We start from the raw sequence: 57671 nt of genomic DNA, 5'->3' as shown, positions 1-57671 counted from the left end.
GCAAAAGGCCCTGTCGAAATTGCGCGGCACCGATGTCGCGTATGTCCCGCAAAGTGCCGCCGCTGCCTTCAATCCCGCACAGCGGATCATGGATCAGGTCATCGAAGTCGTTCGCATTCACGGTCTGATGAGCGATGCAGAGGCGAAAACAAAAGCCGTCGAGCTGTTTCGTGCGCTGGCTCTGCCCAATGCCGAAACGATCGGCGAGCGTTATCCGCATCAGGTTTCCGGTGGACAATTGCAGCGACTGTCTGCTGCCATGGCACTGATCGGCAATCCGCGTCTGGTCATTTTCGACGAGCCAACGACAGCCCTTGATGTGACCACCCAGATCGAGGTGCTGCGCGCCTTCAAATCCGTCATGAAGGCGGGCAATCTGGCAGGCGTCTACGTTTCTCATGATCTGGCCGTGGTCGCGCAGATTGCCGACCGCATCGTCGTGCTGAAAGGTGGCGAAGTCCAGGAGATCGGCACCGCCGACCAGATCCTCAACCACCCGAAACACCCCTATACGCAGGAGCTGCTTGCTGCCTTTAGGCCCCGCATTCACGCAAGCGCTGTTGATCCGGATGCTGCAGTCAGCAAAAAGCCTTTGTTGGAGGCGCAAGGCATCATTGCTGGTTATGGTCCCATCCAGCCGAATGGCATGCCACTGGCATTGGCCCTGAAATCCGTGGATATCTCACTGGAAGAGGGCCGCAATCTTGGCATTATCGGCGAATCCGGCTGCGGAAAATCCACGCTTGCCCGCGCCATCGCAGGCATCCTGCCGCCTGTTTCGGGCCATGTCATTTTCGATGGCAGGGAATTGGCACCGAATGCGCGGGATCGTCAGCGTGAAGACCTGCGCAAATTGCAGATCGTGTTTCAGTTTGCCGATACCGCGCTCAACCCATCCAAGTCGATTTCCGATATTCTCGAGCGCCCGCTTGCCTTCTATTACGGCATGGACCGGCGTGGACGCGAGGCGCGAGTCGACCAGCTGCTCGACATGGTGCAACTGCCTCGTGCCATGAAGTTCCGGCGTCCAGCCGAACTCTCCGGCGGGCAGAAGCAGCGCATCAATCTGGCCCGCGCGCTGGCCGCCAACCCAAAAATCATCCTCTGCGACGAGATTACTTCGGCACTCGACACAGTCGTGGCCGCTGCCATCATCGATCTGCTGAAGGAGTTGCAGCGAGAACTGAAGCTTTCCTACATCTTCATCAGCCATGATTTATCGGTGGTGCAGGCGATTTGCGATGAGATTGCCGTCATGTATGCCGGTGAAAAGGTCGAGCAGATGCCACCATCTGCCATCGGCAACACCAATGCGCACCCCTACTCCAAGCTGCTGTTTTCATCCGTGCCGAAACTCGACACGGGCTGGCTAGACGGGTTGGAGCGAGACCCGGAACTGGTGCGTGCTTTCGCGCAGCGCTAAACGCTTGCTTGGTTACATCGGGAACAGGCTGGTCAGGGGCATGTGTGGCTTGACGATGGGAGATTTCAGCACGACGAAGCTGAAATACTTGTCGATTCCGATATCCATGTCGATCAAGCGCTCCATGATCGTCTGATACTCGCCGATGCTGCCGGTGACGAATTTGAGCAGATAGTCGTAGCCGCCGGACACGAGATGACATTCGATGACGGAATCCAGCTTTTCGACAGCGGCGAGAAAGCGGGCGAAATCGATCTGACGGTGGTTCTTCAAGGTCACTTCGGTAAAGACGGTCAGCGTCTGGCCAAGCTTGCCGATATTGATCTGCGCCGAATAGCTCGTGATGTACCCTTCCGACTGCAATTTCTTGACGCGCATCAGGCACGGGCTCGGCGACAGATTGACCAGTTCCGCCAGCTCCACATTGGTGATGCGGCCGTTCTTTTGAAGTTCATGGAGAATCTTTACATCGATCCGGTCAAGCTTCATGGCGCCACACATCCCGCTGGGTCATTGTCACGCAGCATAATATGCGGCGCATCTAACAGCGCAAGCAAAACTGCCGGAATACCGATGCTCCAGCGGGTCTACATGCAAATTTGGCAGATAGATGCGGCGGACGGACGCGCTACAGAATAAAATTCTGTCGAGACCACGTCCTGCGGCAGGTGCGAAAGAGTGTTTCCAGTAGTATTGGAGCGTCCATAGGAGAACGCAATGCCTGCACCGCTGTACCGCATCGAGACCACGTCGCAACTGCCGAAAGAAGCCGATGTCGTCATTATCGGTGGTGGTGTCGCAGGCGTGTTTTCTGCCTATTATCTGGCACAGCGCGGCTTGAAGGTGGCACTGGTTGAAAAGGGTATGATCGGTGCCGAACAGAGCAGCCGCAATTGGGGCTGGTGCCGTCAGCAGAACCGCGATGCCCGCGAATTGCCCATGTCCACATACAGTCTGGCGCTTTGGGAGCGTTTTGCGCAGGACACGGGCGAAGACACCGGCTTTCGACGTTGTGGATTGCTCTATCTCAGTAACAATGAAGCCGAACTCGAGGGGTGGGCGCGCTGGCGTGATTTCGCCCGCACGGTCGGCGTCACCACCCACATGTTGAGTGCGGATGAAGCCAGTGAGCGCGGCCGCGCCACCAACCGGGATTGGAAGGGCGGCGTGTTTTCACCGACAGACGGCATTGCCGATCCATCACGCGCCGCACCCGTCGTGGCACGCGCTATCATGAAGCTTGGCGGCACCGTGCACCAGATGTGCGCCGCGCGGGGGCTGGAATTGCAGGCGGGTAAGGTTTCCGGTGTCGTCACCGAACACGGGACGATCGCCACCAAAACCGTGGTGCTTGCTGGCGGGGCATGGGCATCGTCCTTCTGCCACCAACTCGGCATCCGCTTTCCGCAAGCCGCCGTTCGCTCCTCCATCCTGTCGGTCACGCCGGGCGCCCAAGATCTGCCGGATGCCTTGCACACGGCAGAGGTTTCCATCACCAGCCGTAGCGATGGTGGCTACACACTGGCCATCAGCGGCATTGCACGTGTCGATCCCACACCGCAGCAGCTGCGCTTTTCCCGCGAATTCGTACCGATGTTTCTCAAACGTCGCAAAAGCCTTGCACTTGGCGGGTTGGAAGGCTGGAAGGCGGGCCATGAGACGCTGAAGACGTGGCGCATGGACGAGATCACCCCGATGGAGAAAAACCGCATTCTCGACCCCAAGACAGACCAGACCCAGATCGATGAAACCTTTCGTCGGGCGCAGGATTTGCTGCCCGAGTTGCGCAAGACGACCATCGCCAACGCATGGGCCGGTTTCATCGACAGCACGCCGGATGGCGTACCGGCGATCGGCGAGGTAGAACCCATTTCCGGCCTCATCCTGGCCGCAGGCTTCAGTGGTCACGGCTTCGGTATCGGCCCCGGTGCCGGGCATCTCGTCGCCGATATCGTCACCGGGACAACGCCGATTGTCGACCCGGTGCCCTACCGCCCTTCCCGCCTTAACGCCTCCGTCTGGGGCAAGGTGGCCGAGTTTTAAGCCCTCGAAGCGCGCAGCAATCGCAGGGCATTGAGCGTGACAAGAACGGTCGCGCCCGTGTCGGCCAGAATCGCAGGCCAAAGGCCGGTGATCCCGATGATCGTCGTGACCAGAAACACGGCCTTCAGACCCAGCGACATGGCAATATTCTGGTGAATGTTACGCATGGTGCGTTTTGACAGATCAACCATACGCGCGACATCGGCAACGCGACCGTGCAGAATGGCGGCATCGGCGGTTTCCAGCGCCACATCCGTTCCGCCACCCATGGCGATGCCGATATCGGCAGCGGCAAGAGCTGGCGCATCATTGATGCCATCGCCAACCTTGCCGACCACGAAGCCTTCCTGCTTCAACTCACCGACAATGCGCTGCTTATCTTCCGGCATCAATTCGGCGCGGACATCGATGCCCAACGTCTGGCCGATTGCCGTTGCCGTGCGCTTGTTGTCGCCGGTCAGCATCACGATCTTGATACCGCGATCCTTCAGCAGCTTCAGCCCGCTGATGGCATCCGCCCGTGGTTCGTCACGCATGGCGATAGCACCGGCCAAACGGCTACCGACGACGAGAACGGAGACGGTCTTACCGTCATCGTTGAGCGCGGTAATCGCCTGTTGATGTTGCTCTGAAAGCGTCACGCGCTCAGCAGCTGCCTTCGGAGAACCGAGGAATATCTCCTGCCCGTCGACAACCGCTGTCACACCTTTGCCACCCAGCGCTTTCGCCTCGCTGGCTGGTGGAATATCGATGTTCTGTTCGGCAGCTTTTGCAAGAATGGACAGAGCAAGCGGATGGCTCGAGCCCGTTTCAAGTGCTGCGGAAAGCCGCAAGACCTCTACCTCAGAGAATTCGAATGGCACGATATCCGTGACCTTCGGCTTGCCCTCGGTCAATGTACCGGTCTTGTCCAGCGCGACTGCCGTCAGCTTCCCGAGCCCTTCCAGAACGGCCCCACCCTTCATCAACAGACCCTGACGCGCCCCTGCTGATAGGGATGCGGCAATGGCGGCGGGAGTGGAAATTACCAGTGCACAAGGGCAGCCGATCAACAGAATGGCAAGGCCCTTATAGATCCATTCATTCCAGTCTCCACTCATGAGGAGCGGCGGAATGACGGCGACCAGCGCGGCAACGACCACGACAGCCGGTGTGTAGTATTTGGAGAAACGATCGATGAAACGTTCGGTCGGCGCCTTTTTCTCCTGCGCCTCCTCCACCAGCTTCACGACGCGGGCAATGGTGTTATCCTGCGCCGTGGCGGTCACCTGCACGCGCATTGCGCTGTCACCGTTGACGGTGCCTGCGAAGACAGTGTCGCCGGGCTTTTTGTGCACCGGCACGCTCTCGCCCGTCACGGGCGCCTCGTCGATGGCGCTTTCACCCGACAAGATCACACCATCAGCTGAAATACGATCACCGGGGCGCACAAGAATGACGGCGCCGAGGGCGAGGCTTTCGGCGGGCACTTCGCGCGTCTTGCCTGCGTCCTCGACAAACGCCGTTTTAGGAACCAGCGCGGCAAGCGATTTGATGCTGTCTCTGGCTTTACCGGCGGCAACGCCTTCCAGCAACTCTCCGACCAGAAACAGGAAGACGACGGCTGCCGCCTCTTCCGTGGCATTGATGACCAGCGCACCCAGGGCCGCAATCGTCATCAGCATTTCGATGGAAAACGGCGTTCCGGCGCGGGCGGCCATGAAGGCACGCCGGGCGATGGGAACGAGACCGACAAGCATCGCGGCGGTGAAAGCATAAAACTGGATAGGCGGAAACAGATGGCCGATACCGTAAGCCACAACCAGGGCCACACCGGCCAGAATGGTCGCCCGCCCCTTCTTGCTTTTCCACCATGGGCCGACGCTTGGACCGTGGTCGTGACCATGTAGGCCCTCGACCTCGACCGCCACTGGCGCCGCACCTGCTGTCTTATGCTCATGATGGTGAGCATGGCTGTGCGTGCAAGCGGCACCATGCTCGTGCGGCACGTCCGGCTTGCTGGAAACGTCTGCGGACAGCTGTTTGACGTCGTAACCGAGGCCGCTCACCTTTTTGCCGATGGCAATCAGGTCGCTGCTGTCATCATGACTGACGGTCATCGTACCGGCAGTCACGGAAACCGAAACGTCCGCCACACCGTCCATGCGTCGCACGGCCGTATCGATCTTGGTGGCACAGGAGGCGCAATCCATGCCCTCCACTCGAAATCTGGTTTGCAAAGCCGTGCTCATGACGTGGTCCTTTTCATTCATGACCACAGTCCTACGACCTCAAGTCACTAGAGCTACAAGAGGAAAAATTCATTTTCCTAAATGGGAAAAAAATAACGCTGAAATGCGCCCCCATTTCTGGATAAAGCTGCTGTGGGGAAATTCTTTTCCCTAGAGCGGCCTGCGATGGATCGTTTGCCTCTTGCCTGTGAGAACGCCTGTGTCCTATGTTCAACCTGTTCTCAGGGCGGGGTGCAATTCCCCACCGGCGGTATCGGGTTTACCCGGAGCCCGCGAGCGCTTTCGGCGCAAGTCGAAAGGTCAGCAGATCCGGTGAGAGGCCGGAGCCGACGGTATAGTCCGGATGGAAGAGAACAAGGTGACAGAACCCGCGCACAGCGGGCGCTGCCGCGTTGTTCGCCCAAGGGAGATTTGGCGTTTTTCCAAAAACGCGAAAGTGCCGGAAACGGCATAACCCTTGAAAGGCAAGACATGACGATTTCTAAAATAGACGATGCGATTGACGCCATTGCACGCGGTGAGATGATCATCGTCGTGGATGACGAAGACCGCGAAAACGAAGGCGACATCATCGTCGCTTCCGACAGCATTACGGCGCAACACATCACATTCATGATGAACCACGCGCGGGGTCTCATCTGCGTCGCCATGCCGGGCGAACGGCTGGATGAACTCGACATACCACTGATGGTGCCGCGCAACACCGAGTTTCACAAGACGGCGTTTACCGTGTCAGTGGACTATATCCCCGGCACCACGACCGGCATTTCCGCAAGCGACCGTGCCAAAACGGTGCGCGCGCTCGTGGCACCGGATACCAAGCCGGATGATTTCGCCCGGCCAGGCCACATCTTTCCGTTACGCGCCAATCCGCTCGGCGTTCTCGGTCGCACCGGCCATACGGAAGCAGCGGTCGATCTGTGCCGCCTTGCGGGCAAGTTTCCCTCCGGCACCATCTGCGAAGTCGCCAACGAGGACGGCACCATGGCACGCCTGCCGCAGTTGCTGGTCTTTGCAGAGCGCCATGGCCTGCTTGTCGTAACGATCAAGGATCTGGTCGATTATCTCACCTTGCGTGAGCAGAGCGAGAGCGCTATCGCTGAAAAGCAGGTTGCTTGAACCAAACAAAAAATGCGCCCTGTGGGGGCGCATTTTTTAACGATCGTCAGTTTCAAAACAGTGTTAGTTCGCATAGCGCGATGCGTACCAAGCCTTGAACAGCGCATACTGCGTCTCGAGCTGGCGGCGCTGCGAGGCGCTGAGTTCGTCGCTTTCGTTGAAGTGCAGCGTGTATTCCGTGTCCCCATTCAGCACCATCAGATATTTGTAGTGCAGCACGAGGTCCGGACCTTCGTCATAGGTGGACAGCATGGTCAGCGCTTCCTCGAGTTCCAGCGCGTCACGGCGAGCGGTCGCATCACCTTGTGCAGCCTTTTCGCACAAGGAAACGAGGTGGAGCACTTCCTTCGGCAGCGCATTGCCGATGCCGGTGATGGCACCGCCTGCACCGCAATTGACAAAGCCGTGGTAGACGCCGGTATCGACACCGACCATCAAGGTCAGATCGTCATCGCCAGCGGTGATGTTTTCAGCAGCATAGGTCATGTCTGCCTTGCCGCCGAACTCCTTGAAGCCGATCAGGTTGGCGTAGCGCGACCGCAGGTCGAAGAACAGGTCAGCGCGGGTGGCAAAGCCGTAATAGGGGCTGTTATAGATAACCGCAGGCAATCCATCGGCTGCTTCGAGAATGGCCGAGAAATGCGCCTTCTGGGCAGATGACGACGAACCACGTGACAGAACGCGCGGGATCACCATCAACCCCTTGGCGCCCACCTTTGCAGCATGGGCGGCATGGCTGACAGCCGATTTCGTGTTGATGGCTCCGGTGCCGACAATCACCGGAATGCCAGCCTCGGCCAGACGACGCACGCCTTCTTGGCGTTCCTCATCGGTCAGCAAAGGCCAGTCGCCCATGGAACCGCAATATACCACCGCAGACATGCCAGCGGCGATAAGGTCCTTGCCCTTTTTCACCAGCGCATCGAAATCCGGTGTGCGATCCGCCTTGCATGGGGTCATAAGAGCAGGAATGCAGCCGGTGAAAATCGTATCTGCCATCGTCGTCGCCTTGTTCAAAATCAATCGTGATCTGCTCATTAGCAGGAAATCATAGACATGTCGACAAATAAAATACAATGCTGCGCCGCGATCTTTCCAGTCGGGTGAGCTTGCTTTGTGCCAACCCGTCTAAAGAGCGATATCCACGCTCTGGCGCGTATCGGCGGTGATATAAGAACGGATTTGCTCAACGATCTGGTCGGCATGAACAACAGCAAGTTTGTCCGCCTTATCCACGTTCCGCTCGATGATCGCCTGGATCATGTCCTCATGCTCGCTGACATAATGGCGCGGCAGCACATCGTTGAAGGAGGAGTAGTAGAGGCGGAGAATACGGCGCCCCTCGTCCAGCAGCCGGGTGAAAAGCTCGGCGTAATGCCGATTGCCGCCCGCATAGGCGATCGCCAGGTGGAAATCGCGATTGGTGGAAATCATCGCCAGCACGTCGCGCTCATCGACAGCTCTTTCAAACGATTTCTGAAAGGCTTTGATCGTCACGATGTTGTCCGCCGTGTGGTTTGCGGCGGCAAGGCGGGTGGTGACGCGATACATCAGTGTCAGCGCATCGAAAAATTCCGGCAGACCCAGAAAATCGATCTGCGACACGATGGTCGCCCGGTTTGTCAGGGTCGTGATCAGGCCTTCGGCAGACAGTTTGACGAGCGCCTCGCGAATCGGCGTGCGGGAAAGCTCGAAACGTTCGGAAAGCTGCACTTCATCGATGGGGCTGCCTGGAGCGAGCTTCAGCTCGATGATCTCGTTGCGGAGCGTCTCATAGACCGTGGACACGCCGAACCCCCGACGGGGCGTCTGCCGCTCCTTGTCATCCACCTTATCATTCGTATTCATCTGCGCCCGTATCCCACAACCATATCGATATGTTCACTTACGACATTCAACGGGATAACGAAATCCCCATACGAAAACCGCCCGCGACGAGCGCGGGCGGTGTTTATGATGATCGTATCGGTTCAGGTCATTCAAACCTTTCGGCTCAAAACTCTTCCCAATCCGATTTCACAGCGGCATTGCCGTTGAAGGCAGAGGCCACCTTGCGGCCCAGCGCACGGGCCGGAGACTGAACCGGACGTTCCGTCTGCGTGGCCTGGCGCGGTGCCTCGTATCCGCCACCCAGCTTGAACTGGCCAAGCAGATGGTTGAGCGAAGCGGCTTCGCGGGCCAGCGTATGGCTGGCTGCCGTCTGCTCTTCGACCATCGCCGCGTTCTTCTGCGTATCCTGGTCCATCTGGTTGACGGCTGTGTTGATCTGCTGCAAGCCGGAAGACTGCTCCTGCGCACCATCGACAATCGCCACCACGTGACGGTTGATTTCCTGCACTTCAGCAACGATGGTTTCCAGAGCACGACCTGTCTCGCCTACCAGCTGCACACCCTGCTGAACCTGACCGTTGGAGGTGGTGATCAGTGCCTTGATGTCCTTGGCGGCATTGGCAGAGCGCTGGGCCAGTTCACGGACTTCCTGAGCCACGACCGCAAAGCCCTTGCCTGCTTCACCGGCACGTGCCGCTTCCACACCGGCGTTCAAGGCCAGAAGGTTGGTCTGGAAAGCGATCTCATCAATGACGCTGATGATGTTGGAGATTTCAGACGAGGACTTCTCGATCTGCTCCATGGCAATCACGGCCTTGCGAACCACATCGCCGGACTGTTCGGCACCGGTGCGGGCCTTGGAGACCAGCTGACCGGCTTCCTGTGCACGCTTGGTGCTGTCCTTCACCGTCGTGGTGATCTGCTCGAGAGCCGCTGCGGTTTCTTCGACCGATGCTGCCTGCTGTTCGGTGCGCTTGGCCAGATCGTCGGCAGCGGCGCGGATTTCATTGGCACCGGCGTCGATACCACGAGCGTTGTCGGCCACGCGGTTCAGTGCAGACTGCAGCTTTTCGGCAGACGAGTTGAAGTTGGCGCGAACCACGTCCAGATGCTGAACAAACGGCTGGCTGATGCGGTAAGAAACATCGCCATCGGCAAGACGCGACAGGGCATCGGCCAGATTGTCGACGGCAAAGCTGGTGTCTGCGGCTTCCTTGGCCTTCTGCTCTTCGCGGGCAATCCGTTCTTTTTCGGACATGGAGCGATTGGCATCGGCTTCCTGCTCGAGGCGGATACGCTCAAGCGCACTGTTGCGGAACACGGCAACCGCTTCGGCCATCTGGCCAACCTCGTCACGACGGTTGAGACCATCGACTTCGGCCTGCGTTTCGCCACTTGCCAGCGACACCATACGGGTGCGCAGACGATCGATCGGGCCGGTGATGCCGCGGGCCGACACGAACAGCGCCAAGATGATGGCAGCCATGAACAGAAGCGCAAGGACCACCAGAGATGTCAGGATCGTGGAATTCGTCTGGTCCGTCAAACCATCGGACTTATCCAGAACGATTTTGAGGTTACCTTCGCTGAGAACGCGAATGTCACTGCGCCACTGGTCGATCATCGGGTTGACGGACATCAGCGTCTTGCGGGCAGTCTGGAAATCGCCAGACTTGGCATCCACCCAGACCTTATTGGTCAAAGCAACGATCTGGTCGACACGGCCAGACAATTCATCGACCTGACCCGTCAGATCCGGCAGCAGTTTCTTTGCGTTTTCAAGACGCCGCATCGTTGTCGCGATGTCGCTCTTGTAGGCTTCTTCAACCTTCGCCGTATCGGCAGACTGCTCACGCATCATCAGGCCCAGCGTCGCATCATAACCGATCGATACCAATGCCGTGTTTGCCCGAAACAATTCCGTCGATCCGACAGCGTTGTTCGAAATGAAATCGGAATAAGTGTTATCGGCATTTTTGTAGTTGTTGGAGACAACGCCGAGACCCACTAAACCAATGAGTGCGACGGGAATGATGAGAGAAAGTACCTTGGTGCGGATTTTCGCGTTTTGCAGGAAAGACATAGGCCCTCGGAAAGCGTTTAACAAACCGGCAAGACACATCCGCAACGCTCGCGAAATCGTGAACGTTCACCATCGTGGTGCCAGAGAAGAACGCACTTCTTCATGAAGCGCCAGTGAGTGTTCACTGTTGAACGAAAACAATTTAAACGAGGTTAATTCATTCACGAGCGTAGAAAAATAAGCCAATATAATCAGTATATTTACGACATATCTCTGGAGTCGTTTCTACTTACGTAACGTAAGTTGGCAACCACGCGCGGACATGAAAACAGTCAGATGTGGTATTCAAAACGCTACCTGACAGAATACTGACATTACTCTTCGCGAAAGGCTCTATTGATCTGGTCGGACAGCGGTTTGACGAGATAGGACAGTGCGGTCCTGTCTGCGGTTTGGATCATAGCCTCGGCGGGCATACCGGGAACCAGCTTCAAACCCTTCAGCTTTTCGGTTTCACCATCCGCAACCAAGAGACGCACCACGTAATAGGAGGCGCCGGTCCTTTCATTGGTGGCGAGATCGGCGGCGATGCGCGTTACATGTGCATTCAATTGCGGTGTCGTTCGCTGGTTGAAGGCAGACATGCGCAGCCGCGCGGCATGGCCAAGGCTGATCTGGTCGATGTCCTTGGGCGCAATCTGGACTTCCAACGCCAGAGCATCCTCTTCAGGCACGATGGACATGATGACCTCACCGGGGCTGATGACCCCGCCCACCGTGTGAACCGCTAGTTCATGAACCACACCCGATTGCGGCGCGATGATATCGACCCGCTTCAGATTGTCTTCGGCTGAAATCTTGCGCTCGACATATTCGCCCACCTGCGCCTGAACATCCTTGAGTTCGCTGCTGACCTCGGATTTGAGATCCTGATCAATCTGAAGAATTTGCAGGCGGGTTTCGGAAATCTTGCCCGCGACCTGCGCCTGATAAGCGATCTTCTCTCCCCGCTCTCCGCCGAACGTTGCGATCTGTGTCTTCAGTCCATTTAGGCGCTGGTCCGAGACCACGCCATCCCTGCGCAGCGTTGTGAGAGAAGTGATCTCCTGCTGGAGCACGAGCATGCCATCATTATAGGCGGTCTCCTGCGCTTTCAGGCCATCGATCTCGTGGCCGAACTGAGTGATGCGCTCCGAAAGCTGCGCTTTTTTGCCCTCCCTCGCTTGACGGCGGAAGTCAAACAGACGCCTTTCGCTGTGGATGACCGAGGCGACGTCCGGCTCAGTCTGACGGGCCAGGATGGCGTCTGGAAAGCGGATGTCCGAAAGATCGTCACGCTCGGCCTCAAGCCGCGCCAGCCGCGCCGTCAACTCATCCAGCCTCTTGGTGACGATGGCCAGATTTGCCCGCGTTTGTGTGGCATCCAGCCGCATGAGAACATCGCCTGCCTTGACCGCGTCGCCCTCTGAAACCAGAATGTCACCCACCACGCCGCCGGTTGGGTGCTGGACCTTCTTGACGTAGGAACCGACCACGAAATGGCCCTGCGCAACCACAGCCCCCGACAGGGACGTGACGGACGCCCACGCCCCTGCACCGCCCACCAGAACGGTGCAGGCAGCCAGTCCCGCCAGCAGGTGGCGACGGATGGAGCGGGACACATCGAAACCATTGCCGCTAGACATCACGTCCGTCCCCCGCATCGCCACCCACCGTTTCCAACTGTTGTGCCACGGCACGAAGCGGACGCACGCCGTAACCGGGAACGGAAAAGCTCTTTGGCGGTGGTGCCGCCGGTTCGGCACCTTTCAAAACCTTAGAAAGCACCTCGTCACGCGGCCCGAACGCCTTTTGTCGTCCGGCCTCCATCACCAGAACCAGATCGACCGCACCGATGGCACTGGGGCGATGCGCCACGACGATGGCGATGCCACCCCGGGCGCGCACCGACGCAATGGCGTTCATGACGGCGGCTTCGCCCTGCGCATCGAGATTGGCGTTCGGCTCGTCCAGCACGACCAGAAACGGATCGCCATAAAGCGCTCGTGCCAGCCCGATACGCTGCCTTTGCCCCGCCGAAAGCGCCGACCCGTCCTCACCGATGCCGGTCTCGTAACCGTCCTCCAGACGCAAGATGAGATCATGAGCACCGGCCGATTGTGCAGCCGATATGATAGCCTTCGGATCGGCCCCCTCTTCAAATCGGGCGATATTCTGAGCAATCGTTCCGTCGAACAGCTCCACACCCTGCGGCAGATATCCGATGTGCTGACCGAGCGCGACACTGTCCCATTGGTCGATACTTGCGCCGTCGAGACGGATTTTTCCCGATGAGAGAGCCCATGCATTGACGAGTGCCCGCGACAACGTCGTCTTTCCAGAGCCGGATGGTCCTATCACGCCCAGCGCACTGCCAGCGCTGAGCGAAAAGTCCAGTCCCATCACCGTCGGTTTCTTTTCGCCCGGTGGCACGAGCACGATGCCTTCGACGCGAAGGTCTCTGGTCGGTGTCGGCAAAGCGGTGACGGATACGTCGTCAGGGATGGTCACCAGCAATTCTTTCAGCCGCCGCCAGCTATGCCGCGCCATTAGAAACGGCTTCCAGTTGGCGATGGCAAGATCAACAGGTGCCAGCGCCCTGCCCATCATGATGGAACTTGCAATCATCACGCCGCCCGTCACCTCCTGACGAATGACGAGATAGGCACCAACGCCCAGAATGGCCGATTGCAGCATGACACGCAGCGTCTTCGAAATGCTGCCAAGCATGTTGGAGACGTCGCCTGCCGATCTGCTGGCGGTGAGGTAATCGCTGTTGGCGCCCGCCCAACGCAAGCCGACACGCTTTCCCATGCCCATGGCGCGAACCACCTCGGCATTGCGCCGTGCGCCGTCCAGCAGCCCGTTGCGTTTCATATTGTGCCTCGTCACATCCTGGACGGGCTTCTTCGACAGAGCATTCGTCAGCAAGGTGAGCGTGACCAGAACGATCGCACCCACCAGCGCGGTCATGCCGATCCAAAAGTGGAAGAGAAAGCACAGGCTAAGATAAAGCGGCATCCACGGCAAATCGAACAAGGCGGTCGGCCCCTGCCCCGACAGAAAACCACGCACATTGTCCAGATCACGCAGCGGCTGCAAACCATCGCCCGGCATGCGCGACGACAGAGGCAGGCGTACAACGGCATCATGCACCCTGCCGGACAGGCGATTGTCGAATGCCTCACCGATCCTGACGAGGATGCGTGCGCGTATAATTTCGAGGATGGCCTGAATGGCGTAGAGCCCGATGGCAAGGATGGCTAGCCCCACAAGCGTCGGAACGCTGCCACTGGACAAGACGCGGTCATAGACCTGCAACATGAAGATAGGCGATGTCAAAGCAAGCAGGTTGACCACACCGCTGATGATGCCGATGCCGAGCGCAGCCCGGGAGAAGGCCGACATGCCTGTCGAGCCAAGAAGCTGCGCCGGCGCTTGGTGTTGGGCGCGCGACATGTTCCGTGTCCTCTGCTGTGTCCTGTGTTCACACCTGGCGTCACGCTCACCCTCCGGCAAGCCTCAGAGCACGACAGAGACCATGGTACTGGCAGTCGGTATTTTTGAAATCCTTAGAAATCGCACCAAATCTCACACTGCAAGAAATCACCGGTAAGACTTGAATGCTCTCATTCGATCAATATCTATCAGTTGATAGAAAAGGAACGTCTCCATGCAGAAGCGACAGTTTCATCCTGCTCTGTGGCAGCAGATCGAACAGCAGGCACATCAGGTCCCGGCGATCTACGGAAAAATCGATTTTTCCAAAATGCCGGAACGCTTCACCGTCGATGGCGATGGCGAGAGCCTGCCGGGCCTCGATGCAATGAAAGCCGAGATATTGGCGAATGACGCGCTGGTGGAACAGATGGCGGCCTACACGCTGATTGGCGATACGGTAGCCGATGCCTACGCGGCCCGCATGGGAGACTTCAGTTTTCGCCAGTTGATCGATATGCTGCAACTGGCCTGCGACAAGGGCCTGGATGCGGTACCCGATGCCCCACCGGAACTGTCGGCCTTCATCGGCGCGATGGAGGCAAGGCCGGACTGGATCGATATGGCTCTGGTGAATGAAGGCGCGCGGATCGAGCGAAACCAATATGCGCATCTCGTTCCCTTCGCCATCCGGGGTGCGTTTCTGGCGACCTTCATGAACCGCTATTCCGCACTTCCCATGGCGCTGACTGGCAATTTGTCCGATCAACTTGCGGCAAAGCGGGTTCTGGAAACGGCAACTTTCTTCACACTGACCGTCATGCCCGGCGCGCTGGAACGGCACGGTGCAGCCTTCAAGGCCGCCGCCATGGTGCGGCTCATGCACTCCATGGTACGGGTCAACGTCATGCGTCGCGAGGGCGTGTGGGATACCAGCGTCTATGGCGTGCCCATCCCGCAGGTCGACCAGATGCCCGCCGGGCAGATCGGTTCGCTGCTGATCGCCGCGCACGCACTTCAAACCAACCGGCCATTTACGGCAAACGAGCAGGCCCGCATCGAAATCGCCCGCTATCGCTGCTTTCTGCTTGGTCTGCCAAAGGAACTGCTGGGCGAAACCCCGGAAGAGATCGTGCGGTTGATGCTGGCGCGTCAGGCCACATTGCGCAGCGGCTTTGACGATGCCACCTGCGGCTCGCTGGTGCGTGGCACTCTCGAAGCGGAACTGACCCACGAACCCACACCACTGGGCAGGATCGACCGTGAACTTGAACGCAGTTTCGCCAAATTTTTCTTCATCCGCCATTTTCTGAAAGGCGACACGGCACGCGCGAAGGCCATGGGTGTCAGCTACACCTTCCGGGATCGCAACCTTGCCGTGGTCACGGCGGCGCGCATCTTCTCGCAGCTTCGACTGTTTCGGACGCTCTCCAACATACCCGTCGTACGCGATGTTGCCGACCGACATCTGGTCGGCAAGCTGCATGGCCTGCTCAAGCGATATGGCCACGCGGAATTTGCCAGTGACGGCTCGAAGGTGGGACGTCCGCATGGCTGACGGGTCGGGCGAACTGCCGCGCAGCGGCTACGCCAAAAGCGAAGTCACCCGGCAGGCCATTCTGACGGCTGCGCTCTCCGAATTCGGATTGAAGGGTTTTGGTGGTGCAACGACGCGTGCCATAGCCGATGCCGCCGGTGTGGCGCTTCCGGCCATCGCTTACCACTTTGGCAACAAGGAAGGGCTCTACCGTGCCTGCGCACAGGATATCGTCGCGGCCTACCAGGCCTCGGCGATCTCGCTGATGAGCGGCGCGGCGCATCTGTTTCAATCCGGCCAGCCATCGCCCCAGCAATGCCGCACACTGTTATCCGACACGTTGAAGATGGTGCTACGCCTGTTCCTGGACAGCAAGACCGGAGAAGCGCAGGCGGATTTCGCTATGCGTGAACTGCGTGACCGGGGACCGGCCTTCGACATTCTCTACGACAGGCTGTGGCAGCCGGGTGTCGAGGTGGTGGCGCAACTGATCTGCGCAATCAGAAACACGCACACCGTATCGCAATCCGACCGGGCCGATGCCTTGATGTTAATATCCAGCCTGCTGGCCTTTGGGACAGGTCGGGATGTTTCACTGCGCATTCTGGGGCTTGAGCAAGGCCAATCGCACACCTTCGACGTTCTCGACACGGCAATCGAGCGCGCCGTTGCAGGTCTGTAGCGGGGATTACCGGAAGGCAGCAAGCTTGTCAGCCGGTGCAGGTCTGCCGAGCAGATAGCCCTGCATCTGGTCGCAGCCAAGCTTTGTCATGCAATCGAATTGCTCTTGTGTTTCAATGCCTTCGGCAATGGTCTTCATGCGAAGGCTCTTGGCCATGCCGACGATGAATTCGACGATGGCGAGCGCATCCGGGTCGGTATGGACGTCGCGAAGGAAAGACTGATCAATCTTGATCTTGTCGAAGGGAACGCCCTTGAGATTGCCCAGCGACGAATAGCCGGTGCCGAAGTCGTCCATGGCCAGTTGTATGCCCACGCCTTTCAGTTTTTGCAATGTCTCCAAAGTCTGATCGTTTTTGTTCAGCAGCACGGACTCGGTGATTTCGAGCTCCAACCGGCTCGGATCGAGACCGGTTTTCTCCAGCGCATCGACGATATTCTGAATGAGGCTGGTGCTGTGGAACTGGAGGGGCGACAGGTTGATCGCAACCTTCATATCCTTTTTCCACGTCTTGGCTTCCTGGCAGGCTGTGTCCAGGGCCCATTTCCCAAGGGAGTGGATCAGCCCGGTTCGCTCAGCGACGGGAATGAAGGCTGAAGGAGGAACCTTGCCGCGCACGGGATGCGTCCAGCGCAACAACGCCTCGAACCCGCAGATTTCGCGGGTCTTGGTCAGCATCTGCGGCTGGTAGTAGACTTCCATCTCGTTGTTCTGCAAAGCCAGTTGCAAGTCTGCCTCGAAGGAACGGCGCTCCATAAGCTGCTTTTGCATATAGGCCTGAAACACACTGGCGCTGCCAGGGCCCTGTGCCTTGGCTTCATAGAGAGCCAGATCGGCGCGCTTGAACAACTCGTCGGCATTCATCACGTCCTGCGAAACGGCAATGCCGACACAGGTGCCGATCTTGATTTCCATTTCGCCCAAGATGTAAGGCTTGCTGATGGCCTCGATCAGCCGTGTTGCGAACGCCATCGCATCATCTTCACGCATTCCGCTCGAAATGACCGCGAATTCATCGCCACCCAGTCGGCACACCGTATCGCCTGTTTTGTTGAGCGATGACAGGCGCGCGCCCACCGCCTGAAGCAGCGCATCGCCGACATCGTGTCCGAGCGTATCATTGATGTCCTTGAAGCCATCGAGATCGAGCAGCAAGACAGTGGCCGCGCGTGACGTGGGGGCGGCGAGCCTGGCGTCCAGTTCCTGACGGAACAACGCCCGATTGGGCAATTCGGTCAGGGCGTCATGATAGGCATCATGGGCCAGCCGAACGTTGTTTTCTTGCAATTCCAGCGTGGCTGCCCGCAATTCGTCCGTCAGTCCGCGCATGTCTTTTTGCGCACGGTCCAGCAGATTGTTGTGCCGGTTGAGCAGCAAAATGAGTGCAATGCCGCAAATGATGAGGCCACCTGCAAGGCAGGTGTAGATGATGTGGAGCTGGCGCACTTCCGCCTGGGCTGAATCGATCAGGTCCACGTCAAAGGCGAGCGACGACGATGCAAGTGTGGTCAGCGGCCCGTCGAGTGCGCCCATGGTCGGCAACAGTGCGCGCACATAGTCCGGCCGCATCTGGTCGACATTCTTGTCGAGGTCGACCAGTATGTCATTCAGTTTGGACACGAGATCGCGCCATTCCCGGCGCTCGGTGATGAATGCGCCGAGCTTGCCGTGCTGCAAAAGCTCAAGCCTGCCCAGCATGATATCGAGCCGCAGATGAAGATCGTCGCGGCTCACACTCTCGGGGGCCAGCGCAAACTCGTAGAGTGTGTTTTGGAGACGCAGATATTCGGCGACTGTCTGGCTTACGGCCCAGCTATCATTGTATCGCGAGAATTTCTGCAGGGCGTTTTGCCGTTCGGCGATGACATAGGCGATATAGCCGGTTGCCAACACGAAGCAGCAAATAATGACCGCCAATACCTTTCGCAATGTGCACCTTTACTCGACGATCAGCTTTGCGACCTGCCAAGCGGAACGTGCATAATATGTCTGTGTTTGAAGCTCCGGCGTACTGTCATAGGGGTAGATCACAAAAAGCGGACCCTTTTCACGAACTTCCATGTACGTCCCGTTTCGCTTCATGGCGAGAATAACGTTGAACTTCTGGAAGTCCGCGAGCGGAAGCGTGCTTGAATAATCGTTCAAAGCCACCGCCGTCACCGTCGTGCCACTGGCACCGACATACTCCATCAATTTCTTCAGCGAAACCCCCTCGAAACGAGTCCGCCCGTCATACCATGGCGAACTTGTCTCCACCGTGACAACGCCCAGTCCCTCAAGCATGGCCCGGTCAAATTGTGCGGAGCCATCCGAATTGGTATTGGTTATGTTGCCGGAGATCGTCAAGATGGTTTTGCCAGATGGCAACGGTAGCGAACCGGCGCTGGCACCTGAGAGCCATGCGAGCGACAAAAAGGCACTGAGAACGAACTGCGCAGCACGCATTGTTGTTGTCCTTCGAAACACGCTGGCCAATCACCCGCCAATATTGCGAGCTCTTAAAAAACCTTATATCAGGATTCGATACAATACTCTTGGCGAGTTTTTATCCGTATCTGTTGAAGCCGTGGCTGATCGAGGAAATGAACAGCAGCGCCAGATGTTACAGAAGCTGCCGCATAACATCGGTTTATCCAATGTTTTGAGAGATCGTTAGCAAAATCGGTAAAATATTTGCAAATGGTTTCGAAATTTCAAAGGCCTATATACCGGGCGTGGCAGGAGCCACGCCCGGTACTATCAGGGGTTCATATTTCTGTATCAGACCAGATCGAAACGGTCTGCATTCATGACCTTGTTCCAGGCCGAAACGAAATCCGTGACGAACTTCTGCTTTGAGTCTGACGAGGCATAGACCTCGGCCAGAGCACGAAGCTGCGAATGCGAACCGAAGATCAGATCGACGCGCGTACCCGTCCATCTGATCTCGTTGGTCTTGCGGTCACGCGCTTCATAGACGCCGTCCTTGCCGGAAACAGGTGCCCATTGCAGGTCCATGTCCAGCAGGTTGACGAAGAAGTCGTTCGTCAGGGTTTCCGGACGGCGCGTGAAGACACCATGTTCCGGCTCGCCGACTTTGAGCACACGCAGACCACCGACCAGAACCGTCATTTCAGGTCCTGTCAGCTTTAGCAGCTGGGCGCGGTCCACCAGGGCCTCTTCCGGCTTCATGAACTGGTGGCGGGTCTTGCTGACATAGTTGCGGAAGCCATCGGCGCGGGGCTCAAGCGCCTCGAACGAATGCACATCCGTCTGCTCCTGAGACGCGTCGGTGCGACCCGGCGTGAACGGAACAACGACACCATGACCACTGGCCTGAGCCGCCTTTTCGACACCGGCAGCACCGGCCAGCACGATGAGGTCCGCCAGCGAAATCTTCTTGCCGGATTGTCCAGCATTGAAATCTGCCTGGATGCCTTCAAGAACGCCGAGAACCTTGGCCAGCTGTGTCGGCTGGTTGGCTTCCCAGTTCTTTTGTGGCTCCAGACGGATGCGCGCACCGTTGGCGCCGCCACGCTTGTCCGAACCGCGGAACGAGGATGCGGATGCCCATGCCGTCGACACCAGTTCCTGAACCGTGAGACCGGTGGCGAGCACTTTCGCCTTGAGGCTGGCGATATCGGCGTCATCGACGAGCGGATGATCGACCGGCGGAATGACATCCTGCCAGATCAGGTCTTCTGCCGGGACTTCCGGTCCGAGATAGCGAACCTTCGGTCCCATGTCGCGGTGCGTCAGCTTGAACCATGCACGCGCAAAGGCATCGGCAAACTGATCCGGGTTTTCGAGGAAGCGGCGTGAAATCTTCTCATAGGCTGGGTCCATGCGCAGCGCCAGATCCGATGTCAGCATGGTTGGAAGATGCTTCTTGGATGGATCATAGGCATCGGGAATGGATGGCTCGGCATTCTTTGCCACCCACTGCTTGGCACCCGCCGGGCTCGTGGTCAGTTCCCATTCGAAAGCGAAGAGGTTTTCGAAGAAGAAGTTGCTCCACTGCGTCGGTGTTTGCGTCCATGTGACTTCTGGGCCGCCGGTGATGGTGTCCTTGCCGATGCCGGTGCCGAACTTGCTGTGCCAGCCCAGACCCTGCGCCTCAAGCTCACCGCCTTCCGGCTCGGCACCGATCAGCGACGGATCGCCAGCGCCATGCGTCTTGCCGAATGTGTGGCCGCCAGCGATCAGAGCGACGGTTTCCTCGTCGTTCATCGCCATACGAGCGAAGGTCGCGCGAATATCGCGGGCAGAGGCCAGCGGATCGGGATTGCCGTTCGGACCTTCGGGATTGACGTAGATGAGGCCCATCTGCACGGCACCAAGCGGTTCCGCCAGTTCGCGCTCGCCGCTATAGCGTTCGTCGCCCAGCCACGTGCCTTCCGGACCCCAGAACAGCTCTTCCGGCTCCCATACGTCGGCACGACCACCAGCAAAACCAAAGGTCTTGAAGCCCATGGATTCCAGCGCAACGTTACCGGTCAGGATCATCAGATCCGCCCAAGAGATGCTGTTGCCGTATTTCTGCTTGATCGGCCACAGAAGACGGCGGGCCTTGTCGAGGTTGGCATTGTCAGGCCAGCTGTTCAGCGGTGCGAAACGCTGCTGACCGGCACCAGCGCCACCACGACCATCGGTGATGCGGTATGTGCCGGCGCTGTGCCAGGCCATGCGAATGAACAGGCCACCATAGTGACCGAAGTCGGCTGGCCACCAATCCTGCGAATCGGTCATCAGCGCGTGGAGGTCTGCCTTGACGGCATCCAGATCGAGCTTCTTGAACTGTTCAGCGTAATCGAAATCGGGCCCGAGCGGGTCGGAGAGCGACGATCCATGGTGGAGGATCTGAATATTCAACTGGTTTGGCCACCAATCCCTGTTCGAACGAACGGATTTAGGCGTCTGGCCGTGCGCGACCGGACATTGGCCTGCGCTATCGGTTTTCTGGTCCATTTTATACTCCATGTCACTTAATCAGTGGGCGATTTCAAAAAGAGAGTCGTGCAGTCAAAAAATGCATAATGTCGGTCCGGCCAGATCGCAGCCTCACAAAATCGTGCCCGACCAGCGAGATATAACCTCTCCTGACGACCTTTTAGCGACTAGCTGCCATAAATTTAAGTTGGATTTACTGATCGTTGCGATAAGCTGGAGTTATGAAGAATATCACCTTGAAACAGCTTCGCTATTTCGAAGCCTTGGCCCGCCATCGCCGCTTCAGGATCGCAGCCGACGCCTGCGCTATTTCGCAGCCGGCACTGTCCATGCAGATAAAGGAGTTGGAGCAGGAACTGGGCAACGAACTGTTCGAGCGCAGCGCGCGGGAAATCAAGCTGACGGCATTCGGCCAGGCCTTTGCGGTGCGCGTGCGTCAAATCCTGCAAGGCATGGACGAACTGGGCGAACTGGCACGCACGTCGAAGAACTCGTTTCTGGCGCGCCTGCGCATCGGCGTCATCCCAACCGTCGCACCCTATCTGCTGCCCACCATCATCAATGATCTGAACAAGGCCTTCGACGGCATCGAGATACAGATCAGGGAAACCCAGACGGCCAAACTCATCGAGGAGCTGAAACAAGGCGCTCTGGATCTTGCCATCGTCGCACTACCCATCTCGGAACCATCGCTGACCGAGTTGAAGCTGTTCGATGAGGAATTCGTGCTGGTTCGCCGACAGCAAGATCATGACAAGCCCGTGCCGGAGCGCTCGACCTTGCCGAGAATGCGGCTTCTGCTCCTGGAAGAAGGGCATTGCTTCCGCGATCAGGCCCTCTCCTTCTGCCATGTCGGCTCCACCCAGTCCCGTGAGGTGATGGAAGGCAGTTCGCTATCGACCCTGGTTCAGATGGTGAGCGCCGGTATCGGTATTACCCTGATCCCGGAAATGGCGGTGCCAATGGAAACGCGCTCCGCGCAGGTCTCCGTATCGCATTTCGAGGCACCCGCGCCGGTGCGCTCGATCGGCATGATCTGGCGCAACGCAACGCCGCTTGCCAAGCAACTTCTGCAGATTTCAGAGGTGATCAGGCGCTCGACCGAGCGCGTGAGAGCTGTATCCGTCTAGACGGACGCCGTCAGCAATTCGGCTCGTTGGCGTAACCTTCGACGATGCAGACCGAACCCGGCATCGGCTGCGTCACGCTGCGACGAATGCTGTAGGTCTTCTTGGACGGCTCGTTGCTTTTGATGGAACCCGTGCTGAGCATGTCGAAACTATCCGGCACCTGCGCGAACCGCGCCGGAGGAGTTTTACCGGCAAGCATCGGGGTAACGATCAAGGACAGGGCAATCGCGATCATGCCAAACAGCAGAGCGACGTTCAAAACACCGATTCTGCGCGACTTTTCGGAATAGGTTTGGCGATCCTCTACGGTTTTCCAGAAATCCTCGTTCATGTCAGGCCTCGCTACGCGCCGTTTACCAATTGTTCAGCCTGTGACGTTGACAGAGGGTGCTAAACGAAAGGTTAAAGACGCCCCGTTTCGGGACAAACGAAGCTGTGGAAATCCCTGATTCACCGAATTATTTTAAAATGCGCTGTTACAGCAAGTCCTGGAGATATGGGATCAGCGGCTCGTCGGCTGGCGGCATGGGGTACTCACGTAACGCCTGCGGCTTGACCCACTTGATCGCCTGCCCCTCGGCCCCGCGCGGAATGCCCTCATAACGACGGCAGACATAAAGCGGCATCAGCAGATGAAACGTTTCATAGCTGTGGCTGGCAAATGTTAGAGGCGCAAGGCAAGCGACCTTCGTCTTAATGCCCAACTCTTCCTCAAGCTCGCGAACCAGCGTTTCCTCGGGCGTCTCCCCGCTCTCCACCTTGCCGCCGGGAAATTCCCAGAGACCGGCCAGCGATTTGCCTTCCGGTCTTTGCGCCAGCAGAATACGGCCATCGGTATCGACAAGAGCACAGGCTGCGACGAGGAGAATGCTTCGCCCGGTTTCAGCCATCAGGCGGCATCCTTGCGCCAATAACGATAGGTATAGGCTGTGGAAAAGCCGAATTTCTCGTAGAGCGCCACCGCCGGAACATTGGTCGAAACCACTTGCAGCCAGGCGGTTTTCGCCCCGCTGATGCGTGCCCAACGAAGTGCGGAGGTCAGGATTTGTGTCGCCGTTCCCTGCCGTCGGATCGATGCGGCCACCTCCAGCGACAGGATACCCGCCAAGTCGTTATCCTGAACGCAGATCACGGTCGCCTGCGGCTCGCCTTCCACTTCCTCCTTGGTGAAAAGACCAAGGGTGGGTTTGATCGAGCTGACGATCTCGGCGATGGCGGAGCGCAGAGACGGGTCGTCACCGCTCACCTTCAAACTCGCCTCAACGAAACGGCCGATATCGTGGCTGGGAAGATGCGCCATGGTTTCCGGCAGTTCGGCGGAGGCGAGATCGGATGTCATGACATCGACCTCCTCAAACACCGTCCAGCCATCATCGAACATATGCGCGCGCAACTGCGGCGGCATCAATGTCGTTTCACGCACGATCAGCGGACGCCCGAAGTCTTCGAAACGCTTGCGGGCCTTTTCAAGCCGCTGGGCGCAATTGCCGTAATCCGATGGGTCCAGCGGCACGACGCAATTGATGCGCTTGGAGGGATGCGAACCCGTCAACCGGATTTGCCAGCTTCCATCGTAAAGCACGGAAGAGGCTGGCCAGGCACGAAAGCTCACCGCTTCCAGGCGACGCACGAGAGGAAGATTGGCAGGAACACTGCGCATATCGGACGCCTCCACCATTAGCTCCGGTAGTCGCCGTTGATTTCGACATACTCCTTGGTCAGATCGCAGGTCCACACGGTTGCGGTGCCGCTGCCCAGACCGATGTCGACTTTGACCGGAATATCCTGGTGTTTCATCACGGCGGATGCATCGGCCTCGGAATAATCCGGATCGCGCTCACCATTAACGGCAACACGCACATTGCCGAACCAGATAGCAAGTCGGTCGCGATCCGCCAGTTCACCCGATTTACCGACGGCCATCACGACACGACCCCAATTGGCGTCTTCACCGGCGACAGCTGTTTTGACCAGCGGCGAGTTGGCGATCGACAGCGCGATGGTCTTGGCTGCCGCATCGCTTTCGGCGCCGGTAACGGTGATTTCCACCATCTTGCGCGCGCCTTCGCCATCGCGAACCACTTGCAGGGCCAGGTCCTTCAACAGATCGTTGAGGGCATCGCGGAAGGAAGCGAGTTTCGGATCATCTGCGGTTTCGATGCGGGTCTGTCCGTCGTCACGGGCAGCACCGGTGGCAAACAGCATCAGCGTATCGGAGGTGGACGTGTCGCTATCCACGGTTACGGAATTGAAGGTCGGGCCGACGCCTGCCGCGAGCAAGGCCTGCAAGGCGGGCGCTGCGATATCGGCATCCGTTACTACGAAGGAGAGCATCGTTGCCATGTCAGGTGCGATCATGCCGGCACCCTTGGCAATACCGTTGATGGTAACGGTCACGCCATCGATCTCGGCGGTGCGTGTCGAGACTTTCGGGTAGGTGTCGGTCGTCATGATCGCCTTGGCGGCTTCCTGCCAGAAATCGCCAGTGGCATCTCTATTCATCTGACCGATAACGCCTGCAAATTTGGTTGCGTCCAGCGGCTCACCGATCACGCCCGTGGACGCGAGGAACACTTCGCTTGTCGAGCAGCCGATAGCGTCAGCCGCAGACTGTCCCGTCAGCTCGGTCGCCGCCCTGCCCTTGACGCCTGTAAAGGCATTGGCATTGCCGGAATTCACGACCACCGCGCGGGCAACACCGCCTGCAAGGTTGGTGCGGCAGAAATCCACCGGGGCGGATGGGCAGCGCGATTTGGTGAACACGCCTGCGACAGTGGCAGGCTTGTCGAACACCATCAACAAAACATCGGTGCGGTTCTTGTATTTGATGCCAGCGGCAGCCGTTGCCATTCGCACACCGCGCAAAGCGGGCATGTCAGGGTAGGATTTTGGCGCAAGTGGAGAAACGGCAGCGGACATTGGCAAAGAACCTGCATTTTTCGGGAAGAGATAAATGAAACAGGGCGGCTCATCGCCGCCCCGTCAACTGTACAGAATTATGGCTGTGCAGGCGGCTCGGCAGGGGCTTCTGCCTGCTGCTTGCTGGCTTCTTCGTAAGCCTTGCGCATCGCCTCATCGGGAATGTCGATCTTCTGCTCGGCCTTCGCCTTTTCGATCAGAGCAACATACTTGTCGCGCATGACGAGCTGACGAACCTGAGCCTCGACCTGCTCGTAAGCCGGTGGCGGTGCAACGCGCTTGTCTTCCAGCTTGATGACGTGGAAGCCGAACTGCGACTTCACAGGCTCCTTGGTGTAGGCACCCTTTTCAAGCTTGAAGGCGGCTTCTTCGAATTCCGGAACCATACGGCCCTTGCCGAACCAACCGAGATCGCCACCATCATCCTTATTGGAATCGGTCGACTTTTCCTTGGCCAGCGCTGCGAAATCCTTGCCGCCGTCCAGCTGCTTGATCACGTCCTTGGCTTCCTCTTCGGTCGCGACCAGAATGTGAGCAGCCTTGATTTCTTCTTCCTGCGGCAGGGCAGCAACTTCCTTTTCGTAGCGCGCCTTGACCTCTTCATTGGTCACGGCATCGACAACATGCTTGCGGAAGTAGGCGTTGTGCAGCTCGCGATCGGTGATGAAGGCAAGGCGCTTCTTGAAGTCTTCGGTCTTCTCAAGACCTTCGGCCGTGGCGTCCTTCACCAAAAGCTTCACGTCGATGGCGCCGGACAGAGCAGCAACCTTCTTCTGTTCGTCAGGAAGCTGGGCAAGCTGCGGATCGAGGTTGCTCATGGCAAGATCGAGTTCGGACTGGCGGATTTCCAGATCGCCGACCTTCGCAACAACGGCATCTTCCTGCGCGAAAGCAGGAAATTGAAGACCAAGCGTTGCTACGATGACAGCAGCCGCAATTCTATTATAGCGCAACATATTAAACCTTTCGGAGACAATGCCGGCTCCAGACGTGGTTTTCCGGCTGAAAAAACTTCCAAACACCGGAATGTGGCCATTCTGTAACGGGCAGAACCGTTGACATCATTTGCCCCCCCTCTTATCTGTCGCTCAACCTCGCGTCCAGATACGTTTAAGGGTCAAGTCTGTCATTTGTACGTAAATGCGATGCCAGACCGCAATGCCTTGGCAAAACGGAATTTCAGAAAGGGCCACTAAGATGGTCAGTCTCGGCGGAATAGCCCGCAAGTTGTTCGGTTCGGCAAATGAGCGCCGTGTCCGCTCCTATCGAAGCAATATCACGGCAATAGGTGCACTCGAGGAAGAGATGAAGGCGCTCTCCGATGAGGCGCTGACAGCAAAGACTGTCGAATTCCGTCAACAACTTGCCAATGGCAAAACGATTGACGACATTCTCGTTCCGGCCTTTGCCGTTGCACGCGAAGCCTCACGCCGTGTTCTCGGCATGCGCCCCTTCGACGTTCAGCTGACGGGGGGCATGATTCTCCATTCCGGCGACATTGCCGAAATGAAGACCGGTGAAGGCAAGACGCTGGTTGCGACCCTTGCCGTGTACCTCAATGCCCTGGAAGGCAAGGGCGTTCACGTCGTCACCGTCAACGATTATCTCGCCCAGCGCGATGCCGCCACCATGGCACGCCTTTACGGTTTCCTCGGTCTGACGACCGGCGTCATCGTTCATGGACTGGACGATGATCAGCGCCGCGAGGCCTATGCCTGCGACATAACCTACGCGACGAACAACGAACTCGGCTTCGATTATCTGCGCGACAACATGAAATACGACAAGCCGCAGATGGTTCAGCGTGGCCACCACTACGCCATCGTCGACGAAGTCGATTCGATCCTGGTGGATGAGGCGCGCACGCCGCTCATCATCTCCGGTCCGCTGGACGATCGCTCCGATCTCTACAACACCATCGACGCCTTCATCCCCATGCTGTCGTCCGAAGATTACGAGATCGACGAGAAGCAGCGTTCTGCCAACTTCTCCGAAGACGGCACCGAAAAACTCGAAAACCTGTTGCGCGATGCCGGTCTTCTTAAGGGCGAATCACTCTACGACATCGAAAACGTCGCCATCGTTCACCACGTCAACAACGCGCTGAAGGCCCACAAGCTGTTCCAGCGCGACAAGGATTACATCGTCCGAAACGGCGAAATCGTCATCATCGACGAATTCACCGGCCGCATGATGCCGGGCCGTCGCTATTCGGAAGGTCAGCACCAGGCACTTGAAGCCAAGGAAAAGGTACAGATCCAGCCGGAAAACCAGACGCTGTCGTCCGTCACCTTCCAGAACTATTTCCGCATGTACAAGAAGCTCGCCGGCATGACCGGTACGGCATCGACCGAAGCGGAAGAATTCAACAACATCTATTCTCTGGACGTGATCGAAGTTCCGACGAACCTGCCGATCCAGCGTATCGACGAGGACGACGAGGTTTACCGGACCGGCGAAGAGAAGTTCAAGGCGATCATCGAACAGATCAAGGCAGCCCATGAGCGCGACCAGCCGGTTCTCGTCGGCACCACCTCGATCGAAAAATCCGAGCTTCTGGCCACCATGCTGCGTCAGACCGGCTTTGAGAACTTCCAGGTTCTGAATGCCCGTTATCACGAGCAGGAAGCCTATATCGTCTCGCAGGCCGGTGTGCCGGGTGCCGTCACCATCGCCACCAATATGGCCGGTCGCGGTACCGACATTCAGCTCGGCGGTAACGTCGATATGCGTCTCGAGCGTGAGCTTGAAGGCGTGGAGCCGGGTGAAGAGCGCGACGCCACGGAACGGAAAATCCGCGAAGAGATCAAGGTTCTGAAGGACCGGGCACTGGCCGCCGGTGGCCTTTTCGTGATCGCGACCGAACGCCACGAAAGCCGCCGTATCGACAACCAGCTGCGTGGTCGTTCCGGCCGTCAGGGTGACCCGGGCCGCTCGAAATTCTACCTCTCGCTTCAGGATGACCTGATGCGCATCTTTGGTTCCGACCGCATGGATTCGATGTTGCAGAAGCTTGGCCTGAAAGAAGGCGAAGCCATCGTCCATCCGTGGATCAACAAGGCGCTCGAGCGCGCCCAGAAGAAGGTCGAAGCCCGCAACTTCGAAACCCGTAAGAATCTTCTGAAATATGACGACGTTCTTAATGATCAGCGCAAGGTCATCTTCGACCAGCGCCTGGAGCTGATGGAAGCCGATAATATCGGCGAAACCGCCTCCGACATGCGCAACGAAGTGATCGAAGCGCTCGTCACCAAGCATGTGCCGGAAAATGCCTATGCCGAGCAGTGGGATATTGCAGGCCTCAAGGCTGGCCTCGAACAGTCCCTCAACCTCGATCTGCCCGTCGATGAGTGGGCGAAAGAGGAAGGCATTGCCGAAGACGATATTCTTCAGCGCATCACCGAAGCGGCAGACAAGGCCGTGGCGGAGAAGACCGAGCGTTTTGGCGCCGAGGTCATGACCTATGTCGAGCGTTCGGTGATCCTTCAGACCATTGACCACCTGTGGCGCGAGCATATCGTCAACCTCGATCACCTTCGCTCCGTCGTCGGTTTCCGCGGTTACGCACAGCGTGATCCGTTGCAGGAATACAAGGCGGAAGCCTTCGAGCTGTTCCAGGCGCTGCTGTCCAACCTGCGTGAAGCGGTCACGGCACAATTGATGCGTGTCGAACTGGTTCGCGATGCACCGCCGCCAGCCGAACTGCCGGAAATGACAGCGCATCATCTCGATCCGCTGACCGGCGAAGACGAGTTTGCGATGCAGGAGGCGGCTGGCGCATCCGCAGCCTTCGTTCCACCGGAACAGCGTGACCCCAACAACCCCGCCACATGGGGCAAGATCGGCCGTAACGAAGCCTGCCCTTGCGGTTCCGGCAAAAAATACAAACATTGCCACGGCATTTTCGATCAGGCTTGATCGCTTTTCGAGCACGTTAAAAAAGACCCGCAGACATCGTTTGCGGGTCTTTTTGTATTCAACAATATCCCTGACACATTTGCTGGGCCAAAAATGGTCACGTCGGCACGCCCGCAGCCACTTACTCCCAAACCATTTTCCGCCTAAGAGCACGTGATGTCCTCGTACCGCTCTGGACACAGACGACGGGGTTGTTTGAGCGGAGCCACCACCGTAAAATTCAATTGACGCTTGGCCGTCGCTCTCGTATCGCTCGCCGAAATCCCCAGTCCGGACACCGCGCATGAAACCCTCCGAGCTTGCCGCCTATATCTTTCTTGCCGTGGCATGGGGATTGTCGTTCATGCTGGTGCTGCATGTCGTGGCTGCCTTCGGCTGGATCGGCGCGGTGACCCTGCGCTGCTTCATCGCGAGCTTTACGCTGCTGATTATCGCGCGCGTCACGGGGCGGAAACTGAATTTCAGTGCCGGATGGCGGGCCTTTGCCGTTGTCGGAGCCACAACGGTTGCCGGGCAGCTCATCGGCCTGTCCTACGCCACACCTGTTATCGGCACCGCCATGGCCGCCATTCTGGTGGCCAGCATCCCCTTGTTTTCGATGTTGATCGGCCAACTCTGGGGGCTGGAGAAAATCTCCCTGCAAAGCCTCTTCGGCATGGTGCTGGGGTTCAGCGGCATCGTCATTCTCGTCGGCTTCCCGGCAGTTCCCGCCACTCCGGCTTTCATTATCGGATGCGTCATCTGCCTGATCGGCTGCATCTGCGCGGCTTTCGGCAGCAATTATGCAAGCCGCCATCTCAAAGGGTCCGGCGCCTGGGAAATCACGATCGGCGCATTTCTGGCTGGCGGCATCATGACGTTGCCCTTGCTTTTCGTCGTTCCCATCCCCTCGCCGCCGCCGCGGGCAATTGATTTCGCCTATCTCTTCGGGCTTGCCATCGTCATGAGTTCGCTCACCTACATCACCTATTTCCGCCTTGTGTCGTTGATCGGCGCAACCAAAACCATCAGCGTGGAGTTTGTGGTCACGGTCATCGCGGTGATTGTCGGTGCACTGGTGCTGGACGAGCCATTGTCGTCGCTTCAGTTCGTCGGTGCTGCGATCATCATTCTAGGTTGCGCCCTCGTTTTGGGCCTTTATCCGAAGCGCAGAATAACACCTGTTCTTCCATAGACATGCTACTGATACGACAATGCGCTAGAGATCGAATAGCATTTGGTTAACTGTCTTCACGTTTCGATGTATGATTGAATTTCTGCGAGCAAAAGACGATAAATATGATACAGATCGGTTCTCGCTAAAGAAGTCATACCTCATCAGATGAGGCACCATGACAGATACTTGTCACGAATAGGCATAGGAAAGACGGTTCAAGACGGGCATGGCAAGCGATCCGAACGATCCAGATATGCGAGATGACCGTTTCGCAAGGCTGATAGCAAAAACAGTGCCTGACCGTCCCGCCGCCGACAGCAGTGTCCGCGTAGGCCGCGCCGGGCGTGAATTTTGCATTTACCCGGCCCAACTCGGATATGATCTTCAGGAAGAATTGGACTTTCTGTCGAACCGTGTCGTCGAGCCGAATATTTTCTTCACCGGAAAGCTTTTGGCGCCCGCCATGCCCCGCGTTGATAACCGCGCCGTGCGGTTTGCGCTAATGCGCGATGAAAACGGCGCGCGCTCGCGCATGCGTTTTCTCATGCCGTTCACGATTGAAAAGCCAGGCTTTTCCGTTGGCCCATCGATTTTGCGCGCATGGTCCAATCCGTTCGGCCCCCTCGGCACGCCTCTGGTCGATTCGGAAGGAGCAGCCGAGACGATCGACAACCTCTTGGATGCACTATCCCAGCCGGAACTGCGTCTGCCCGATGTGCTGGTGCTTCCGACTCTGCGGCTGGACGGCGCTTTCACGCGCATGATCAAGGCCATCGCGCTCAGCCGCAACCTGCCACTGGCCGTCGCCGAGCCGCATCGCCGAATGATGCTGGAAAGCGATACCGACGCCAGTCTCTATCTGCAAAACAATCTGTCGGCGGGGCAGTTGCAGGAGCTAGAGACCCATTGGCAGCACCTGAAAAGTGTCGGCACGCTCACCCACGACATCGCCAGACAGCCGCAAGACATCAGATTGCGCACGGAAGAGTTTCTCGCGCTCGAAGCCAGTGGCTCGAAAGGCCGCAAGCGCTCGGCTCTCGTCAGCGACCGGTATCGTGCAGCCTTCGCGCGTGAAGCGATTACCAATCTGGCCGAAATCGATGCGGTGCGTATTCATACGGTCAACCTCAATGGTCAGGCCATTGCCTCCGCCGTCGTCTTCATGACCATGGGCGAGGCCTATGTCTGGAAACTCGCCGTCAATGAAAACCACTCCCGCCACGCCATCGAGCGTCTGCTGATGCAGAAATTGACGGAATGGCATCTCGATGACGCCAATATTTTGCGCACCGACAGCTGCGGGGCTGACGAAGACGGTTCCTTGAAGGGGTTCTGGAGCGAATCGGCTGAAATGGGCACGCTCGTCATCGGTCTTTCGCAAAACAGTGACCGCGACGTGCGCCAGGTGGCCGCACAGGTGCATATGTATCGCAACACCCGTAATCTCGCAAAAGTGCTGCGTGAACGCATTATGTCGCTCGGTCGCAAGGGTAGTGCTGGCAACTGACGGGCATCCATATAGTGTTGCCCATCCAACCATGCTTTAAACTTCCGAGTCTTGCGCATTCATACGGAATTCGACCATGCCCAATCGTGACTGGAGCCACCTGCTCGATATCCCCTCATTCCCGGCGGAAAACTATGCAGCGCTTGCCGACCGGCTGGGCACCCTCATGGGCACGAAAAACGATGTCCTGCTGATCCAGGCGGAAGCTGTTCTGGCGCTGGAAGCCACGGCAACCAGCCTGGCGCATCCCAGCCTCAAGGCGCTCAACATCGTCACCAGCCCCTATGGCACGTGGTTTGGTCGCTGGCTGGAGCGCGGCGGTGCCGATGTCGTCAATCTGAGCGCAGAACCGGCACACCCCATCACGCTGGAGGCGGTCAGCCACCATCTCGACGCCAATCCCGACATTGCAATCCTGTCCCTCGTCCACGCCGAATCGGCCAGCGGCATTCTCAATCCGCTGGAAGAAATCGTCGCTCACGCTCGACAAAGGAGCATCCTCACCATCGTCGATGCCGTCGCCTCCATCGGTGGCCATGCACTCGAGGTGGATCGGCTCGGCATCGATATCGCCGTCATCGGCCCGCAAAAGGCGCTGGCTGGGACAGCCGGACTGTCGGCGCTTTGCGTCAGTCAAAAAGCGTGGGAATTTTTGAAACGTGCCGACGCCCCGCGCATCTCGATGCTGTCATTGCTCGACCAGAAAGAGCAATGGCTGGATGTGGGACGCCATGTCTTACCCGGAACACCGGCACCGCTCGAATTTTTCGCGTTGCAAGCCGCTCTCGACCGGATCGAATCGGAGGGCATCCAACAGGTGCAGCAGCGCCACCAGCTTGCAAGGGACGCGACACGGGCCGGACTTCTGACGCTCGGTGCACAGCTGTGGGCGCAAGACCCATCAGCATCCGCCCTCGTCACCACCGCCGTTCTACCACTTGGGATGAACCCTCAGACCTTCCTGCCACGCCGCACCATTGCAGGCGCCGATATCACCCCCGCCGTCGGCCCTGGCACCGAACGCCTCGTTCGCCTCAACCACACTGGACAACGCGCCACCGAAGAGGCGGTGCTGGCCAACCTCACCGCCTTTTCGCACGCCCTTGCGGCGCACGGACACGCAAACGATCTCGGCGCGGCACTGAAGACAGCCACCGGCATCTATCGCAGGTCTTGGAACGTCTAAACGGCTTGTGTGTCACCATGAAATAAAGCTTCGGATTTGCGCTTATTTGAGAAATGAATTTCTCAAATCCATCCACAGCCGTAACAGACTAATTCCCTCAGCAATCTTGACGAAATCGTGGCAACGCGCGAATATTTACACCTCGTTAAATATTGTGACAATGAGGGACAAAATGGTAGCTGGCTTTAACATGCTTTCCTTCGACCTGTTCGGTCTCGGTCGCAAGGCGCAAGAAGACAAACTGAAACGCGAAAGCGGCTTCACCTCGGAACCCAGAACCAAGGACGATTCCGAGCAGCACGACCGTGATCAGGAACACGAGCTGTTCTTCTGGTCGCTGTATCCGGTGATTTAGGTCGTTTTCGTTAGAGAGCTTGGGTAGTGGGTGTGGCTCACCCTGCCCTTCCGGGCATCTCCCCAACAAAGAGGGAGATTGGCTAGGCTCAAACTGCGCAATCAATCCGCAGCGTTGAATTTGGGCGAAGCCTCACCGCGATTCGATCTCCCCACCTGAGGGGGAGATGCCCGGCAGGGCAGAGGGGGGTGAGCCACACCCAGCAGCCCTTACCGTTATGTGACCCACCACCTAGCCAATTGCCTTACAACTTCACCCAACCACCATTCTGCTTCGACGAAGCAATACACGCCTCGACAAACGCCACGCCTTTGACGCCATCATCAATGGTTGGGTAAACCACCGCGCCATCCAGCGCCGTGCCGTTGCGCCGTGCATCAATGGCGTTTGCGGCTTCGGTGTAGATTGTCGCAAAGGCTTCGAGGTAGCCTTCCGGGTGACCGGACGGGATGCGGCTGACGCGGGCGGCAGATGCACCGGCACCGGCTCCACCACGGGTGATCAACTGCTTAGGCTCGCCAAGCTTGGTGAACCACATGTAGTTCGGATCGGCCTGCGTCCACTCGATGCCAGCCTTGCTGCCATAGATGCGAACCTTAAGGCCGTTTTCATTGCCCACGGCCACTTGGCTGCACCACAGCAGGCCCTTGGCAGGCGCTTTGCCATCCCTGGCCTTGAAGCGCAGCATGACGTGGGCGTTATCATCGAGACGACGACCGTCAACGAAGGTGTGGACGTCTGCGGCGAGTTCTTCGGTTTCGAGACCGGAGATGAAGCAGCCGAGATTATAGGCATGCGTGCCGATATCGCCGGTGGAGCCGCCTGCGCCCGATTGCGCCGGGTCGGTGCGCCATACGGCCTGCTTGGCACCGGTCTGTTCGACGGGTTCTGCCAGCCAGTCTTGTGGATATTCCATCTGCACCAGCCGGATATCACCCAGCGCGCCGCTTTCCACCAGTTCCCGCGCATGGCGCACCATCGGGTAGCCGGTGTAGTTGTGGGTCAGGACGAACAGTGCGTCGGACGTGTCTGCCACCGCTTTCAGCTTTTTCGCATCGTCCAGATTGGAGGTCAGCGGCTTGTCGCAGATGACGTGGATGCCGCGTTCCAGAAACGCCTTTGCTGCCGGGTAGTGCACATGGTTGGGCGTAACGATGGCGACGGCCTCGATGCCGTCTTCGCGGGCCGCTTCCTTTTCGGCCATCTCCTCGAAGGAGCCGTAGCAGCGGTCCTCGTCCAGTCCAAGTTCCAGACCGGAGGCCTTCGATTTTTCAGGGGTGGAGGACAAAGCGCCTGCCACCAGGTCGAAGCGGTTGTCCAGCCGTGCCGCCATGCGGTGCACGCCGCCGATGAAGGCGCCTGCGCCACCACCCACCATGCCAAGGCGAATGCGTTTGCTCGCCTTGTCGGTCGTCTTTCCTTCAATAGCCATGAAATGTCCTCGAAATGATTTATAGGCCCAGCATGCGGCGGTTTGCGGCATCGTCCGTGCCGCTGGAAGCGAAGTCGTCAAACGCTTTTTCGGTGACGCGAATGATGTGCGCCTTGACGAATTCAGAGCCTTCGGCAGCGCCATCTTCCGGGTGCTTCAACGCGCATTCCCATTCGACAACGGCCCAGCCATCAAAATCATTGGCGGCCATTTTCGAGAACACGGCGCCGAAATCCACTTGCCCGTCGCCCAGCGAGCGGAAGCGACCGGCGCGGTTGACCCAGCCCTGATAGCCGCCATAAACGCCCTGACGACCAGTGGGGTTGAACTCCGCATCCTTGACGTGGAACATCTTGATGCGGTCTTTGTAGATGTCGATATTGTCGAGATAATCAAGGCATTGCAGCACGTAATGCGAGGGATCGTAGAGCATGTTGGCGCGGCTGTGGTTCTTTACGCGCTCCAGGAACATCTCGAAGGTCACGCCGTCATGCAGGTCTTCGCCGGGGTGAATTTCGTAGCAGACGTCCACACCCTGCTCATCGGCATAATCGAGGATCGGCGTCCAGCGCTTGGCAAGTTCATCGAAAGCGGCTTCCACCAGACCGGCAGGGCGCTGCGGCCATGGGTAGATAAAGGGCCATGCGAGCGCCCCGGAGAAAGTGGCATGTGCATCGATGCCGAGATTGCGCGATGCCTTCAGCGCCAACTTCACCTGCTCGACCGCCCATTCCTGACGCGCCTTTGGGTTGCCGCGCACTTCGGGTGCAGCAAAACCATCAAAGGCTTCATCGTAAGCAGGGTGCACGGCCACTAGCTGGCCTTGCAAGTGAGTGGAAAGCTCCGTCACCTCGACGCCGTTACTCCGGGCCACACCGGCGAACTCGTCGCAGTAGTCCTTGGATTCTGCTGCTTTTTTAAGGTCGATCAACTGCCCGGCCCATGTGGGCACCTGCACACCGAGATACCCTTTATCAGCCGCCCATTTGGTGATGCCGTCCCACGTGTTGAACGGTGCAGCATCGCCCGCAAACTGACCGAGAAAAAGCCCCGGTCCCTTGATCGTCTTCATGAATTGATCCTCCTGCATCGATACAGATAAGTGGTTTGAGCCTCCACTCGCCACCGGCGCTCAAGCTAACCGCTGATTATTTTCGTGCAACCCTCAATCAGCCGCCAGGCATGATAATTTGCATCTTCACTTCACCAGCAGGGGCAGATGCGGCTAGATCGAAGGCCTTGATGCTGTCTTCGAAATCGAAGGTGCGGGTGATGAGTGCGGAGACATCGATGGCACCGGATGCCAACATATCGACGCAGCGGCCAAAGACGTTGGCATAGCGGAAAACATGCTCGACACGCGCTTCACGAATTTGCGCTGCCACCACGTCATAGGCCACCAGCTTGGTCGGCATGCCGACGAACACCACCATCCCGGCAGGTCGCAAGGGCTCGAACACGCGGGTAATGGCCGCTTCTGCACCGGAGCATTCGAAAATGACATCCGCACCCCAGCCGCCGGTGGATTTCAGCACCTGTTCGGCAAGATCATGCTCGCGCACATTGACGGTTTCGACTGGGCCCAGACCACGCGCCATATCCAGCTTCACCGGATCGACATCCGACACGATCACGCGTGCGCAACCGGCAGCAAGAGCTGCCAGCACGGTGACGAGGCCGATGGGGCCAGCGCCGATGACGACAGCGATGTCGCCCGGCTTGACCTTGGCCTGCGTAGCCGCCTGTACGCCGACGGCCAGCGGCTCCACCATGGCGCCTGCCGCGAACGACACATTGTCCGGCAGCTTGAACGTATAGGCCGCCGGATGAACGACGGACGCGCGCAAAACGCCGTGGATTGGTGGCGTGGCCCAGAAGCGCACGGCAGGATCGAGATTGTAATGGCCGATGCGGCTCGCGCGGCTGATCGGGTCGGGAATGCCCGGCTCCATGCACACGCGGTCCCCCACCGACAGGTTCGTTACGCCGGAGCCAACCTCGGTCACGGTGCCGGAGGCCTCGTGTCCCAGAATCATCGGTTCGCGCACCACGAAATTGCCGATGGCGCCGTGGGTGTAATAATGCACGTCGCTGCCGCAAATGCCGACGGTATGGATAGCGATGCGCACGTCGTGCGGTCCAACCTGCTCCTCCAGCGGAAACGGACGCAGCGACAGCTTGCCCAACTCTTCCAGAACGAGCGCGCGCTCTTCACTCGATCTAGATACTCCTTGCGACTGCATGCGGTCCTCCTCGACCTTCAACGGTACATTTGCGATAACAAAACCGGGAACGGATTGAATAAGCAAGATCGAAAAGAAACTTTTCTCCCACCAACCGGTTTGCCTGACTTGGACATCAACCGGGAGAATGAGACATGTTAATGACGAGACGCGCCATCATGGCGGCCACAGCGGCAACCGCCGCAGTCACCACGCTTTCCGCACCATCGATTGCAAAAGCGGCACTGCCGTTGAAACAGCCCGCTCTGCCCTTTGCAGAAGACGCCCTCGCCCCACATATCTCCGCCAAGACCGTTGCCCTGCATTACGGCAAACACCACAAGGCTTATTTCGATAAGCTGAACACGCTGGCCAAGGGCACGCCCTACGCCGATATGGAGCTTGACCAGATCGTCAAGTCATCCGCTGGCAAGACAGCCGACAAGAAGATTTTCAACAACGCAGCCCAGGCCTGGAATCACGTCGCCTATTGGGAACAGTTTACGCCCGGTGGCCCGAACCGTCCGGAAGGCAAGGTTGCTGACGAACTGAACGCAGCATTCGGCGATTACGGCAAGTTCATCGAAAAAGCGGTTGCCACCTCGGATGAAGTCTTTGGCACCGGCTGGGTCTGGCTAACGCGCGATGATCAGGACAAGCTGGCGCTGGTCGGCTACGAGGACGGCAACAACCCGGTTGCTGTTGGCCGCCCGGCCTATCTCGGCATCGATATCTGGGAACACGCCTATTACGTCGATTACGAAAACCGCAAGCCGGAGCACATCAAAGCTGTGCTGGAAAACCTCATCAATTGGCGAGTCGTGGGCGATAAGATCGCTTGAGTGTAACAATAAAAGCTGTTTCACTATCAAAGGCGTCCTGAGCCTTCAGGGCGCCTTCTTTATTGCCTGGCTTTTGGGAAGAAACGCATGGTTTTTTCCACCATTTCCAAACAAACATTCTAATTCCTTCGCCTAAATTAGTATCAAAATCGCGCGAAGTTGAACTTTTGATCAAAAACCTCTGAATTGGCGCAACTTGCCCGCTTGAGTATGTGCAAGGTTTCTTATAACCACGTTGCATCGGTAGTCGCAGAATAAGCGAGCCGGATACAAAAATTGGGAGCTCTTTGATGAGATACAAACTTGGCCTAATCGCTGCAGCCTTGCTTTCGGCGACGTGCTTTGCACCTGCTGCTGCAAGCGCAAAGACATTCGTATATTGCTCGGAAGGTTCGCCGGAAGGTTTCGATCCGGGCCTCTACACCGCCGGCACCACATTCGATGCCTCGGCCCACACCGTTTACAGCCGTCTGCTGGAATTCGAACCCGGCACCACCAAGCCAGTCGCTGGCCTGGCCGAGAGCTGGGAAGTTTCGGAAAACGGCACCGTCTACACATTCAAGCTTCGCAAGGGCGTCAAGTTCCAGACCACGGAATTCTTCACGCCAACCCGTGAACTCAATGCAGACGACGTCGTCTTTTCCATCGAGCGCCAGATCAAGACCGACAATCCATGGCACCAGTATGTCACTGGCACGTCCTGGGAATATGCCGAAGGCATGGGCTTCCCCAAGCTGATCAAGTCTATCGAAAAAGTCGACGACATGACGGTCAAGTTTACCCTGAACCGCCCTGAAGCACCGTTCCTCGCCAACCTTGCCATGCCATTCGCTTCGATCATGTCGAAGGAATACACCGACAAGCTGGCCGCTGAAGGCAAGCAGGCACAGTTGAACCAGATGCCAGTCGGCACCGGTCCGTTCGCCTTCGTCGCCTACCAGCAGGATGCCGTCATCCGCTTCAAGGCCAACAAGGAATACTGGGGCGGCGCACCGAAGATCGACGATCTCGTTTTCGCCATCACCACAGATGCAGCCGTTCGTTTCCAGAAGCTCAAGGCTGGCGAATGCCACCTGATGCCTTACCCGAACGCTGCCGACGTCAAGTCGATGAAGGAAGACAAGACCCTGACGGTTCTGGAGCAGGAAGGCCTCAACGTTGCCTACCTCGCCTACAACACCACGCAGGCTCCTTTCGACAAGCCGGAAGTCCGCAAGGCGCTGAACAAGGCCATCAACAAGAAGGCCATCGTTGACGCCGTGTTCCAAGGCATGGCCACGCCTGCCAAGAACCCGCTGCCGCCAACCATGTGGTCTTACAACGATAAGGTTGAAGACGACACCTACGATCTGGAAGCAGCCAAGAAGATGCTGACAGACGCTGGCGTCAAGGACCTGTCGATGAAGGTCTGGGCGATGCCGGTTTCGCGTCCATACATGCTCAACGCCCGCCGCGCTGCCGAAGTCATCCAGGATGATTTCGCCAAGATCGGCGTCAAGGTAGAGATCGTGTCCTACGAATGGGCCGAATATCTCGACCGTTCGAAGGCAAAGGACCGTGACGGTGCCGTGTTCCTCGGCTGGACCGGCGACAATGGCGACCCGGACAACTTCCTCGACACGCTGCTCGGCTGCGATGCCGTTGGCGGCAACAACCGTGCTCAGTGGTGCGACAAGAACTTCGACGCTCTCGTGAAGAAGGCCAAGATCACCACCGATCAGGCAGAACGCACCAAGCTCTACGAAGAAGCTCAGGTCGTGTTCAAGAAGCAGGCACCTTGGGCCACCATCGACCACTCCCTGTCCGTCGTTCCGATGCGCAAGGAAGTCACTGGTTTCGTCCAGAGCCCGCTGGGTGACTTCACGTTCGAAAACGTCGATATCGCCGAGTAATATTCGACGCATCTGAAAATGCCGCGTGTCTTGTCTCAAGGCGCGCGGCACTTGCGTTCTGAAGCATCTCTAAACAACAAAGAAGCAGACCGAAAAGGTCGCTACTGCCAGCGCATAGGTTCCAGGCGGAACAGATCGAAGGTTTTTCATGATTGGCTTTCTCGTGCGGCGCATTGCCGTGCTCATCCCGACATTCATCGGGGTTTCTATCATCGCGTTCATGTTTATCCGGCTTTTGCCAGGCGACCCCGTCGCCCTGCTGTCGGGCGAACGTGTCATGTCACCGGAGCGCCATGCGCAGATCAGCGCAGCCCTCGGCATGGACCGACCCATGGTCATCCAGTATCTGGATTACCTGAAGGGCATTCTGTCAGGCGATTTCGGAACCTCCATCGTTTCCAAGTCACCGATTATCGACCAGTTCTTCGCGCTATTCCCAGCCACCGTCGAACTGTCGCTCTGTGCCATCATCCTCGCTATCGTCATCGGCGTTCCCGCCGGCGTGATTGCCGCCATCAAGCGTGGGTCGTTCTTCGATCAGACCATGATGGGCGTTTCGCTCGTCGGTTACTCCATGCCGATCTTCTGGTGGGGACCGCTGCTCATCATCCTGTTTGCGGGCATTCTGCAATGGACACCGGTGTCCGGGCGCATCTCCTTGATGTTCTACTTCCCGCCCGTCACCGGCTTCATGCTGATCGACTCGTTGCTGTCTGGCCAGAAGGGCGCGTTCTCCTCGGCTGTCAGCCACCTCATCCTGCCGTCCATCGTGCTGGCAACGATCCCGCTTGCCGTCATCGCCCGTCAGACCCGCTCGGCCATGCTGGAAGTTCTCTCAGACGATTACATCCGCACCGCCCGTGCCAAGGGCCTCTCGCCCTTCCGTGTGGTGGGGCTGCATGCGCTGCGCAATGCGCTGATCCCGGTCATCACGACGATCGGCCTTCAGATCGGCGTCATGCTGGCAGGCGCGATCCTGACCGAAACGATCTTCTCCTGGCCGGGTATCGGCAAGTGGATGGTCGATAGCGTCTTCCGCCGCGATTATCCCGTGATTCAAGGTGGCTTGTTGCTGATTGCCGGTATCATCATGTTCGTCAATCTGATTGTCGACGTGCTCTACGGCCTGATCAACCCGCGCATCCGCCACTAAGAGGTGAGTTATCCCATGGCTGAAACCACTCAGAGCCAGCCGGTCAGCAGCGCGGCGATGCGCCGCCAGATGCTGTCCGAATTCTGGCACTATTTCTCCGAAAACCGCGGCGCCGTCATCGGCCTTTACGTTTTCACCATCATTGTGTTCGTAGCGGTCTTCGCATCGTTCATCGCGCCGCATTCGCCGTTCCAGCAGTACCGCGATACCATCCTTTTGCCGCCGGCATGGCTGCAAGGCGGCAACTGGAGCTTCCCGCTCGGCACCGATCCGCTCGGTCGCGATATCCTGTCGCGCCTGATCCATGGTGCGCAATATTCGCTGTTCATCGGCGTCTTCGTGACCACCCTGTCGCTCTCCACCGGCATCATCATCGGCGTCATCGCCGGTTATTATCGCGGCTGGCTGGACACGGTCATCATGCGGTTGATGGACATCATCCTCGCCTTCCCATCGCTGTTGCTGGCACTGGTGCTCGTTGCCATTCTCGGCCCCGGCCTCACCAACGGCATGATTGCCATCGCGCTCGTTCTTCAGCCGCATTTCGTGCGCCTGACGCGCGCCGCCGTGATGACGGAAAAGGAACGCGATTATGTCACCGCCGCGCGTCTGGCCGGTGCCGGACCGCTGCGTCTGATGTTCAAGACCATTCTGCCCAACTGCATGGGTCCGCTCATCGTGCAGGCCACGCTGTCGTTTTCGAACGCCATTCTCGATGCAGCCGCCCTTGGCTTCCTCGGCATGGGTGCACAGCCGCCCGCGCCTGAATGGGGCACCATGCTTGCCGAAGCGCGCGAGTTCATTCTGCGCGCCTGGTGGGTCGTCACTTTCCCTGGCCTTGCCATCCTCATCACCGTTCTCGCCATCAATCTGGTGGGCGATGGTCTGCGGGATGCGCTTGACCCGAAACTGAAGAGGTCCTGACATGGCACTTCTGCAAGTCGATAATCTGACCGTCGAGTTCGAAACCGCCAGCGGCTGGTTTCGCGCCGTGGACGGCATTTCCGTCTCCGTCGAGAAAGGCGAGGTTCTCGCCATCGTCGGAGAATCCGGTTCCGGCAAATCGGTCTCAATGCTCGCCGTCATGGGCCTTCTGCCCTGGACAGCGAAGATCACTGCCGACCGCATGCTGTTTGAAGGCAAGGATATCCAGAACATCAGCGCGTCGGAACGGCGCAAGCTGATCGGCAAGGATATCGCCATGATCTTCCAGGAGCCGGTGGCCAGCCTCAACCCGTGCTTCACGGTGGGTTTCCAGCTCGAGGAAGTCCTGCGCATCCACATGGGCATGGACAAGAAGACACGCCACGCCCGCGCCATCGAGCTGTTCAAGCTCGTCGGCCTGCCCGACCCGGAAGAGCGCCTGAAGCACTTCCCGCACCAGATGTCCGGTGGCCAGTGCCAGCGCGTGATGATCGCCATTGCCATCGCCTGCAATCCGAAGCTCCTCATCGCCGACGAGCCGACGACGGCGCTCGACGTGACCATTCAGAAGCAAATCCTCGATCTCTTGATGAAGCTTCAGGCCGAAAACGGCATGGGTCTCATCATGATCACCCATGACATGGGTGTGGTGGCTGAAACGGCTGACCGCGTGGTGGTTCAGTACAAGGGCAAGAAGATGGAGGAAGCCGATGTGCTGTCCCTGTTCGAAAACCCCAAGAGCAACTACACCAAGGCGCTTCTGGCTGCCCTGCCCGAAAACGCGACGGGCGATCGTCTGACCACCGTGTCGCAGTTCTTCGACGGGACACCGGCGCCTGCTGCGGGAGAAACCGCATGACCGACAAGAACACCATGCTCGAAATCCGCAACATGAAGCGTGACTACCGCCTGCCCGGCGGCTTCATGAAACAGGACAAGATCATCCATGCCGTCAAAGGCGTGTCCTTTGCGCTGGAAACCGGCAAGACGTTGGCCATCGTCGGCGAAAGCGGCTGCGGCAAGTCCACGCTCGCCCGCATGCTGACCTTCATCGATGAGCCGACCTCCGGCGATCTTCTGATCGACGGCCAGAAGGTCGATACCCGTCCCGGCCATCTGACAGCCGAAATGCGCCAGAAGGTGCAGATCGTGTTCCAGAACCCCTATGGGTCGCTCAACCCGCGCCAAAAGATCGGTGACGTCTTGGGCGAACCGCTGCTCATCAACACCAAGATGTCCTCGGCAGAACGTCGCGAAAAGGCCAACGACATGCTGGTGCGAGTCGGTCTTGGGCCGGAACACTATAACCGCTACCCGCACATGTTCTCCGGCGGCCAGCGCCAGCGTATCGCCATTGCGCGTGCGCTGATGCTCAATCCGAAGCTCTTGGTGCTGGACGAACCGGTATCGGCGCTCGACCTTTCGGTGCAGGCGCAGGTGCTCAACCTGCTGTCCGACCTTCAGGACGAGTTCGGCCTGACCTACGTTTTCATCTCTCACGATCTGTCGGTGGTGAAGTACATCGCCGACGAAGTCATGGTGATGTACTTTGGCGAGGCAGTCGAATACGGCACCCGCGAAGAGGTCTTCGCCAACCCGCAACACAGCTACACACGCTCGCTGTTTGCCGCCACGCCAAAGTCCGACGTGGACTCCATCCGCGCCCGTGTCGCTGCGAAGAAACTGGCGAAAGCGAGTTGATATCGAAGAAAAAGCCCGGTTCTCCGGGCTTTTTTATGCCCGAGATAGGGTCGAGATTGCACTCATAAAAATCTGCAAAAAATATTCGATATTTTCTCCACGCGCCGCGAATCACCCGCACAATGCTTCCACTTCCGGCGTCTTCCTGTTTTCGCGAGACAGTAAGACGACGGGGGCTGATGAAGGATCGCAGACGTGCGGGCAGTCATCAGGAATACCATGTCAGGGTAAGACCGGTGGCACCCGATTTTTCTCGACACGAAAGACCCTTAACGGCTTTCGGACTGGGCGAGGCGAAACGGTTCACTGGACACTGCCTGTCACGCTCAGGCCGGATTATTCACGGTCCGGTCTGGGCAAGACATGGCTGCAAGAACGAAAGACCAGAGGCCACGCGGATGCGGACGCCCACAGACTAAACCATACCAGAGACATGTCCGCATCTGCGTGCGCTCTCCGGGTTGAACGACTGCCAAACCACGGACGCGACAGCGCCGCGTGAACGGCGAAGCTTGGCCAATGCCACCTATCCCGGCTTGCGCCCGGATACGGCATAGCGATGCTGAATGCCACGGGCCGCTGCCTTCAGCACGTTCCAGTTTTTTGCCTGCGTCCTGTGAATGGCGCGCAAATCCGTATCGACAACCACGTCTTCGAAACCGGCGTCCCGCAGCAGGGCTGCGACTGCTTCGGCGCGCGCACCTTTCGAGAAATAAACGCGGGAGAGAATGCTGTTATGTGTGCCGGCCATGTCCGCGGGCATATGGACAGGCTCTTCCTTCAGCAGACCGAGTTTAAGCAGTTTTGCAGCCAGACTCTTGAGCAGCTTTTCCACGACGCTGACATTGACGAAATCGCCATCGACGATCAACACCCGGCCACCCGGTTTCAACACCCGCAACCACTCCAGAAACGCCGCCTTCGGATCGACCAGCGTCCAGACGAGATGGCGGTTGATGATGACGTCGTGGGTGGCGTCCGGCTCCATGGTGTTTTCGGCGTCGCCCATGCGGAATGTGATCGCGCGTTTGCGGCTTTTGGCTTTCGCCTTGGCGCGCTCCAGCATCGGCTCGGCCCAATCCAGACCCGTGACGCGGTAGCCTAGATCATCCATCAAATGCGAGATGACGCCAGTGCCTGAGGCTAGGTCCAGCGCGGTTTTGCCCTCGCCGCGCCCGAGGTGTTTTTCCACCAGGCGATGCCAGGCTGCACGCTCTTCTTCCGAGAAGATTTCATGACCCGGCGACAGGTCGAAGGTGGCGGCACGGGCCGACCAGTAGGCCTTGATCTCATCGCGAAGACCAAAATTGTTCCCGTAATTGTTTGCACTATCCATGACGTCCAACCTTCACGACTGCCAGTTTCGAAATGGTCTAAAAGATAAAACTTGACTAACGCAATCATAAAACCATAAAGCGCGGACAGTTTTACTGGAGAACAATTTCGATGCGCATTACAGGCAAATCCGCCGTTCTTGCAATGGGTCTTTTCGTTTCTACCGTACTGCCCGCATTTGCCGACAAAGTGACGATCAAGGATGTGACCGGGCGCGATGTCGAGGTGAACGTTCCCGTAAAGCACGTCATTCTGGGCGAAGGTCGTCAGATTTACTTCCTCGCCGCGCTCGATAAAAACAACCCCTTCGAACACGTCGTCGGCTGGCGCGACGATCTGGCCAAGGCAGACCCGGAAACCTATGAGGCTTATCTGGCGAAATATCCTGAGGTCGCCAAGCTTCCAACCTTCGGCGGCATGAAGGATGGCACTTTCGATGTCGAACAGGCCGTTGCCCTGAAGCCCGACGTCATCATCATGAACATCGATGCCAAGACCGCGACCGAAGAGGCCGGTTACATCGAAAAACTCGGCAAGGTCGGCATTCCCTTGGTTTATGTCGACTTCCGTGAAAAGCCGATGGAAAATACCGAGCCGAGCATGCGCGTTATGGGCAAGCTGATGGGCCGTGAAGACATTGCCGAAGACTTCATCACGTTCCGCTCCGACAGCATCAAGCGCGTGACCGACGTTCTTGAGAAGGAAAAGCCCAAGCGCCCGGTCGTTTTCGTTGAGCGCGCCGGTGGTTACTCCGACGATTGCTGCATGTCCTTTGGCAACGAGAATTTCGGCAAGATGGTCGAGATTGCTGGCGGCATCAACATGGCCAAGGACATCATTCCCGGCACCTTTGGCACGGTGAACCCTGAGCAGGTCATCGCCTCCAACCCCGACCAGATCATCATCACCGGTGGCAAGTGGGACGCATACGTTCCTGGCGGCAAGTGGGTGGGCGTTGGTTACGGCGCAGACCTGAAGGAAGCCCGTCGTAAGCTGGAAGACCTGACCAAGCGCCCGGCCTTCACCGGCGTCAAGGCTGTCGAAGACGGCAATGTCCACGCCATCTGGCACCAGTTCTACAACAATCCGTACCAGTTCGTGGCCATTCAGGAAATTGCCAAGTGGCTGCACCCGGAGCTGTTCAAGGACCTAGACCCGGAAGCAACCTTCAAAGAATTGCACGCCCGCTTCCTGCCGCTCGATTACAAACCTGGCTACTTCGTGTCGCTCAAGGACGACAAGTAAGACGAAACGGCGCAGGGGGAGCGCTGATCGGACATAGGGCGGAGCCGCAATCGCGGCTTCGCCACAATGCATTTAAGACCGAAAGGATTGCCCATGCCGTTCAGGAATTTCAAGCGGATCGCCGCCCTCATCCTCGCGTTGATTGCCACGCCAGCACTTTCAGCCGAAATCATCGATTCCGCCGGTCGCAAGGTTGAGATCGACAGCCCCGCGAAACGCGTCATCGTCGGCGAGGCACGTCAGGTGCATGTGATTGCCGCGCTGAAGGGCGACAAGACCTTCGACACCATCGTCGGCTGGCGTGATGATCTGATCAAGAAAGACCCTGATAGCTACGCGGCCTATGTGGAACGCTTTCCACAGATCGCAAAACTACCGCTGTTCGGCTATTTGCCGCAGGGCGAGTTCAGCCTCGAACAGGCCATCTCGCTTTCCCCCGATGTGATCACGCTCAATCTGGAGGTGGAAAAAACTGCCAAGGAAAGCGGGTTCGAGGAAAAGGCCGCAGCAGCCGGCATCAAGGTCGTCTATCTCGACTTCCGTCTCGACCCGGAAAAAAACAGCGAAAATTCCATTCGCATTCTCGGCACGATTTTCGGGGCCGAGCAACGTGCCGAAGAGTTCATCGCCTATCGCCGCGCACAGATCGCGCTGGTGACGGACAAACTGGCGTCTGTGAAAGATTTGAAGCGCCCGGGCGTTTTCATCGAGCGCGCGCCAGGCATCTCAGGCGAAGACGCCTGCTGCCGCACCTTCGGTCCTGTCAATTTCGGCACCATGGTCGAACAGGCGGGTGGGCACAACATTGCAGCGGACGTGATCAAGACCACCTTCGGTGATCTCAACCCCGAGCAGCTGCTGGTGTCCAACCCGGACCATGTCATCGTGACCGGCTCCAATTGGGCAGCCGAATCCGACATCAACCAGTTCGTGCCCGTTGGTCGTGGTGCAGATATGGCTCTGTCACGGCAGCGTCTGGCCAAACTGATGACGCGCACGCCGTTTCCTGAACTGGATGCGGTGAAGAAGGGCAATGTCCACGCCGTCTGGCACCAGTTCTATGGCGCGCCTTACGAGTTCTTCCCCATCCAGCAATTTGCAAAATGGTTTCACCCGGACCTGTTTGCCGATTTGAACCCGGAAAAGAATTTCGAAGAGTTTCACCAGAAATTCCTGCCGGTGACCTATAAGCCGGGATATTTCGTTTCACTTGAAAAAGGCTCGAACTAAATGGCACCCATCGTGGAAACACAGGTCGAGACGACGGGGCGCGATCAATATCGCGCCCTGGCCGGTCGCCGTATCCTGATCCTGATCGGCCTCGTCGTGGCGCTGTGTCTCAGCGTCGCAACCGATATGGCGCTGGGCCCGGCGCGTTATTCGCTGTCGGAAGTCATCGGCGCGATCTTCGATCCGGCCGCCGTCGCCAACCAATTGCGCGTCGTCATATGGGACATCCGCATGCCGATTGCGCTGATGGCCGTCACCGTCGGTGCCTCGCTCTCGGTAGCGGGTGCGCAGATGCAGACCATTCTGTCCAACCCGCTGGCCAGCCCGTTTACGCTCGGCATTTCGGCAGCGGCGAGTTTCGGCGCGGCTCTAGCGCTGGTCGGCGGCGTGGCGATTTTTCCCGGTGCCGTGGAATATATGATCCCCATCAATGCCTTCCTGATGGCGATGCTGGCGGCCATGTTCATTCACTTTGCTTCCACCATGCGCGGCGTCTCGGTAGAGACGATCGTGCTTTTGGGCATCGCGCTGGTCTTCACCTTCAACGCCGCTCTGTCCCTGCTGGAATATCTGGCCTCGGAACAGGCGCTGGCCGCCGTCGTGTTCTGGACCATGGGCAGCCTGACCAAGGCGACATGGGCGAAGGTCTATGTGACCGGCGCCATTCTGGTGTTGACCGTGCCGCTGTTCATGAAAAACGCCTGGGCGTTGACCGCGTTGCGTCTGGGTGACGATAAGGCCGCGAGCATGGGTGTCAATGTACGCCGCCTGCGTTTGCAGACCATGCTGACGGTCAGCCTTCTGGCCGCCATTCCGGTCTCCTTCGTCGGAACCATCGGCTTCGTCGGCCTCGTCGGTCCGCACATCGCCCGCATGGTGGTGGGCGAAGACCAGCGCTTCTTCCTGCCGGGATCGGTGATCTGCGGTGCGTTGCTGCTGTCGGTCACCTCCGTCGTCAGCAAGATGCTGATCCCCGGCGCTATCTTGCCCATCGGGGTCATCACCGCACTGGTCGGCGTACCCTTCTTCTTCGTTCTCATCTTCTCCAACAGGAGACGCGCATGGTAGCCCTCGCCCTTCAGGATGTCGGCGCCAAATACGGGCGCACGACGGTTCTTTCCCATGTCACGATGGATATGTTGGAAGCCGGAAGCGTAACCGCTGTCATCGGTCCCAATGCTGCGGGAAAATCCACGCTGTTCAAGCGCATCGCAGGCCTCATCAAAGGCCCCGGCGTCGTGACGCTTTCGCAGACCGAACAGGGTCCGCGCACCATTTGCTACATGCCGCAGGACACCGGCGCGAATGCGGTTCTCACCGTCTACGAATCCATTCTTCTGTCTGCCAAACAGGGCAGCAGCTGGAAAGTGCATGACGATGAACTGGCCGAGATCGATGCCATTCTGAAAGCCCTCAACATCCATGATTTGGCGTTTCGAGGCCTCGGCGAGTTGTCGGGCGGTCAACGGCAATTGGTTTCGCTGGCGCAGGCGCTGGTCCGCAAGCCGGAAGTGCTGTTGATGGACGAACCAACCTCGGCGCTGGATCTTCACCGCCAGGTCGAAGTCCTCGACTTCGTCACCCGCCTTGCCCGTAAAAACGGCATGATCATTTTGATCGCTTTGCACGACCTGAACCACGCGCTTCGCTACTGCGAACACACCATCGTCATTGCGGATGGCGCCATGGCGGTGAGCGGCCAGACGGCGGACGTGATCACGCCGGAGATGCTACGAACGATCTACAAGGTGGATGCCCGCATCGAGACGTGTTCGCGCGGGCAGCCGTTTATTTTGGTGGATGGCACGGCTTGAGATTGGTGGCGGAGCGCGTGGCTACCCCCCCTGCCCTGCCGGGCATCTTCCCACAGGTGGCGAGAATGGCTGTGCCCGAACTCCGCTTTCATTTGCAGCGGAGTGGCTTAGCGAGAGTAACGATATAGAGCAAACGGTAGCAGCCCTCGCCCTGAGGTGCCCTGCAAGGGCCTCGAAGGGCGAGGGTTGCGGGATGAGACGGTAGAGTATGTGGCGGATGCTTCGAGGGCGCTGCGCGCCACCTCAGCATGAGGACGCAGGGTGTGGCAGCCGTGCAGCCCTGCCTGCCGCAAAACGCCGTAAAACATTGACTTCCTTACTCCACAAAAACCCGCACGCTCGACGCCCGTCCATCCGCATCGATCACCGTCAGCGTCGAAAAACCCTGACCTTCCGGCAGCCATTCGCTGCTGCGGCGGCGGGAGGGTTCTGGCAGTGGCTTACCGTTGGCGAGCCAGTGAAACGGTGCGCGACCGCCTTGCAACTTTAACACCAGTGGCGACAGATCACCGCTCTGGCTGGTGAGTTCGATGCGCGCACCTTCGGGGGGATAGACGATCTGTGGTGATGCTTCGCGATGATTGGTCGACAACAGGCCTGCGCTGGTGACGCTGAAACGGCGCTGGTTTGCGGGCAAATCCTTATAGGCAAGCCGGGAGACGCCGGAGGGTGCTGCGGGGAATGGGGTGATGGCGACGCCGGATTTGGTGAAGGCTTCGAACAATATCGGCGCGGCAGAGACGTAGCCGGCGAGACCCGGAACCGAGCCGTTATCGGCACGGCCTGCCCAGACGCCGATGACGTAACGGCCATCGTAGCCTACCGACCACGCATCGCGATAACCATAGCTGGTGCCGGTCTTGTAGGCGATGCCGCGCTGTTTCATGCCAAGCGGCGGAAGCACGCCGGAAAGGACATCGCTGATGTTCCAGATCGCAGCCTTGGACAACAGCGGGTCTACCTCCAGCACCTGCGGCTTGGCGCGCACGCCATCGCCCAGCTGCACCGGCTGACCGCCATTGGCAAGTGCTGCGTAAAGCTGGACGAGATCGACGAGCGACAGGCCAGCGCCGCCCAGCGCAATGGCGAGCCCCGGTGCTTCGGCTTTGGGCAGCACCATCTGGACAGAGGCGCGGCGGAAGCGGACCATCAGCGCAGCAGGGCTGACGGCATCCAGCAGGCGCACGGCAGGGACGTTGAGCGAGAGTTGAAGGGCCTGGCGGATACTGACATCGCCCTGATACTGCATGTCGAAATTGCGCGGCCGGTAACCGGAAAAATCCGCCGGGCGGTCTTCGATGATGGTTTCCTGCGCAACGAGGCCGTTTTCGAAGGCAAGGCCATAGATGAAGGGTTTGAGCGTCGAGCCGGGGGAGCGCACCGCGCGGGACATTTCCACCCAGCCGCGGCGGTCATTGTCGAGAAAATCCGACGAGCCGACGTCTGCGATGATGTCCCCGGTGGTGCTATCGGCCATGACGATGGCGACAGAGACCTTGTCGCCCAGCTTTTCAGCGGAGCGCTGCGCCAGGGCTTCAAGTTCCCTTTGAATGGGCAGGCGCAGCGTGGACGCTATCGTAACGGATTGCGGGAAGCGAGCGCGGGCGGCTTCAGCCAAATGCGGGGCATAGGATGGCAGATCGAGCCGTTTTGCTGGGATGGAAGCGACAGCGGCGCGGGCCGCTTCGCCCTCCCCGACCACTTGAGAGACGGCGAGACGTTGCAGCACGCGTTCGCGCGCAAGCTTTGCGGCCTCGGGAAAGCGATCCGGGCGGCGTTTTTCCGGCAGCTGCGGAAGCGATACCAGCAGGGCGGCTTCGGCGGTTTCCAGGCGTTTCGGCTCCTTGCCGAACCATGCCAGACTGGCGGCGCTGATACCTTCCAAATTGCCGCCATAGGGCGCGATGTTGAGATAGAGGTCAATGATCTGCTGTTTGGTCAGCCGACGCTCGATCTGCCATGCCCGCGCCATCTGGAGAAATTTGGCACTGAAGGAACGATCCCCGCGGGGCTCGATCAAACGCGCCACTTGCATGGACAGCGTGGAGGCGCCCGAGACGATGCGGCCGTTGGTCAGCAATTGCCAGGCGGCGCGGCCCAAGGCCGTAAAATCGACGCCGCCGTGATCGAAGAAGCGTTGATCCTCATAGGCGACCAGCATGCGAATGAATTGCGGATCGACATCCACAGCCGACGTTTGCAGACGCCAGCGTCCGTCCGGCGTTGCGAAGGCACGCAGCAGCTTGCCATCGGCATCCAGCACTTCCTGCGAGACGATGCGGGCATTTTGCAGCGGTGGCGGAAAGGCGCGGTCCAGACGGTCAAGGCCATAGACGGCAGCACCGGTCAGCACTGCCGAAACGACGAAACCACTGACAAACGCCCGCCACCTGATCATTGCTGCGCTGCGCGGACCTCCATGCGCCCGGTTGCGGTGCGGGCTGAGAATTGTGGCCGGTACATATCTTCCACCGATGCTGCCGGATTATCATAGACACCGGGCGTGACGGCGCGCACGACATAGGCAAGCGTCATCTCGGAACGATCGCCAGACGCACGGTCGAAGGCCGCGACGAAACGGTCGTAGCGGAATTCGGTGTGCGCGGCTTCGGTTTCCGGCAGCCAATCGAAATTGGAGAGTGCTGCGCTGTTGACGAGGCTTGGATTGTCGATCTCGAAGCCGGAAGGCAGGAGATCCGTGACCATGATGCGCGATTGCCAATCGTTCTTCGGGATAACAGTGAGGACGACGACATAGCGTTCGTTCTGGGTCGCTTCGCTGATATTCACCTCTTCGCCATCCATCGAATAATAGGTCTTCTGGATGTCGAAGCTTTCGCCGCCCGCCGGCAACGGCTGGGCGGGTGGAGCCACGGTGGTGACAACAGCCGTTACTGTGTCTTTCGAGGCATTGGTGATCTTGATGGGCGATTGCAGCAGCTCATCACCGCTGATGCTCTTGCTGTAGCCGCCCTGTTCCAGCGTGCCATTGATATCGAGCTTGACGTCCTTGTCTTCGCCCTTCAATGCGCGGGCGGCAAGCAGCATCCAGGCCTGTTCCTGCGTGCTGGTATAGGGCTTGGCATCCCAGGCCTTGGCCACCGCACTGGCCAGTTGCGGAACGACCGCGGGCACTGGACGACTTTCGGCGGCAAGTGCCAGTGAAGCCGCACCATCGCGCAGGACGGAACCGTAATCTGCCCGCGAGAGGCTGACCTTGGTGTTGGACGCCGCCATGCTGAGCGAGGCGCCGAAGACGGATTTCGCCCGCGCCGCATCGCCATAGAGCGACAGGGCCGAGGCCAGTTGCGCCTTGGCAAGCGGCGTCGGGAAATCCTTTAGAGCCGTATCGGCATAATAGCGCAAATCGTTGACGGCAGCCTTGCGATTGCGGGCGAGAACATAGAGCGAGTAGGCGATCTCGTTGCCGCGATCCCTAACGTTATTGTCATAGGCCAGACCGTTTTGCAGGTTGGTGAGCGCCTGCACCATGGCCGCTTCGGGCACATCGAAGGATTGCTCGCGCGCACGCGTCAGGAAGTCGGTGATATAGGCATCCAGCCACAGATCGCCCTCGCCCGGACCCCAGAGGCCGAAGCCACCGGAGGAGGACTGGAAGGACAGAACGCGGTAGATCGCATCCTGCACGCGCTTGCGGATATCGGGATCGTCGGCACCGCCGCGCTGCTTCATCAGTTCGGACACATACAGCAACGGCAAGGCGCGGCTGGTGGTCTGCTCGGCGCAGCCATAGGGGTATTTGTCCAGCATCATCACCAGACCCGGCACATCGAAGGCGGGCGAGCGGGTGACATTGACGGCAACAGAGGAGCCGAGCAGCATGCTCTCGGCCAGAAGATTGCCATCCACCGTGAGGCTGCTGTTGGGCGCGATTTGAATGTTTCGTCGCGTGGTAACCGGCAGCATGGCGGGGCGAACCGGAATGTTCAGCACTTGTTGCAGCGACAGACCGCTGGCGTTGGCGAGCGTGATGGTGATCGCGCCATCACCGGGATTTTCACCTGTCAGCGGCACGGTCAGCGATGTCTTGCCGCCCTTTTGCAAGGCGAGCGTTTGCGAGACTTCGCCCTGATCGACGGTGAGGGCCATGTTACTGGCGATGCCTAGCGTGTAATCGCCCGCCTCGCCATCGGTATTGGCAATATCGATGCGCATCTGCGAGGCATCACCGGGGCTCAGGAATTTCGGCGCACTGGCGGTAATGACGACGGGATCGCGGATAACCACGTCAGAGACAGCATGGCCGACACCGGTTTTTGTCCAGGCGACGGCCATGACGCGGGCGGTGCCGTTGAACTGTGGGATGTCAAAGCGGATCGTGGCCTTGCCCTGCGCATCAAGCTCAACGGGACCCGCGAAGAACGCCACCAGCTTTTCCTTGGGCGGGCTGCCCTGCAGCGCCACCTGCCCGCCGTCACCGCCGGTTCTGAGACGCCCGGTGGCACCGAGCGAACCATCGATCAGACGACCATAGAGATCGCGGATTTCCAGACCCAGACGCCGCTGGCCGAAATACCATTCATCCGGCTTTGGCGGTTCATAACGGGTGAGGTTGAGAATGCCCACATCGACTGCGGCGACCGTAACATAGGCCTTATCGCCCGCACCGGCACCGGACACCTGAACGGGGATCTCCAGCGGCTGGCGTGGCAGTGTCTGCTTTGGCAAGGTGAGCGCGATGCCGAGCCTGCGTTCACCCGGATCGACCGCCAGCCATTTGATGCCGATGGCGCGCATGGGCATGCGGCTTTCCTGCGCATCACCGGGACGGAACAGGGTGGCGGTGACGTAGGAACCGGCGCCCCAGTCTTTCGTGACGGGAATCTCGACCTCGCCGCCGTTCTCACCGATCTCGACATTCTGAACGGCGATCAGCTTTTCAGAGCCGGATGTGACCATCAGCTGGCCTGCATAGCGTGACGTAACCTGCAATTTGGCGGTCTCGCCGATCTTGTAGCTTTGCTTGTCGAGCGCGATTTCCAGCGCATCGGGTGTTTCGGTTGAACTTGCCGACACGTACCAGCCGGCATCGAATTCGACGCTGGAGGTGGGGCCGTTGTTTTCCGCGGACTCGACTTCGAGGCGATAGCGACCCCACGAGGCGGGTACGGAAATCTCGCCGCCATTGGCATCGATATCAAGCGTGCCCGTCTGCACCTGCTTGGTGTAGACGACGGGCTCATAGCGCCATGCATTGCCCTGGCGATACCATTGATAGTTCCGCTCGACCTTGATGAGCTTCCAGGTGAGGCCGTTCATAGCCTGTTTGCTGCCATCAGGGCCAAGGCTGATGACGTGGAAACGACCGATGGAATTTTCAGCCAGATCGCCGGAGAATTCCGGCTTGATGCCGATCATGGCGCTATCGGATTTGACCGGCATGGTCAGCGCCCGCTCGACCGCACGGCCACCGGCTTCCTTCATGCGGACGGTGATGTTGGCGGAGAGATACTGCGTGGTGGAGGGCATATCGGCCAGCGCCACCTTGAAGGTTGCCTTGCCGTTTTCATCCAGAGCCGGAAGGTCGGAGAGCGTCGTGCGGCTTTCCTCTTCCGTTTCCTCATCGGCAAGGCCGAACATATAGCCTTCAAAGCCCGGATGGATGCGGGTGGGCTTGAGCGCGATTTCGCCTTCGAGTGTCAACCCGGCGGCGGGTGCGCCATAGAGATAACGGCCATCAACATCAATGGCGTTGTCTGCGGCTGGATCGATTTCCTTGGCCTTGCTGGTCAGATCGAATTCGGTACGATCAGGCACAAAGTCATCGACAAGGAAGGATTTCTGGCTGATCGCTGCCGTCTTCGGGTCCGTATGGATGGCCAAGGTCCAGGTGCCGCGCATGGCATTTTCCTGCAAGGCCAGATCGACAGCGTAACCTCCCAGCGACTTGCCATCGCTGACGAAGCGGCGATCTTCCACGCCATCGGGCCGCGAAAAGATGAAGGTGAGCGGCAGGTTCTCCACCGCATTGCCTTCGATATCGCGGGCGAGCGCCGCCGCATGCACGGTTTCACCGGCACGGTAGATGCCGCGTTCCGTCCAGCTGAAGACATCGATGGCACCGGGGGCGGCACGACCTGTGACGCCCCGGTCGGACAGATCGAAGCCTGCGCGGGTCATATCGAGAAAGACATAATCCTTGTCACCATTGCGCGCCGTGATGATGGCAGGAGCCTGACCGGCAGTGCCACGCATGAGGCCTGCCGAAAACACTGCACGGCCCTGATCGTCCGTCGTGGCGGTGCCGAGCACCTCATTGTTCTTGGCGAGAAGCTGGAGCGCCACACCCTCCAGCGGCTTTGCGGTGCTGAGCGCGCGAACGAAGACATTCAGCCCGTCCGTCCCGGCATAGGTGGTGATGCCAGTATCGGAGACCAGGAACCATTGCGTGGCGCGCGAATCCCAGCTTTCCGGCGCGGTGCCGGGCGGAACGGCGGTCAGCACATAGATGCCGGGCTTGCGCTGCGGCAGCGCCTCATCCACCGGGAAGCTCGTGACGACATCCTTGTTCAGCTCGTTCTGGATATCGATGCCGCCCTGCCAGACGAGTTCTCCGATCTCGTTTTCGATGCGCTCTGCGCCATAGCCATCCATTTGCGTCAGGAACTGCGAGTTGGAAAGCAGCGTGGTGATGCTGCGGTCGCCCACGCGATAAAGCTTGAGGTCGGCGTGATCGATATTGACGGAGACGAGCGGAATGCCTCGGCGGGCGGTGCCCGGCAGAACGAAATTCTCGCCGGTAAAGCGCACAGAGCCGGACCGGTCGCGCACGTATATGTCAAGATCGACCTGCTTTTCCAGCGGCTCTTCAACAGAAGACGGCAGACCGGCGCGAAGCGCGATCTTGTAGCGCTGGCCGTGGGTGAGGCCTTCCACGCAAATCTCGCTACCCTTGGCTTCGATGGCCTTTGGAGCAGCACCATCCAGCGTGACGAAGGAGGAGTAATCCACACCGTTCTTCACCAGCGGTTCTGAAAACTGGATGCAGGCACGTGGGCTGACGCTATCGGTATCAACAGTGTTGTTGATGACGCGGAAGCCCTGGCGCGTCTTGAGATCGGCGTAGGTAGCACGGGTTTGCGGATCGTTCGACAGCGCAAGGCTTGCCTTGTAGCTGTTGAGCGCTGCCCGATAATTCCGGGTCTTTTCAAACCCAACCGCCAGCGCATCGAGCGCGGCTGTGCGGGTCGATATCGTGCGGCTCAGCGAATAGGCGTTGAGCGCAGCCTCGACGGCCTGGCCCGCCATCTGGTAATTGTCCTTGATATTCGCTGCAGCATGCGCAAGTTCAGTCCAGACCGCACCGTCGTTTGGGTTCAGCCCCAGCGCGACCTTGAACCCACCCGATGCCTGAACAAAATCGCCGCTGCCGGATTGCTGTCTGGCCAGGGAAAGTACGCTGTCCAGTTGCTGCCCGTTCGCGTCGGTGGACAGGCTGGCCTTCAAACGTCTGGCCTCCTGGTAAAGACTGTCGTCCACAAAGGCGAGTTTCTGCGGAGCGCCGATATCCGGCTCGCTCGAGACGTCCACGACCTTGCCCGCAACGGCGCCGGGGAAGGCGTTGAGCTGGTTGAAATCCGATTTCAGGAAGCACCATTGCACCTTGGGATTATAGGTGAAGGCCTTGCAGGCCTTATCGTTGATGCAGATGGTTTCGCATTGCGGCTGGGATACGTTCTGTTCGGTGCGAAGATCGAAGCCAAAATAATCGCCATTTTGCGTTGTGACGACCTTGCGCGTCGTTTCCTGCGCAAGAACGGGCTGGACGGCCAGCGCCGCGACAACGAACAACAGGCTCTTCAAAACAGCACGCATGGACATCAGTCCCTCCCCGGTACGCATGACCGAGGCGACTGTGCTCGCACTTGACGGCAAATGTCAACGCGAAGTGATCTGGCGTTTATGAAGTTTTGAAGACCTGCCCGATGCTCAGTCTTCGATGCGTCTGGCTTCCGACATCAGCATAATGGGAACACCATCGCGGATGGGATAGGCGAGTTTGGCGCTCTCGGAAATCAGCTCGTTGGCGTCGCGATTGTACGACAGGCGGCCCTTGGTCAGCGGGCAGACGAGAAGCTCCAGAAGTCTCGGATCGACATTGCTCAGTTTCTCGTCCATTCGCCCGGCCCTTTACTGCAATGTCGTGCCGCTGGGGGTATCACCCTGGGCCAGCAAGATTTCGGTGATCGCGATCAGCGTATCAGCCCGCGATTTGAGATCCGGTGCTTCGAGCAGCGCCTGTTTTTCAGCGGCACCGAAGGGCGACATCATCGAGAGCGAGTTGACCAGAACGCGATTTCCGGCGCGCTCCACGCTTTCCCAGTCGGCTTCGAGCTGGTTGGCATCCAGAAATGCTCGGAACACCCGCAGGAGGTTTTCGCGATCGACGGCCTCT

Annotated in this window: 44 protein-coding genes and 1 riboswitch (2 of these 45 only partly in view); of the genes, 21 read left to right on the top strand and 23 right to left on the bottom strand. The window is 58.6% G+C overall.

Annotated features, from left to right (window positions below):
* On the top strand, positions 1-1423 hold the 3' portion of the coding sequence (locus tag RRU01S_RS07345) for an ABC transporter ATP-binding protein (protein ID WP_045229684.1). 242 nt of this gene lie to the left of the window's left edge; the window shows 1423 of its 1665 coding nt (coding positions 243-1665); its start codon lies off the left edge, out of view; it ends in the stop codon at positions 1421-1423.
* 12 nt (positions 1424-1435) lie between these two features.
* On the opposite strand, the gene RRU01S_RS07340 is transcribed toward RRU01S_RS07345, so the two are convergent.
* Positions 1436-1912 (bottom strand): Lrp/AsnC family transcriptional regulator, encoded by a 477-nt coding sequence (locus RRU01S_RS07340; protein WP_045229683.1) that lies wholly within the window; start codon positions 1910-1912, stop codon positions 1436-1438.
* Between the two features lie 228 nt (positions 1913-2140).
* On the opposite strand from RRU01S_RS07340, the gene RRU01S_RS07335 reads away from it, so the two are divergent.
* Positions 2141-3466 carry an NAD(P)/FAD-dependent oxidoreductase gene (locus tag RRU01S_RS07335; protein ID WP_045229538.1) on the top strand — a complete coding sequence of 442 codons (1326 nt, stop codon included), beginning with the start codon at positions 2141-2143 and terminating at the stop codon, positions 3464-3466.
* Here RRU01S_RS07335 and RRU01S_RS07330 read toward each other — a convergent pair.
* On the bottom strand, positions 3463-5697 hold the full coding sequence (locus RRU01S_RS07330; RefSeq protein WP_045229682.1) for a heavy metal translocating P-type ATPase: 2235 nt from the start codon (positions 5695-5697) through the stop codon (positions 3463-3465). The two genes, RRU01S_RS07335 and RRU01S_RS07330, sit on opposite strands and share 4 nt — an antisense overlap.
* A 213-nt stretch (positions 5698-5910) precedes the next feature.
* Positions 5911-6056, top strand: a riboswitch (FMN riboswitch).
* Between the two features lie 112 nt (positions 6057-6168).
* On the opposite strand from RRU01S_RS07330, the gene ribB reads away from it, so the two are divergent.
* Positions 6169-6816, top strand: coding sequence for a 3,4-dihydroxy-2-butanone-4-phosphate synthase (gene ribB / locus RRU01S_RS07325; protein ID WP_045229681.1), 648 nt, complete (start codon positions 6169-6171; stop codon positions 6814-6816).
* Between the two features lie 63 nt (positions 6817-6879).
* On the opposite strand, the gene RRU01S_RS07320 is transcribed toward ribB, so the two are convergent.
* From RRU01S_RS07320 to RRU01S_RS07300, 5 genes are all read right to left on the bottom strand, one after another.
* Complete coding sequence (locus RRU01S_RS07320) at positions 6880-7815, bottom strand: dihydrodipicolinate synthase family protein (RefSeq protein ID WP_045229680.1); 936 nt, start codon at positions 7813-7815, stop codon at positions 6880-6882.
* Positions 7816-7944: 129 nt separating this feature from the next.
* Complete coding sequence (locus RRU01S_RS07315) at positions 7945-8664, bottom strand: GntR family transcriptional regulator (protein WP_045229537.1); 720 nt, start codon at positions 8662-8664, stop codon at positions 7945-7947.
* Positions 8665-8809: 145 nt separating this feature from the next.
* Complete coding sequence (locus RRU01S_RS07310) at positions 8810-10729, bottom strand: methyl-accepting chemotaxis protein (protein WP_045229536.1); 1920 nt, start codon at positions 10727-10729, stop codon at positions 8810-8812.
* 314 nt (positions 10730-11043) lie between these two features.
* Positions 11044-12354 (bottom strand): HlyD family type I secretion periplasmic adaptor subunit, encoded by a 1311-nt coding sequence (locus tag RRU01S_RS07305; protein WP_045229535.1) that lies wholly within the window; start codon positions 12352-12354, stop codon positions 11044-11046.
* On the bottom strand, positions 12347-14167 hold the full coding sequence (locus tag RRU01S_RS07300) for a type I secretion system permease/ATPase (RefSeq protein WP_045229534.1): 1821 nt from the start codon (positions 14165-14167) through the stop codon (positions 12347-12349). Before RRU01S_RS07300 ends, RRU01S_RS07305 begins: the two co-directional genes overlap by 8 nt.
* 214 nt (positions 14168-14381) lie before the next feature.
* On the opposite strand from RRU01S_RS07300, the gene RRU01S_RS07295 reads away from it, so the two are divergent.
* Entirely contained in the window at positions 14382-15704 is a 1323-nt protein-coding gene (locus RRU01S_RS07295) for an oxygenase MpaB family protein (protein WP_045229533.1), read from the top strand.
* Entirely contained in the window at positions 15697-16365 is a 669-nt protein-coding gene (locus RRU01S_RS07290) for a CerR family C-terminal domain-containing protein (RefSeq protein ID WP_052816003.1), read from the top strand. Before RRU01S_RS07295 ends, RRU01S_RS07290 begins: the two co-directional genes overlap by 8 nt.
* Before the next feature lie 6 nt (positions 16366-16371).
* On the opposite strand, the gene RRU01S_RS07285 is transcribed toward RRU01S_RS07290, so the two are convergent.
* The 3 genes from RRU01S_RS07285 to katG all read right to left on the bottom strand — a co-directional run bounded on the left by RRU01S_RS07285 (position 16372) and on the right by katG (position 21312).
* Positions 16372-18294, bottom strand: a complete 1923-nt coding sequence (locus RRU01S_RS07285) for a putative bifunctional diguanylate cyclase/phosphodiesterase (RefSeq protein ID WP_045229532.1) — start codon at positions 18292-18294, stop codon at positions 16372-16374.
* 9 nt (positions 18295-18303) lie between these two features.
* Positions 18304-18810, bottom strand: coding sequence for a putative pterin-binding protein (locus RRU01S_RS07280; protein ID WP_045229531.1), 507 nt, complete (start codon positions 18808-18810; stop codon positions 18304-18306).
* Positions 18811-19125: 315 nt separating this feature from the next.
* The gene (katG, locus tag RRU01S_RS07275; RefSeq protein ID WP_045229530.1) at positions 19126-21312 is read right to left on the bottom strand and encodes a catalase/peroxidase HPI; all 2187 of its coding nucleotides are present in this window, start codon (positions 21310-21312) and stop codon (positions 19126-19128) included.
* A 203-nt stretch (positions 21313-21515) separates the two neighbouring features.
* On the opposite strand from katG, the gene RRU01S_RS07270 reads away from it, so the two are divergent.
* Positions 21516-22424, top strand: a complete 909-nt coding sequence (locus tag RRU01S_RS07270; protein ID WP_045229529.1) for a hydrogen peroxide-inducible genes activator — start codon at positions 21516-21518, stop codon at positions 22422-22424.
* Between the two features lie 10 nt (positions 22425-22434).
* On the opposite strand, the gene RRU01S_RS07265 is transcribed toward RRU01S_RS07270, so the two are convergent.
* The 5 genes from RRU01S_RS07265 to RRU01S_RS07245 form a co-directional block, all read right to left on the bottom strand.
* The gene (locus tag RRU01S_RS07265; RefSeq protein ID WP_045229528.1) at positions 22435-22755 is read right to left on the bottom strand and encodes a hypothetical protein; all 321 of its coding nucleotides are present in this window, start codon (positions 22753-22755) and stop codon (positions 22435-22437) included.
* A 145-nt stretch (positions 22756-22900) separates the two neighbouring features.
* The gene (gene mutT / locus RRU01S_RS07260) at positions 22901-23314 is read right to left on the bottom strand and encodes an 8-oxo-dGTP diphosphatase MutT (protein ID WP_045229527.1); all 414 of its coding nucleotides are present in this window, start codon (positions 23312-23314) and stop codon (positions 22901-22903) included.
* Positions 23314-24084 (bottom strand): GNAT family N-acetyltransferase, encoded by a 771-nt coding sequence (locus RRU01S_RS07255; RefSeq protein WP_108722583.1) that lies wholly within the window; start codon positions 24082-24084, stop codon positions 23314-23316. Before RRU01S_RS07255 ends, mutT begins: the two co-directional genes overlap by 1 nt.
* A gap of 17 nt (positions 24085-24101) precedes the next feature.
* Positions 24102-25343 (bottom strand): bifunctional glutamate N-acetyltransferase/amino-acid acetyltransferase ArgJ, encoded by a 1242-nt coding sequence (gene argJ, locus RRU01S_RS07250; RefSeq protein WP_045229525.1) that lies wholly within the window; start codon positions 25341-25343, stop codon positions 24102-24104.
* Between the two features lie 77 nt (positions 25344-25420).
* Complete coding sequence (locus RRU01S_RS07245; RefSeq protein ID WP_045229524.1) at positions 25421-26299, bottom strand: peptidylprolyl isomerase; 879 nt, start codon at positions 26297-26299, stop codon at positions 25421-25423.
* Positions 26300-26540: 241 nt separating this feature from the next.
* Here RRU01S_RS07245 and secA point away from each other — a divergent pair, with 241 nt between their 5' ends.
* The 5 genes from secA to RRU01S_RS07220 all read left to right on the top strand — a co-directional run bounded on the left by secA (position 26541) and on the right by RRU01S_RS07220 (position 33465).
* A complete protein-coding gene (gene secA, locus RRU01S_RS07240) occupies positions 26541-29261 on the top strand; it encodes a preprotein translocase subunit SecA (RefSeq protein ID WP_045229523.1) in 2721 nt (906 codons plus the stop codon).
* Between the two features lie 283 nt (positions 29262-29544).
* Positions 29545-30435, top strand: a complete 891-nt coding sequence (locus RRU01S_RS07235) for a DMT family transporter (protein WP_045229522.1) — start codon at positions 29545-29547, stop codon at positions 30433-30435.
* Between the two features lie 208 nt (positions 30436-30643).
* The gene (locus tag RRU01S_RS07230) at positions 30644-31924 is read left to right on the top strand and encodes a GNAT family N-acetyltransferase (protein WP_052816002.1); all 1281 of its coding nucleotides are present in this window, start codon (positions 30644-30646) and stop codon (positions 31922-31924) included.
* A gap of 76 nt (positions 31925-32000) precedes the next feature.
* Positions 32001-33110 carry a pyridoxal-phosphate-dependent aminotransferase family protein gene (locus tag RRU01S_RS07225; RefSeq protein WP_045229521.1) on the top strand — a complete coding sequence of 370 codons (1110 nt, stop codon included), beginning with the start codon at positions 32001-32003 and terminating at the stop codon, positions 33108-33110.
* Between the two features lie 172 nt (positions 33111-33282).
* Positions 33283-33465: a hypothetical protein gene (locus RRU01S_RS07220; protein WP_045229520.1), complete on the top strand. Its 183-nt coding sequence runs from the start codon at positions 33283-33285 to the stop codon at positions 33463-33465.
* Positions 33466-33709: 244 nt separating this feature from the next.
* On the opposite strand, the gene RRU01S_RS07215 is transcribed toward RRU01S_RS07220, so the two are convergent.
* From RRU01S_RS07215 to RRU01S_RS07205, 3 genes are all read right to left on the bottom strand, one after another.
* Positions 33710-34897, bottom strand: coding sequence for a Gfo/Idh/MocA family protein (locus RRU01S_RS07215; RefSeq protein ID WP_045229519.1), 1188 nt, complete (start codon positions 34895-34897; stop codon positions 33710-33712).
* Between the two features lie 19 nt (positions 34898-34916).
* On the bottom strand, positions 34917-35969 hold the full coding sequence (locus RRU01S_RS07210) for a sugar phosphate isomerase/epimerase family protein (protein ID WP_045229677.1): 1053 nt from the start codon (positions 35967-35969) through the stop codon (positions 34917-34919).
* Positions 35970-36066: 97 nt separating this feature from the next.
* Entirely contained in the window at positions 36067-37140 is a 1074-nt protein-coding gene (locus RRU01S_RS07205) for an NAD(P)-dependent alcohol dehydrogenase (RefSeq protein WP_045229676.1), read from the bottom strand.
* 134 nt (positions 37141-37274) lie between these two features.
* Here RRU01S_RS07205 and RRU01S_RS07200 point away from each other — a divergent pair, with 134 nt between their 5' ends.
* The 6 genes from RRU01S_RS07200 to RRU01S_RS07175 all read left to right on the top strand — a co-directional run bounded on the left by RRU01S_RS07200 (position 37275) and on the right by RRU01S_RS07175 (position 43631).
* The gene (locus RRU01S_RS07200) at positions 37275-37961 is read left to right on the top strand and encodes a superoxide dismutase (RefSeq protein WP_045229518.1); all 687 of its coding nucleotides are present in this window, start codon (positions 37275-37277) and stop codon (positions 37959-37961) included.
* Positions 37962-38251: 290 nt separating this feature from the next.
* Positions 38252-39853, top strand: coding sequence for an ABC transporter substrate-binding protein (locus RRU01S_RS07195; protein ID WP_045229517.1), 1602 nt, complete (start codon positions 38252-38254; stop codon positions 39851-39853).
* A gap of 148 nt (positions 39854-40001) precedes the next feature.
* A complete protein-coding gene (locus tag RRU01S_RS07190; RefSeq protein ID WP_042616543.1) occupies positions 40002-41006 on the top strand; it encodes an ABC transporter permease subunit in 1005 nt (334 codons plus the stop codon).
* Positions 41007-41021: 15 nt separating this feature from the next.
* Positions 41022-41930, top strand: a complete 909-nt coding sequence (locus RRU01S_RS07185; protein WP_045229516.1) for an ABC transporter permease subunit — start codon at positions 41022-41024, stop codon at positions 41928-41930.
* A 1-nt stretch (position 41931) separates the two neighbouring features.
* A complete protein-coding gene (locus RRU01S_RS07180; RefSeq protein ID WP_081880012.1) occupies positions 41932-42789 on the top strand; it encodes an ABC transporter ATP-binding protein in 858 nt (285 codons plus the stop codon).
* A complete protein-coding gene (locus RRU01S_RS07175) occupies positions 42786-43631 on the top strand; it encodes a dipeptide ABC transporter ATP-binding protein (RefSeq protein WP_045229515.1) in 846 nt (281 codons plus the stop codon). The genes RRU01S_RS07180 and RRU01S_RS07175 overlap by 4 nt, the downstream gene beginning before the upstream one ends.
* Positions 43632-44157: 526 nt before the next feature.
* On the opposite strand, the gene RRU01S_RS07170 is transcribed toward RRU01S_RS07175, so the two are convergent.
* Positions 44158-44967 carry a class I SAM-dependent methyltransferase gene (locus RRU01S_RS07170; RefSeq protein WP_045229514.1) on the bottom strand — a complete coding sequence of 270 codons (810 nt, stop codon included), beginning with the start codon at positions 44965-44967 and terminating at the stop codon, positions 44158-44160.
* Positions 44968-45077: 110 nt separating this feature from the next.
* Between RRU01S_RS07170 and RRU01S_RS07165 the strand changes: the two genes are divergently transcribed.
* From RRU01S_RS07165 to RRU01S_RS07150, 4 genes are all read left to right on the top strand, one after another.
* On the top strand, positions 45078-46211 hold the full coding sequence (locus RRU01S_RS07165; protein WP_045229513.1) for an ABC transporter substrate-binding protein: 1134 nt from the start codon (positions 45078-45080) through the stop codon (positions 46209-46211).
* A gap of 93 nt (positions 46212-46304) precedes the next feature.
* A complete protein-coding gene (locus tag RRU01S_RS07160; RefSeq protein ID WP_045229512.1) occupies positions 46305-47441 on the top strand; it encodes an ABC transporter substrate-binding protein in 1137 nt (378 codons plus the stop codon).
* A complete protein-coding gene (locus RRU01S_RS07155; protein ID WP_045229511.1) occupies positions 47442-48509 on the top strand; it encodes a FecCD family ABC transporter permease in 1068 nt (355 codons plus the stop codon).
* On the top strand, positions 48503-49255 hold the full coding sequence (locus RRU01S_RS07150; protein ID WP_045229510.1) for an ABC transporter ATP-binding protein: 753 nt from the start codon (positions 48503-48505) through the stop codon (positions 49253-49255). Before RRU01S_RS07155 ends, RRU01S_RS07150 begins: the two co-directional genes overlap by 7 nt.
* Positions 49256-49571: 316 nt before the next feature.
* Here the strand turns inward: RRU01S_RS07150 and pbpC are convergent, their stop codons facing one another.
* The 4 genes from pbpC to RRU01S_RS07130 form a co-directional block, all read right to left on the bottom strand.
* Positions 49572-51653, bottom strand: a complete 2082-nt coding sequence (gene pbpC, locus RRU01S_RS07145) for a penicillin-binding protein 1C (protein WP_045229509.1) — start codon at positions 51651-51653, stop codon at positions 49572-49574.
* The gene (locus RRU01S_RS07140) at positions 51650-57097 is read right to left on the bottom strand and encodes an alpha-2-macroglobulin family protein (protein ID WP_045229674.1); all 5448 of its coding nucleotides are present in this window, start codon (positions 57095-57097) and stop codon (positions 51650-51652) included. Before RRU01S_RS07140 ends, pbpC begins: the two co-directional genes overlap by 4 nt.
* A gap of 108 nt (positions 57098-57205) precedes the next feature.
* Positions 57206-57394, bottom strand: a complete 189-nt coding sequence (locus RRU01S_RS07135) for a Trm112 family protein (protein ID WP_045229508.1) — start codon at positions 57392-57394, stop codon at positions 57206-57208.
* 12 nt (positions 57395-57406) lie between these two features.
* A protein-coding gene (locus RRU01S_RS07130) for an LON peptidase substrate-binding domain-containing protein (protein ID WP_045229507.1) crosses the window boundary here: on the bottom strand, positions 57407-57671 show its final stretch. 407 nt of this gene lie beyond the right edge of the window; the window shows 265 of its 672 coding nt (coding positions 408-672); the start codon falls outside the window, past its right edge — the gene reads right to left on this strand; it ends in the stop codon at positions 57407-57409.

Origin of the sequence: Agrobacterium rubi TR3 = NBRC 13261, assembly GCF_000739935.1 — a bacterium.
Classification (GTDB): domain Bacteria; phylum Pseudomonadota; class Alphaproteobacteria; order Rhizobiales; family Rhizobiaceae; genus Agrobacterium; species Agrobacterium rubi.
The sequence above is the reverse complement of the archived record's forward strand: the minus strand, read 5'-3'. Positions and strand labels throughout refer to the sequence as shown.

Coding starts and splice junctions, on each gene's coding strand:
- RRU01S_RS07340 (WP_045229683.1), bottom strand. CDS start 1,912: ATGAAGCTTGACCGGATCGATGTAAAGATTCTCCATGAACTTCAAAAG.
- RRU01S_RS07335 (WP_045229538.1), top strand. CDS start 2,141: ATGCCTGCACCGCTGTACCGCATCGAGACCACGTCGCAACTGCCGAAA.
- RRU01S_RS07330 (WP_045229682.1), bottom strand. CDS start 5,697: ATGAGCACGGCTTTGCAAACCAGATTTCGAGTGGAGGGCATGGATTGC.
- ribB (WP_045229681.1), top strand. CDS start 6,169: ATGACGATTTCTAAAATAGACGATGCGATTGACGCCATTGCACGCGGT.
- RRU01S_RS07320 (WP_045229680.1), bottom strand. CDS start 7,815: ATGGCAGATACGATTTTCACCGGCTGCATTCCTGCTCTTATGACCCCA.
- RRU01S_RS07315 (WP_045229537.1), bottom strand. CDS start 8,664: ATGAATACGAATGATAAGGTGGATGACAAGGAGCGGCAGACGCCCCGT.
- RRU01S_RS07310 (WP_045229536.1), bottom strand. CDS start 10,729: ATGTCTTTCCTGCAAAACGCGAAAATCCGCACCAAGGTACTTTCTCTC.
- RRU01S_RS07305 (WP_045229535.1), bottom strand. CDS start 12,354: ATGTCTAGCGGCAATGGTTTCGATGTGTCCCGCTCCATCCGTCGCCAC.
- RRU01S_RS07300 (WP_045229534.1), bottom strand. CDS start 14,167: ATGTCGCGCGCCCAACACCAAGCGCCGGCGCAGCTTCTTGGCTCGACA.
- RRU01S_RS07295 (WP_045229533.1), top strand. CDS start 14,382: ATGCAGAAGCGACAGTTTCATCCTGCTCTGTGGCAGCAGATCGAACAG.
- RRU01S_RS07290 (WP_052816003.1), top strand. CDS start 15,697: ATGGCTGACGGGTCGGGCGAACTGCCGCGCAGCGGCTACGCCAAAAGC.
- RRU01S_RS07280 (WP_045229531.1), bottom strand. CDS start 18,810: ATGCGTGCTGCGCAGTTCGTTCTCAGTGCCTTTTTGTCGCTCGCATGG.
- katG (WP_045229530.1), bottom strand. CDS start 21,312: ATGGACCAGAAAACCGATAGCGCAGGCCAATGTCCGGTCGCGCACGGC.
- RRU01S_RS07270 (WP_045229529.1), top strand. CDS start 21,516: ATGAAGAATATCACCTTGAAACAGCTTCGCTATTTCGAAGCCTTGGCC.
- RRU01S_RS07265 (WP_045229528.1), bottom strand. CDS start 22,755: ATGAACGAGGATTTCTGGAAAACCGTAGAGGATCGCCAAACCTATTCC.
- mutT (WP_045229527.1), bottom strand. CDS start 23,314: ATGGCTGAAACCGGGCGAAGCATTCTCCTCGTCGCAGCCTGTGCTCTT.
- RRU01S_RS07255 (WP_108722583.1), bottom strand. CDS start 24,084: ATGCGCAGTGTTCCTGCCAATCTTCCTCTCGTGCGTCGCCTGGAAGCG.
- argJ (WP_045229525.1), bottom strand. CDS start 25,343: ATGTCCGCTGCCGTTTCTCCACTTGCGCCAAAATCCTACCCTGACATG.
- RRU01S_RS07245 (WP_045229524.1), bottom strand. CDS start 26,299: ATGTTGCGCTATAATAGAATTGCGGCTGCTGTCATCGTAGCAACGCTT.
- secA (WP_045229523.1), top strand. CDS start 26,541: ATGGTCAGTCTCGGCGGAATAGCCCGCAAGTTGTTCGGTTCGGCAAAT.
- RRU01S_RS07235 (WP_045229522.1), top strand. CDS start 29,545: ATGAAACCCTCCGAGCTTGCCGCCTATATCTTTCTTGCCGTGGCATGG.
- RRU01S_RS07230 (WP_052816002.1), top strand. CDS start 30,644: ATGGCAAGCGATCCGAACGATCCAGATATGCGAGATGACCGTTTCGCA.
- RRU01S_RS07225 (WP_045229521.1), top strand. CDS start 32,001: ATGCCCAATCGTGACTGGAGCCACCTGCTCGATATCCCCTCATTCCCG.
- RRU01S_RS07220 (WP_045229520.1), top strand. CDS start 33,283: ATGGTAGCTGGCTTTAACATGCTTTCCTTCGACCTGTTCGGTCTCGGT.
- RRU01S_RS07215 (WP_045229519.1), bottom strand. CDS start 34,897: ATGGCTATTGAAGGAAAGACGACCGACAAGGCGAGCAAACGCATTCGC.
- RRU01S_RS07210 (WP_045229677.1), bottom strand. CDS start 35,969: ATGAAGACGATCAAGGGACCGGGGCTTTTTCTCGGTCAGTTTGCGGGC.
- RRU01S_RS07205 (WP_045229676.1), bottom strand. CDS start 37,140: ATGCAGTCGCAAGGAGTATCTAGATCGAGTGAAGAGCGCGCGCTCGTT.
- RRU01S_RS07200 (WP_045229518.1), top strand. CDS start 37,275: ATGTTAATGACGAGACGCGCCATCATGGCGGCCACAGCGGCAACCGCC.
- RRU01S_RS07195 (WP_045229517.1), top strand. CDS start 38,252: ATGAGATACAAACTTGGCCTAATCGCTGCAGCCTTGCTTTCGGCGACG.
- RRU01S_RS07190 (WP_042616543.1), top strand. CDS start 40,002: ATGATTGGCTTTCTCGTGCGGCGCATTGCCGTGCTCATCCCGACATTC.
- RRU01S_RS07185 (WP_045229516.1), top strand. CDS start 41,022: ATGGCTGAAACCACTCAGAGCCAGCCGGTCAGCAGCGCGGCGATGCGC.
- RRU01S_RS07180 (WP_081880012.1), top strand. CDS start 41,932: ATGGCACTTCTGCAAGTCGATAATCTGACCGTCGAGTTCGAAACCGCC.
- RRU01S_RS07175 (WP_045229515.1), top strand. CDS start 42,786: ATGACCGACAAGAACACCATGCTCGAAATCCGCAACATGAAGCGTGAC.
- RRU01S_RS07170 (WP_045229514.1), bottom strand. CDS start 44,967: ATGGATAGTGCAAACAATTACGGGAACAATTTTGGTCTTCGCGATGAG.
- RRU01S_RS07165 (WP_045229513.1), top strand. CDS start 45,078: ATGCGCATTACAGGCAAATCCGCCGTTCTTGCAATGGGTCTTTTCGTT.
- RRU01S_RS07160 (WP_045229512.1), top strand. CDS start 46,305: ATGCCGTTCAGGAATTTCAAGCGGATCGCCGCCCTCATCCTCGCGTTG.
- RRU01S_RS07155 (WP_045229511.1), top strand. CDS start 47,442: ATGGCACCCATCGTGGAAACACAGGTCGAGACGACGGGGCGCGATCAA.
- RRU01S_RS07150 (WP_045229510.1), top strand. CDS start 48,503: ATGGTAGCCCTCGCCCTTCAGGATGTCGGCGCCAAATACGGGCGCACG.
- pbpC (WP_045229509.1), bottom strand. CDS start 51,653: ATGATCAGGTGGCGGGCGTTTGTCAGTGGTTTCGTCGTTTCGGCAGTG.
- RRU01S_RS07140 (WP_045229674.1), bottom strand. CDS start 57,097: ATGTCCATGCGTGCTGTTTTGAAGAGCCTGTTGTTCGTTGTCGCGGCG.
- RRU01S_RS07135 (WP_045229508.1), bottom strand. CDS start 57,394: ATGGACGAGAAACTGAGCAATGTCGATCCGAGACTTCTGGAGCTTCTC.